79 protein-coding genes and 2 tRNA genes (1 of these 81 only partly in view) are annotated in these 52023 nt (G+C 58.6%); 52 read left to right on the top strand and 29 right to left on the bottom strand.

Translation table 11 applies throughout. The annotated features are described in order from the left end of the window. The 22 genes from L8H52_RS24745 to L8H52_RS24640 all read right to left on the bottom strand — a co-directional run. A protein-coding gene (locus L8H52_RS24745) for a hypothetical protein (protein ID WP_242209132.1) crosses the window boundary here: on the bottom strand, positions 1-240 show its 5' portion. 120 nt of this gene lie to the left of the window's left edge; the window shows 240 of its 360 coding nt (coding positions 1-240); the start codon lies at positions 238-240; its stop codon lies off the left edge, out of view. Between the two features lie 51 nt (positions 241-291). Then, positions 292-609 (bottom strand): hypothetical protein, encoded by a 318-nt coding sequence (locus tag L8H52_RS24740; protein ID WP_242209133.1) that lies wholly within the window; start codon positions 607-609, stop codon positions 292-294. Further along, positions 606-941, bottom strand: a complete 336-nt coding sequence (locus L8H52_RS24735) for a hypothetical protein (RefSeq protein ID WP_242209134.1) — start codon at positions 939-941, stop codon at positions 606-608. Before L8H52_RS24735 ends, L8H52_RS24740 begins: the two co-directional genes overlap by 4 nt. 49 nt (positions 942-990) lie before the next feature. Further along, complete coding sequence (locus tag L8H52_RS24730) at positions 991-1365, bottom strand: hypothetical protein (protein ID WP_242209135.1); 375 nt, start codon at positions 1363-1365, stop codon at positions 991-993. A gap of 73 nt (positions 1366-1438) precedes the next feature. Beyond that, positions 1439-2221, bottom strand: coding sequence for a hypothetical protein (locus tag L8H52_RS24725; protein ID WP_242209136.1), 783 nt, complete (start codon positions 2219-2221; stop codon positions 1439-1441). 46 nt (positions 2222-2267) lie between these two features. Beyond that, positions 2268-2945: a hypothetical protein gene (locus L8H52_RS24720; RefSeq protein ID WP_242209137.1), complete on the bottom strand. Its 678-nt coding sequence runs from the start codon at positions 2943-2945 to the stop codon at positions 2268-2270. A 16-nt stretch (positions 2946-2961) separates the two neighbouring features. Further along, complete coding sequence (locus L8H52_RS24715; protein ID WP_242209138.1) at positions 2962-3549, bottom strand: hypothetical protein; 588 nt, start codon at positions 3547-3549, stop codon at positions 2962-2964. Between the two features lie 44 nt (positions 3550-3593). Beyond that, positions 3594-4589, bottom strand: coding sequence for an RNA-directed DNA polymerase (locus tag L8H52_RS24710; RefSeq protein ID WP_242209205.1), 996 nt, complete (start codon positions 4587-4589; stop codon positions 3594-3596). A gap of 374 nt (positions 4590-4963) precedes the next feature. Continuing rightward, a complete protein-coding gene (locus tag L8H52_RS24705) occupies positions 4964-5317 on the bottom strand; it encodes a four helix bundle protein (protein ID WP_108183214.1) in 354 nt (117 codons plus the stop codon). A gap of 57 nt (positions 5318-5374) precedes the next feature. Beyond that, a complete protein-coding gene (locus tag L8H52_RS24700; protein WP_242209139.1) occupies positions 5375-5968 on the bottom strand; it encodes a DUF1566 domain-containing protein in 594 nt (197 codons plus the stop codon). 118 nt (positions 5969-6086) lie between these two features. Then, positions 6087-6563, bottom strand: a complete 477-nt coding sequence (locus tag L8H52_RS24695) for a hypothetical protein (RefSeq protein ID WP_242209140.1) — start codon at positions 6561-6563, stop codon at positions 6087-6089. A gap of 56 nt (positions 6564-6619) precedes the next feature. Then, positions 6620-6931 carry a hypothetical protein gene (locus L8H52_RS24690; protein ID WP_242209141.1) on the bottom strand — a complete coding sequence of 104 codons (312 nt, stop codon included), beginning with the start codon at positions 6929-6931 and terminating at the stop codon, positions 6620-6622. 72 nt (positions 6932-7003) lie between these two features. After that, positions 7004-7525 carry a hypothetical protein gene (locus L8H52_RS24685; protein WP_242209142.1) on the bottom strand — a complete coding sequence of 174 codons (522 nt, stop codon included), beginning with the start codon at positions 7523-7525 and terminating at the stop codon, positions 7004-7006. Beyond that, positions 7522-9144, bottom strand: a complete 1623-nt coding sequence (locus L8H52_RS24680; protein WP_242209143.1) for a YqaJ viral recombinase family protein — start codon at positions 9142-9144, stop codon at positions 7522-7524. Before L8H52_RS24680 ends, L8H52_RS24685 begins: the two co-directional genes overlap by 4 nt. Next, on the bottom strand, positions 9141-9947 hold the full coding sequence (bet, locus tag L8H52_RS24675; protein WP_242209144.1) for a phage recombination protein Bet: 807 nt from the start codon (positions 9945-9947) through the stop codon (positions 9141-9143). Before bet ends, L8H52_RS24680 begins: the two co-directional genes overlap by 4 nt. A gap of 290 nt (positions 9948-10237) precedes the next feature. Beyond that, complete coding sequence (locus L8H52_RS24670) at positions 10238-10432, bottom strand: hypothetical protein (protein WP_242209145.1); 195 nt, start codon at positions 10430-10432, stop codon at positions 10238-10240. Next, positions 10429-10644, bottom strand: coding sequence for a hypothetical protein (locus L8H52_RS24665; RefSeq protein ID WP_242209146.1), 216 nt, complete (start codon positions 10642-10644; stop codon positions 10429-10431). The genes L8H52_RS24670 and L8H52_RS24665 overlap by 4 nt, the downstream gene beginning before the upstream one ends. Continuing rightward, positions 10641-11069: a hypothetical protein gene (locus L8H52_RS24660; protein WP_242209147.1), complete on the bottom strand. Its 429-nt coding sequence runs from the start codon at positions 11067-11069 to the stop codon at positions 10641-10643. The genes L8H52_RS24665 and L8H52_RS24660 overlap by 4 nt, the downstream gene beginning before the upstream one ends. A gap of 24 nt (positions 11070-11093) precedes the next feature. After that, complete coding sequence (locus tag L8H52_RS24655; RefSeq protein WP_242209148.1) at positions 11094-11681, bottom strand: hypothetical protein; 588 nt, start codon at positions 11679-11681, stop codon at positions 11094-11096. Between the two features lie 437 nt (positions 11682-12118). Beyond that, positions 12119-12334: a hypothetical protein gene (locus tag L8H52_RS24650; RefSeq protein ID WP_242209149.1), complete on the bottom strand. Its 216-nt coding sequence runs from the start codon at positions 12332-12334 to the stop codon at positions 12119-12121. 66 nt (positions 12335-12400) lie between these two features. After that, complete coding sequence (locus L8H52_RS24645) at positions 12401-12586, bottom strand: hypothetical protein (RefSeq protein ID WP_242209150.1); 186 nt, start codon at positions 12584-12586, stop codon at positions 12401-12403. Between the two features lie 61 nt (positions 12587-12647). Next, positions 12648-12866 carry a hypothetical protein gene (locus tag L8H52_RS24640; RefSeq protein ID WP_242209151.1) on the bottom strand — a complete coding sequence of 73 codons (219 nt, stop codon included), beginning with the start codon at positions 12864-12866 and terminating at the stop codon, positions 12648-12650. 453 nt (positions 12867-13319) lie between these two features. Here L8H52_RS24640 and L8H52_RS24635 point away from each other — a divergent pair, with 453 nt between their 5' ends. Continuing rightward, a complete protein-coding gene (locus L8H52_RS24635; RefSeq protein ID WP_242209152.1) occupies positions 13320-13682 on the top strand; it encodes a hypothetical protein in 363 nt (120 codons plus the stop codon). 50 nt (positions 13683-13732) lie between these two features. Here the strand turns inward: L8H52_RS24635 and L8H52_RS24630 are convergent, their stop codons facing one another. Then, on the bottom strand, positions 13733-14470 hold the full coding sequence (locus L8H52_RS24630; protein ID WP_242209206.1) for a LexA family transcriptional regulator: 738 nt from the start codon (positions 14468-14470) through the stop codon (positions 13733-13735). Positions 14471-14553: 83 nt separating this feature from the next. Between L8H52_RS24630 and L8H52_RS24625 the strand changes: the two genes are divergently transcribed. The 43 genes from L8H52_RS24625 to L8H52_RS24415 all read left to right on the top strand — a co-directional run bounded on the left by L8H52_RS24625 (position 14554) and on the right by L8H52_RS24415 (position 42415). Further along, positions 14554-14793, top strand: a complete 240-nt coding sequence (locus L8H52_RS24625; protein WP_242209153.1) for a helix-turn-helix domain-containing protein — start codon at positions 14554-14556, stop codon at positions 14791-14793. Between the two features lie 28 nt (positions 14794-14821). Next, entirely contained in the window at positions 14822-15010 is a 189-nt protein-coding gene (locus L8H52_RS24620; RefSeq protein WP_220558448.1) for a hypothetical protein, read from the top strand. A 409-nt stretch (positions 15011-15419) separates the two neighbouring features. Further along, entirely contained in the window at positions 15420-16127 is a 708-nt protein-coding gene (locus tag L8H52_RS24615; protein WP_242209154.1) for a Rha family transcriptional regulator, read from the top strand. Beyond that, the gene (locus L8H52_RS24610) at positions 16127-16909 is read left to right on the top strand and encodes a Pyocin large subunit-like protein (protein WP_242209155.1); all 783 of its coding nucleotides are present in this window, start codon (positions 16127-16129) and stop codon (positions 16907-16909) included. Before L8H52_RS24615 ends, L8H52_RS24610 begins: the two co-directional genes overlap by 1 nt. Beyond that, the gene (locus L8H52_RS24605) at positions 16899-17693 is read left to right on the top strand and encodes an ATP-binding protein (RefSeq protein WP_242209156.1); all 795 of its coding nucleotides are present in this window, start codon (positions 16899-16901) and stop codon (positions 17691-17693) included. The genes L8H52_RS24610 and L8H52_RS24605 overlap by 11 nt, the downstream gene beginning before the upstream one ends. Further along, positions 17693-17869 (top strand): DUF1382 family protein, encoded by a 177-nt coding sequence (locus L8H52_RS24600; RefSeq protein WP_242209157.1) that lies wholly within the window; start codon positions 17693-17695, stop codon positions 17867-17869. The genes L8H52_RS24605 and L8H52_RS24600 overlap by 1 nt, the downstream gene beginning before the upstream one ends. Further along, a complete protein-coding gene (locus L8H52_RS24595) occupies positions 17866-18273 on the top strand; it encodes a hypothetical protein (RefSeq protein WP_242209158.1) in 408 nt (135 codons plus the stop codon). The genes L8H52_RS24600 and L8H52_RS24595 overlap by 4 nt, the downstream gene beginning before the upstream one ends. Beyond that, on the top strand, positions 18270-18674 hold the full coding sequence (locus tag L8H52_RS24590; protein WP_242209159.1) for a recombination protein NinB: 405 nt from the start codon (positions 18270-18272) through the stop codon (positions 18672-18674). The genes L8H52_RS24595 and L8H52_RS24590 overlap by 4 nt, the downstream gene beginning before the upstream one ends. Next, positions 18664-18942, top strand: a complete 279-nt coding sequence (locus L8H52_RS24585) for a hypothetical protein (protein ID WP_242209160.1) — start codon at positions 18664-18666, stop codon at positions 18940-18942. The genes L8H52_RS24590 and L8H52_RS24585 overlap by 11 nt, the downstream gene beginning before the upstream one ends. Beyond that, a complete protein-coding gene (locus tag L8H52_RS24580; protein ID WP_242209161.1) occupies positions 18939-19544 on the top strand; it encodes a recombination protein NinG in 606 nt (201 codons plus the stop codon). The genes L8H52_RS24585 and L8H52_RS24580 overlap by 4 nt, the downstream gene beginning before the upstream one ends. Beyond that, a complete protein-coding gene (locus L8H52_RS24575; RefSeq protein WP_242209162.1) occupies positions 19541-20122 on the top strand; it encodes a hypothetical protein in 582 nt (193 codons plus the stop codon). The genes L8H52_RS24580 and L8H52_RS24575 overlap by 4 nt, the downstream gene beginning before the upstream one ends. A 126-nt stretch (positions 20123-20248) precedes the next feature. Then, positions 20249-20324, top strand: a tRNA-Thr gene (locus tag L8H52_RS24570). 2 nt (positions 20325-20326) lie between these two features. Next, positions 20327-20403, top strand: a tRNA-Asn gene (locus tag L8H52_RS24565). Between the two features lie 320 nt (positions 20404-20723). Then, a complete protein-coding gene (locus L8H52_RS24560; protein WP_097090027.1) occupies positions 20724-21062 on the top strand; it encodes an MFS transporter in 339 nt (112 codons plus the stop codon). Continuing rightward, on the top strand, positions 21059-21406 hold the full coding sequence (locus tag L8H52_RS24555) for a hypothetical protein (protein ID WP_242209163.1): 348 nt from the start codon (positions 21059-21061) through the stop codon (positions 21404-21406). Before L8H52_RS24560 ends, L8H52_RS24555 begins: the two co-directional genes overlap by 4 nt. Positions 21407-21459: 53 nt before the next feature. Next, positions 21460-22074, top strand: a complete 615-nt coding sequence (locus L8H52_RS24550) for a putative metallopeptidase (protein ID WP_242209164.1) — start codon at positions 21460-21462, stop codon at positions 22072-22074. Between the two features lie 31 nt (positions 22075-22105). Next, complete coding sequence (locus tag L8H52_RS24545) at positions 22106-22582, top strand: DUF2280 domain-containing protein (protein ID WP_242209165.1); 477 nt, start codon at positions 22106-22108, stop codon at positions 22580-22582. Further along, positions 22582-24132 (top strand): phage terminase large subunit, encoded by a 1551-nt coding sequence (terL, locus tag L8H52_RS24540; protein ID WP_242209166.1) that lies wholly within the window; start codon positions 22582-22584, stop codon positions 24130-24132. The genes L8H52_RS24545 and terL overlap by 1 nt, the downstream gene beginning before the upstream one ends. 16 nt (positions 24133-24148) lie before the next feature. Next, the gene (locus L8H52_RS24535; RefSeq protein WP_242209167.1) at positions 24149-25525 is read left to right on the top strand and encodes a DUF1073 domain-containing protein; all 1377 of its coding nucleotides are present in this window, start codon (positions 24149-24151) and stop codon (positions 25523-25525) included. 2 nt (positions 25526-25527) lie between these two features. Beyond that, a complete protein-coding gene (locus tag L8H52_RS24530) occupies positions 25528-26343 on the top strand; it encodes a minor capsid protein (protein WP_242209168.1) in 816 nt (271 codons plus the stop codon). A 24-nt stretch (positions 26344-26367) separates the two neighbouring features. Next, complete coding sequence (locus L8H52_RS24525; RefSeq protein WP_242209169.1) at positions 26368-26604, top strand: hypothetical protein; 237 nt, start codon at positions 26368-26370, stop codon at positions 26602-26604. Beyond that, positions 26601-27770: a DUF2213 domain-containing protein gene (locus L8H52_RS24520; RefSeq protein ID WP_242209170.1), complete on the top strand. Its 1170-nt coding sequence runs from the start codon at positions 26601-26603 to the stop codon at positions 27768-27770. The genes L8H52_RS24525 and L8H52_RS24520 overlap by 4 nt, the downstream gene beginning before the upstream one ends. Positions 27771-27772: 2 nt before the next feature. After that, positions 27773-28267 carry a hypothetical protein gene (locus L8H52_RS24515; RefSeq protein ID WP_242209171.1) on the top strand — a complete coding sequence of 165 codons (495 nt, stop codon included), beginning with the start codon at positions 27773-27775 and terminating at the stop codon, positions 28265-28267. 5 nt (positions 28268-28272) lie between these two features. Then, positions 28273-29301, top strand: coding sequence for a DUF2184 domain-containing protein (locus L8H52_RS24510; protein ID WP_242209172.1), 1029 nt, complete (start codon positions 28273-28275; stop codon positions 29299-29301). Between the two features lie 68 nt (positions 29302-29369). After that, complete coding sequence (locus L8H52_RS24505; protein ID WP_242209173.1) at positions 29370-29699, top strand: hypothetical protein; 330 nt, start codon at positions 29370-29372, stop codon at positions 29697-29699. Positions 29700-29741: 42 nt separating this feature from the next. After that, positions 29742-30161, top strand: coding sequence for a DUF4054 domain-containing protein (locus L8H52_RS24500; RefSeq protein WP_242209174.1), 420 nt, complete (start codon positions 29742-29744; stop codon positions 30159-30161). Then, entirely contained in the window at positions 30162-30761 is a 600-nt protein-coding gene (locus L8H52_RS24495; RefSeq protein WP_242209175.1) for a hypothetical protein, read from the top strand. Continuing rightward, complete coding sequence (locus L8H52_RS24490; protein WP_242209176.1) at positions 30758-31129, top strand: hypothetical protein; 372 nt, start codon at positions 30758-30760, stop codon at positions 31127-31129. Before L8H52_RS24495 ends, L8H52_RS24490 begins: the two co-directional genes overlap by 4 nt. Further along, complete coding sequence (locus L8H52_RS24485; protein WP_242209177.1) at positions 31126-31671, top strand: hypothetical protein; 546 nt, start codon at positions 31126-31128, stop codon at positions 31669-31671. The genes L8H52_RS24490 and L8H52_RS24485 overlap by 4 nt, the downstream gene beginning before the upstream one ends. 18 nt (positions 31672-31689) lie before the next feature. Beyond that, positions 31690-32832 (top strand): DUF3383 family protein, encoded by a 1143-nt coding sequence (locus L8H52_RS24480; RefSeq protein WP_242209178.1) that lies wholly within the window; start codon positions 31690-31692, stop codon positions 32830-32832. Between the two features lie 10 nt (positions 32833-32842). Further along, positions 32843-33250 (top strand): hypothetical protein, encoded by a 408-nt coding sequence (locus L8H52_RS24475; RefSeq protein ID WP_242209179.1) that lies wholly within the window; start codon positions 32843-32845, stop codon positions 33248-33250. A 3-nt stretch (positions 33251-33253) separates the two neighbouring features. Continuing rightward, on the top strand, positions 33254-33655 hold the full coding sequence (locus tag L8H52_RS24470; protein ID WP_242209180.1) for a hypothetical protein: 402 nt from the start codon (positions 33254-33256) through the stop codon (positions 33653-33655). Between the two features lie 156 nt (positions 33656-33811). Continuing rightward, positions 33812-35266: a hypothetical protein gene (locus tag L8H52_RS24465; protein ID WP_242209181.1), complete on the top strand. Its 1455-nt coding sequence runs from the start codon at positions 33812-33814 to the stop codon at positions 35264-35266. Positions 35267-35277: 11 nt separating this feature from the next. Continuing rightward, on the top strand, positions 35278-35925 hold the full coding sequence (locus L8H52_RS24460; RefSeq protein ID WP_242209207.1) for a phage baseplate protein: 648 nt from the start codon (positions 35278-35280) through the stop codon (positions 35923-35925). Beyond that, positions 35925-36233 carry a hypothetical protein gene (locus tag L8H52_RS24455; RefSeq protein WP_242209182.1) on the top strand — a complete coding sequence of 103 codons (309 nt, stop codon included), beginning with the start codon at positions 35925-35927 and terminating at the stop codon, positions 36231-36233. Before L8H52_RS24460 ends, L8H52_RS24455 begins: the two co-directional genes overlap by 1 nt. Further along, entirely contained in the window at positions 36230-37645 is a 1416-nt protein-coding gene (locus L8H52_RS24450) for a hypothetical protein (protein WP_242209183.1), read from the top strand. Before L8H52_RS24455 ends, L8H52_RS24450 begins: the two co-directional genes overlap by 4 nt. Positions 37646-37739: 94 nt before the next feature. Further along, positions 37740-38141 (top strand): hypothetical protein, encoded by a 402-nt coding sequence (locus L8H52_RS24445; protein ID WP_242209184.1) that lies wholly within the window; start codon positions 37740-37742, stop codon positions 38139-38141. A 78-nt stretch (positions 38142-38219) separates the two neighbouring features. Next, positions 38220-38927 carry a Gp138 family membrane-puncturing spike protein gene (locus L8H52_RS24440; protein ID WP_242209185.1) on the top strand — a complete coding sequence of 236 codons (708 nt, stop codon included), beginning with the start codon at positions 38220-38222 and terminating at the stop codon, positions 38925-38927. After that, complete coding sequence (locus L8H52_RS24435; RefSeq protein WP_242209186.1) at positions 38924-39274, top strand: hypothetical protein; 351 nt, start codon at positions 38924-38926, stop codon at positions 39272-39274. The genes L8H52_RS24440 and L8H52_RS24435 overlap by 4 nt, the downstream gene beginning before the upstream one ends. Continuing rightward, complete coding sequence (locus L8H52_RS24430) at positions 39267-40487, top strand: baseplate J/gp47 family protein (protein ID WP_242209187.1); 1221 nt, start codon at positions 39267-39269, stop codon at positions 40485-40487. The genes L8H52_RS24435 and L8H52_RS24430 overlap by 8 nt, the downstream gene beginning before the upstream one ends. Beyond that, positions 40487-41128 (top strand): DUF2612 domain-containing protein, encoded by a 642-nt coding sequence (locus tag L8H52_RS24425; RefSeq protein WP_242209188.1) that lies wholly within the window; start codon positions 40487-40489, stop codon positions 41126-41128. Before L8H52_RS24430 ends, L8H52_RS24425 begins: the two co-directional genes overlap by 1 nt. A gap of 1 nt (position 41129) precedes the next feature. Further along, positions 41130-42020 carry a hypothetical protein gene (locus L8H52_RS24420; RefSeq protein ID WP_242209189.1) on the top strand — a complete coding sequence of 297 codons (891 nt, stop codon included), beginning with the start codon at positions 41130-41132 and terminating at the stop codon, positions 42018-42020. Continuing rightward, positions 42020-42415 (top strand): tail fiber assembly protein, encoded by a 396-nt coding sequence (locus tag L8H52_RS24415; protein ID WP_242209190.1) that lies wholly within the window; start codon positions 42020-42022, stop codon positions 42413-42415. Before L8H52_RS24420 ends, L8H52_RS24415 begins: the two co-directional genes overlap by 1 nt. Before the next feature lie 41 nt (positions 42416-42456). Here L8H52_RS24415 and L8H52_RS24410 read toward each other — a convergent pair whose 3' ends face one another. Further along, positions 42457-43590, bottom strand: a complete 1134-nt coding sequence (locus L8H52_RS24410; protein WP_242209191.1) for an acyltransferase — start codon at positions 43588-43590, stop codon at positions 42457-42459. Between the two features lie 134 nt (positions 43591-43724). Between L8H52_RS24410 and L8H52_RS24405 the strand changes: the two genes are divergently transcribed. Both L8H52_RS24405 and L8H52_RS24400 read left to right on the top strand, forming a co-directional pair. Further along, complete coding sequence (locus L8H52_RS24405) at positions 43725-44147, top strand: cell wall hydrolase (RefSeq protein ID WP_242209192.1); 423 nt, start codon at positions 43725-43727, stop codon at positions 44145-44147. After that, a complete protein-coding gene (locus tag L8H52_RS24400; protein WP_242209193.1) occupies positions 44147-44650 on the top strand; it encodes a lysis system i-spanin subunit Rz in 504 nt (167 codons plus the stop codon). Before L8H52_RS24405 ends, L8H52_RS24400 begins: the two co-directional genes overlap by 1 nt. Here L8H52_RS24400 and L8H52_RS24395 read toward each other — a convergent pair. Then, positions 44632-45015 carry a hypothetical protein gene (locus tag L8H52_RS24395; RefSeq protein WP_242209194.1) on the bottom strand — a complete coding sequence of 128 codons (384 nt, stop codon included), beginning with the start codon at positions 45013-45015 and terminating at the stop codon, positions 44632-44634. The genes L8H52_RS24400 and L8H52_RS24395 overlap by 19 nt on opposite strands. An 841-nt stretch (positions 45016-45856) precedes the next feature. Here L8H52_RS24395 and L8H52_RS24390 point away from each other — a divergent pair. Beyond that, positions 45857-46096, top strand: a complete 240-nt coding sequence (locus tag L8H52_RS24390) for a YceK/YidQ family lipoprotein (RefSeq protein WP_016984952.1) — start codon at positions 45857-45859, stop codon at positions 46094-46096. A gap of 98 nt (positions 46097-46194) precedes the next feature. Here L8H52_RS24390 and L8H52_RS24385 read toward each other — a convergent pair whose 3' ends face one another. From L8H52_RS24385 to gspH, 3 genes are all read right to left on the bottom strand, one after another. After that, entirely contained in the window at positions 46195-46752 is a 558-nt protein-coding gene (locus L8H52_RS24385; protein ID WP_242209195.1) for an NADAR family protein, read from the bottom strand. A 77-nt stretch (positions 46753-46829) separates the two neighbouring features. After that, positions 46830-47441 carry a type II secretion system protein GspJ gene (locus L8H52_RS24380; RefSeq protein ID WP_242209196.1) on the bottom strand — a complete coding sequence of 204 codons (612 nt, stop codon included), beginning with the start codon at positions 47439-47441 and terminating at the stop codon, positions 46830-46832. Beyond that, positions 47438-47899 carry a type II secretion system minor pseudopilin GspH gene (gene gspH / locus L8H52_RS24375; RefSeq protein WP_242209197.1) on the bottom strand — a complete coding sequence of 154 codons (462 nt, stop codon included), beginning with the start codon at positions 47897-47899 and terminating at the stop codon, positions 47438-47440. Before gspH ends, L8H52_RS24380 begins: the two co-directional genes overlap by 4 nt. A gap of 114 nt (positions 47900-48013) precedes the next feature. Here gspH and L8H52_RS24370 point away from each other — a divergent pair, with 114 nt between their 5' ends. Beyond that, positions 48014-48445, top strand: a complete 432-nt coding sequence (locus L8H52_RS24370; protein ID WP_095123168.1) for a type II secretion system protein N — start codon at positions 48014-48016, stop codon at positions 48443-48445. Positions 48446-48451: 6 nt separating this feature from the next. On the opposite strand, the gene gspI is transcribed toward L8H52_RS24370, so the two are convergent. After that, on the bottom strand, positions 48452-48838 hold the full coding sequence (gene gspI / locus L8H52_RS24365; RefSeq protein WP_242209198.1) for a type II secretion system minor pseudopilin GspI: 387 nt from the start codon (positions 48836-48838) through the stop codon (positions 48452-48454). A 146-nt stretch (positions 48839-48984) separates the two neighbouring features. Between gspI and gspG the strand changes: the two genes are divergently transcribed. The 4 genes from gspG to gspM all read left to right on the top strand — a co-directional run. Further along, the gene (gene gspG, locus L8H52_RS24360; protein ID WP_242209199.1) at positions 48985-49434 is read left to right on the top strand and encodes a type II secretion system major pseudopilin GspG; all 450 of its coding nucleotides are present in this window, start codon (positions 48985-48987) and stop codon (positions 49432-49434) included. Between the two features lie 8 nt (positions 49435-49442). Further along, positions 49443-50429, top strand: coding sequence for a type II secretion system minor pseudopilin GspK (gspK, locus tag L8H52_RS24355; RefSeq protein ID WP_242209200.1), 987 nt, complete (start codon positions 49443-49445; stop codon positions 50427-50429). Next, on the top strand, positions 50426-51604 hold the full coding sequence (gene gspL, locus L8H52_RS24350; protein ID WP_242209201.1) for a type II secretion system protein GspL: 1179 nt from the start codon (positions 50426-50428) through the stop codon (positions 51602-51604). Before gspK ends, gspL begins: the two co-directional genes overlap by 4 nt. Further along, positions 51597-52023 (top strand): type II secretion system protein GspM (gene gspM / locus L8H52_RS24345; protein ID WP_242209202.1); only part of this gene is annotated, 427 nt, incomplete at its 3' end. The genes gspL and gspM, both read left to right, overlap by 8 nt.

Raw genomic sequence — 52023 nt, 5'->3', positions numbered from 1 at the left:
GTCCTCGTCGAGCCGGCCGAAGTAGTAGAGGTGCTCGCCATCACCCATCCACTCGGGCTGAGCGATCGCCCAGACGCGCGCTTCGAGGCAGGGCATGCAGGTTTTGCAGGAATCCATGCGCCCATCCCAGCAGCCAGACACAAGCTGGTATTTCTGGCCCGGCTCAATCAGGCCGTAGCACTCGCCGCACTCGTGCCGCTTGCGCGCGGTGGGCGTGGTTTCGGTTTGGAAATCGGACATAACGAATCCTCGCCCGCCGTACACCGGCAGGCTGTTGAGTTACGGGAGGGGTTACTGCTGGATGAGTTCGGCGGGGACTTTGACTGTGGCACCGCGCTTGGCGAAGACCACGGCGCGGAACACTGCGACGGTTCGGGTTTCGCCGGGCTGGCGGTTGAACGGGTCGTTGGTCATGTCGGCCAGCCAAGGGTGCCGGTGGCCAACATCGACCCAGACGCCGTACTTCGTGATCAGTTGCTCGGCGTCGGGCAAAGCAAAGAGATCCAGCTGACCCGCGACGGGCTGCTGGCCACCCTCGATCGCGTTGATTGCCCAGTCCAGCGCCGGGCCGGTCAGTTCCTCGGTGGGAACGCTGACCATGCGACTCATGGTTTCCAGTGCCTGCCTACACGAAACACCATCATCAGGTTGTGATGCAGGGGCACTTTGAGCACGTGGTCGAAAAACTCGCCTTTTCCGGAGATGAAACCGGTAGCGACCTTGCACTTCGCGATCCCAGCCTCTCGCCAACATTCTTCGCCGCCGTTCTGATCCCAGTAGGCCCGTTCGCGTTTCGGAATCTCATCGTAGGTTTTATAAAGGGCATCGGAATCAGGGATATCGCAGATCCGGCGCCATGCTGGGTTGCGCTTGCACCAGTCTGCGGCATGCTGAGAGGCCTGCTCAGGAGAATAAAACTCTTTGGTGTTGTGTTTGTTCATCGCCACGGCCCCTTGTAGATGAGGTAGGCCATGTAGAGCGGGGCGAAGATCATAGTAGGTGCGCTCCTGCTTCAAGTAGGCCGTCGCGGTCTTCGCGCAGGTTGTCGCGCTCAGCCTTGAGCTGGTCGCGTTCTCTGATCAAAGCCTTGAGGGCTGTTGAGATATTCCGGTGACCGAGCGTGATCGTGATGGCTTGAGCCTCGTCGAACAGCTTGACCTTCTGGTCTCGGTCGTCCGCCGCCCGCGCCGCCAGTTCTTTTTCCCGAATCCTCAGACAGCGCTTGCAGGTGACGTACTGCCAGTAATTGGTGAGCTGGTCGTCGGTCATGACGCCGTCTGTGCCGCAGTAAACGTCTTCGGGCGGATCCTGGTCGGCCTCGGTGCCACCGTCCCACGGATAAAGGTGAACCGCTCGCTTGCTCATCCGATCACCGCCTTTATGGTCAGTACCAATGGAAGCCAGAAGAAGAGGGTGCAGCCGATTACGCACTTGGTGATCATGGCGATAGCTCCAGTTCTGCTGGCGCTGTAGCGGCAAGGGTTTCGACTGCCAGGGCGTACACATCCGGGTGCTGCTTATCGAAAGCCGGCATGTGCTCGGTTTCGATCCAGGTGCCGCGCACGGCGCCCTTGGCCAGCCATGCCGGCTTGCTCCCCGGCGCCTGCGTCCACGCGGTGACGCCGATGCCGTGGCTGGCGATCTGTTTGGCGGTGATGAAGCCTTGGCGCCGAAGCTGAGCCAGCACCTTCAACGCCGACTCTTTCCACGGCGTCAGGCGCACGGGTGCAGGCACGCCGGCGGGCAGGTTCGTCACCAGCACTGGCACCTGGCAGCGCTCTGGCGGATTCCAGTCGAACATGTACCAGTCATAAAACGGTTGGTGATTGCTGACCTCCAGAAGGGAATGAGCAAGGCTGAAGGTGAAAGCGTCACCGTGGCGCGTCCAGCTCGACCGCGGTACGAGAACCCTCACGCCGAGGTGTTCCAGCATCTTCACGATTCCTTTGCTGGCGTCGGTGATTTTGCTCACGATCACCAGCCGGTAATCCGGCCCGGCGCGCCCGTAAAGCTCATCGCCGCGACAGGGCAGGATCTGGTCAGCCACCTTGGCGTTTAGCTGCATCTTCGCCTCGACGCCGATCTGCCGGCCGTCTTCGTGCACAACCAGCACGTCGAAGCCGGCGGCCTCGGGGTAGCACGTCCATCCAGGCATTTCGTTGAACTCCTGGATGAATAGCGCGCAGAGGTCCGCCTCCTTTTCGATTTTCTCGATAGGCATTTTTCGTCCTTGCCGCTATAGCGGCTGACTTTGAAGGGGGAGGGAGTTATGGTTTGGCGTGAATTTCGAGGAGGTGTTCGACTTGGTTCGACATCTGGCCGCCGTCCTGCGCGGCTGCGACTAGTTCGAGCGCCCAGTCTTCCAGCCAGTTGCGCGGCACGCCGATAATCTGGGTGTCAGGCGCGTCGGAGCAGTCAAGCGGCCACGCCCGGAGAACCTTGTCCCCGTTGTACGTCAGCAGAGGCTCGCCGGTTTCTTTGTCAGTCCATTTGCCGTCGGCGTTCAGCATGGCGAACGTCAGCACTACATCGCGCTCACCGTCCCAGTTGTCGATGTGCCGCACGGCGTAGAGACCGGGCTTGTAGGTCGAACCGGCTGATGGCTTGAGCGCTGTAAAAACTTCGCCGCGCATTGCATCAATCGCCGAAGACGGCACCGCGCCCGGGTCGCCCTGGATCGCATAGAAAAGCTCGTTGGATCGGAGCAACAGCGCCTCCAGCTCATCAATCCGCTGATCGGCTGCGTTCAGGCGCTGCTGCAACTCTTCAATCTTCCGCTTCAATACGTCCGGATCGTCCGGCCCGCCCCAAGTCGGTCGAAACGCTTGGCTTACTGCGTTCACCAACTGATCCAGCTCGCCGCGCAAGGTCATGTTCTGGAGCATCCCGCAGCGATCCATCACCGCATAGATGGCTTTGTCGCTCATTTCGTTTGTCCAGCTCATACAGCCTCCTTGTCGATCAGTTGTCGGTACCGGTGTAGGTGCGCCAAGGCACCTTCACGCCGTTTACGAGGAATCCCCAGTCACCGCGCCACTTGCTGGTGATGAAGAGGGTGATGACGCCGCTGCGTGATACCTGATCGATGCGGTGGTATTCGCCGTGGTTGAGGGTGGCGGTGTCGCCCTGGTCGCGCTTGATGAACTCGGTGGCGTTGCTGGCGAGCCAGTCGGAGAAGCTTGATTCCGGGCCCGGCGCCAATTCCGCAATGGTTGCCCTTTTTAATTCGTCACTGGCCTGCCGCTGCTCCGTGTACCAGCCGCGCAGGATGATCGTCCTGGCGTTCCATGGGTGGCTATGAAGGTCCCGGTCTTCATCCGGCCGCATGATGTGGTGTATCCGGAGCGACCAAGGGCACCACCACAGAGCCGCCTTGTGCGTCTCCCGGCTGTACGGGTTGAACAGCCACCAGCGGCCCATGTACATCTCGGTGCCGTCGGCGGACATGATGTGCTGGTACGGGGTGAGCTTGGCGCGGGCGACGAGCCATTCGGCGATGACCGGGCGCGCGAGTACCTTGGCGATGATTCGCCAGAAGATGTTCAGCATGGATGGCGTCCTATGCCGGGGCATGCCCGGGCGGTGGAGGGTGGTTACGACTTCTTGAATGTTTTGGTCAGTGCCGCGTTGACGCTGTTGCCTCGCAGCAGAACCACGCGAGCGATGGCGGCCCGATCCTTCTGACTGTGGCTGGCTTGGCCAAGCAGGCCGAAGTAGCTGTTGGCTGTCTCGCGCAGATCCTCAGCCGGCGCCGCGGCGATTCTCTTGAGTGCCTGGGCCGTCGACCGCTTTCGTGTTGTCCTGCGCCAAGGCTTAATGACGTGCCCGACGAAGTCAACGCCTCGATCCACCGGTTGAAGAATGGTCTTCTTGGGGTTCAGTTTGGCGCCGAGTCTCGGCAGGAACGCTTCGACCTGCTCGCGCCACTGATTCAACTGCTGCGGCGATTCATGAAGAAACACGAAGTCATCGACGTAGCGGATGTAGTGCGTGGCGCCGAGCCGGTGCTTTGCGAACTGATCGAGCGCATCGAGGTACACGTTCGCGAAGAACTGCGATGACAGGTTGCCGATCGGCAAGCCGAGGTGCGCTGGCTGCGCTGTCAGGCGCTTGTGCTGTGGCACTCGATTAAACAGATGCGGTGGGCTGCGCAGCACATAGTCTTCGCGCGGGTCGTGCATCAGGATCGTTTCGGCCAATGCCAACCACCAGGGTTCGGTGATTTTCTTCGCCAGTTGCTGGCGCAGCACCTGCTTATCGATCGCAACGAAGAAGTTCGCCAAGTCGCACTTGAGGTAGAAGATCTGCTTCGACCAATTTTGGCTGGCGCTGCGGATCTTCGATTCAAGGCGTTTGGCAGCGTAGAGCGTGCCGCGCCCTGGGATGCATGCGCAACTGTCCGCTATGAAGCTGGCGTAGAAGCGCGGTGCCACATGGTTGTACATCAGGTAGTGGACGACGCGGTCCCGAAACGCTGCTGCCCAAACCTCGCGGGCTTTCGGTCGGGTTACCACGAAACAGATGGAACGGCCTGGCCGGTAAGTGCCGGCAATCAGGTCGTCGTGGAGCTCCAGCAAGTTGATCTCCATGTCCTTCTCGAAGTGCCGGGCGCTCGCGGTGTTCCGCTTGTTCCGGCGACAGTCGTAATACGCTTGGACGAGATCCTCGAACTGGAAGGGTGCAACGCTTAAATCTGCGGACCGGGCGCGCAACGCGCTCAATGTTCTTGTCGTTGTTGTTGAGCCAGCCATCTTCAAAGTCCATGTTGTAGGCGTTGTTGGCGGAGAACTGCGACCTATCGAGCTATCTACATCGCCTTGCCGAAGGCGTAACCGATCAGCAAGGAAACTGCACAAGACCTACGCGGACGCTTTAGACCGGCGGTATCTTTTGTGTGCATGGCGGTGACCCGGAGGTCAGCGGCTCGACCAGATTTTGCGCACAGACGCGAGAGCCTTAGCCCTCACGCAGCGGGCGCGGTTGCGGACTTCTTCCAGGCATTCGCCTGTCGGCCTACAGAGGCCGTTAACTTCATTGCTTTTGCGTGCTGCCCCTTGCTGATCAGCGCTTTATTGGTGAGCGCACGCAGCAAGTAATTCAGCATCCAAATGCTTTCCAGGAGGAGGTTCAGGTGGGGCAGCTTGTCTCTCGACATGTTGGCCCGACCGATCAGCACCAAAACTTGCAGGCACTCGTCTCGAATCTTTGCTCCGACGACCTGCTTAAGGTCGCGTGGGATGTTGCGCACCAGATCGAGCGACATGCCGAGCAGTTCTTCTGCAACCTTGTGGATCTCCAGATCCATATGAAGGGCCATCCTGGCCTCCTTGAAAAGCGAGGGCGCTATCGCGCCCATGAATGAAGGATTGAATGACTAAATAAATCGTCTGCGGACCGGGCGCGCAACGCGCTCAAAGCCCTTGTCGAAGCCGTAGAGCCAGCCATCTTCAAAGTCCATGAAGTAGGCGTTGTCGGCGGAGAACTGCGAACTGGTCCAGTGATAGCGCTTACTGAACACGTCCTTGTCGCCGAGCGTGATCTCCAGAAACGAAGCCTCGCGACGGGACATCAGATGGAAGTCCTTGTGGCCTTCGCGCTCGAAGGCGGCACAGAACTGGGCGGCGGGGTAGGAGTCATCGGCAGCGATAAGGTCGTCCGTATTGGATCGACCATCCCAGGCACTCTTGGCGCCGTTGAGTTCGTTACCGTAGCCACCCCATTCAAACTCGCCTTCCGCATCCGCACCGGTCGGCACGATCAGGTAGTAGGGCTTGCCGTCGCCAGGGAAAAGCCCGCCATTCACACCGCCTTCACCCGGCCAGATTTCACCTACCGCAGGGATGTCGCTTGCGGCGGAGGCCGGTACGACGCCGATCGCCAGAGAAGCCAGCTTGAGCACCACCGATTCATCTGGGCTGCTGATCATCAGGTCGCCACGGGTGTAGGTGGTCAGTTGATTCGTTTGCATTGGATGCTCCTGTGAGCGAATTGGGCGCAGGCTGCCGGCGCTACCCGGCAAGCTTCTGGTCTGAGCATCGTCCTGACGCTCCCGGGAATCGCCTGCATAAAAGCAATGAAGGAATGAATTACTGAATAGGAAGGCTGCGGACCGGGCGCGCAACGCGCTCAACGCCCTTGCCGTTGCTGCTGAGCCAGCCACCTTCAAAGTCCATGCTGTAGGCGTTGTAGGCGGAGAACTGCGAGCTCAGCCAGTGCCAGCGATCTTCGCGCAGGGTGACCAAACCTTCGGCCTTCGCCGCCATCATCAGAGCGCCTTCGAGGTAGGAGGGGATGTGCGCACGCAGTTCCAGCGCCTTGACGGCGATATCGCTACCGGCTTCAGCCATGGCGCGAGTATTAGCGGCGCCATCGCTAAGGCTCTTGGCGCCGGCAACGTCGTCGCCGTACTTGCCCCAGGTGCCGATCAGTTCGTTGTCGAGCAACACCAAGGCGCGCTCTTCGCCGTTCAGCCAGTAGCGATTGACGAAGGTGCCACCTGCGAGAGGTTGACCGCGTTCTGGCAGGTCGGCGGCGGATACGGATTGCTGTACATGTTGAGTCATGGTTTTCTCCGGGTATGCGCCGCCCTCCGTGACCGGATGCGCAGCGTGGGTAGGGGTTATTCGTCGTGGTTGATGCGAAGGGCTTCGCGGTCAAAAGCGAGTTTCAATTTCCGCGACACGTTTTCAGGTATTACGTATTTGTGGGGCGGCGGGGTGAGCAGAGGAAGGGCGCCGCCCGGGCCAAGTCCGTGGAGGTGGTGAATCATCAGTGTGATTGCCTCACCCTGTTCCTCGATGCCGCTCCAGGCCATCAGCTCAGCAAGTGCTTGCCGCGTACCGGTCAGGCAGTGCAGCCTGATTTCCTCTTCGCCGCGCTCCTTCCTCTTCGCCGCGGCTTTCGCTGAGCGATCTGCATTGCTCTTGGCCATGGCCTACCTCTTCAATTCCGCTGGCCGGCAAGTCCAGCCAGGTCTGTCGTTTGCGTTGTTGGGGTCTTCGTTTCATCGAAATGCAGGCTTCAGCTTCGGAAAGTCGATCTCGTTATCCCGGATGATCCGGTCGAGCATGTTGTAACTGATCGCCAGAGCCTTGCAGCACTGGCTCCGATTCATTTCGCCGGCGATGCAGTTCTTTATCTCCGCGACCAATCGCGCTTCCACATCAGGCGGCGCCTTGTTCGGCGCTGTGCCGATCTTCTGCCGAACCTGGAACTTGATTGCGTGCTTGGAAGCGATCGCCTTCAGCGTTGCCAGAGCAATTCCTTCCCGCTCACAGATCTCGTTCCGGGTCAGCGTCTTGGCCATTTCTCGGATTCGCGCAACGCGAGCGGTCGTTTCGTCCTTCACCTTCGGTCGCTGAAAGCTTGGCGGATGCTTCCGCTCGGAGGTGCTGGTGAACTTGATCGGCGCCGGTTCCGGCTCATGAATTTTTCCGCCGGCGGCCAAGTACTGGGCAATCTGAGCGGAAAGGTCGTTTGCGTCCTGACGCCGCCGCTCGACGTCGTTGAGGTGGTTACTGATCATGCTGCCACCTTCACCAGCCTCACGCCGGCCATGCTGAATTTGCCGCCCTGATCGGCGACAAGTGCGTCGAGGTTTTCCCAGCTCACGGTCAGCACCGAGATAGGCGCTTGGCCGTAGGCAACTGCTTTGATCAGCGACTCCAGATCGAACACTTCGGCCTGCAGGCTCACCGGTACCGAAGTTGTGGTTGCTGGCTTCGAGGCAGACTGAGCAGGCGCGGCGGCTTTCACCGATACCGGGGAAGCGACTGGTGCAGGCTCAGCAGGGGCCTTGGCTTTCGCCTCAGCTTCAATCCGTTGCAGCTCCTGTTGTCGGATCTGCTCGCGCTGCGCTTCGGCTTTTTGCTCCTCAGCCTTTTGGTGTTCAGAGATTCGCACCTTGATCAGTGCGACCAGGTCATCGTTGGCCTTGAGGACGAGTTGCTGAATATCGCTGAACAAGAATGCATGGTCGGGCGCGAGCTCGGCCAAGCTGGTCAAATTCAAGCGAATGGCATCTGCTGACTGGCTCGCGGCGATTTTTGCTCGAGCCAGCTCGGTATCGACGGCGTCCTGCAGGCTGGCGATCGTGCGCTTGTTCTTCATCGCGCCGGCGAAGTCTGAAGCAACCGCTGGCAGCGTCACCCGGCCCAGTGTTTTATTGATGGCCGCGACGTGATCCGCCAGCGACTGTTCCGCCTTCTGCTTGATGTTGGTCTTCACCAGCAGCTCTTGAGCCTTCACAAGCTTGTCGACCTTCAAGCGCGTCTCGCGAGCATGTGCGCTGATTCGATCCAGAGACGAGAAAAGCTCGTCAATGCTTTGTGTTTGGGAGAGCGCTTGCTTCTTCGCTACCGCAACGGCTTCTTCGACATCGCCACACCACTTGACCGCCTTCTTCGCGTCGGCAAAGTCTTGGTCGGTCTGCAGGGTGGTTTTCACAGAGTCAATGACAGCGAGAGCCGAATCCTCGAACACCTTAAGGTTGCTCGCGGTGACCATGCCGGTCAGTTCGATGCGTAGCGCTGGCAGCTCGTCCGGGGCCTTGCCGACGATAATCGACGGCGCCTCGGCCATTTCGAAGTTGGCCAGGTCGACCTCGAACTGTTTCCAGCCTTCAACCAACTGCGCGGCGCGGCCGGCGACAGGTCGGTATTCCATGTGCACGAAGTTTTCGGCAGTGCCGTCGGAGCAAACGAAAATCACGCGCTCGGCGCCACTCACCAGCAGTTGCTGCTCAAGCTGCCAGTAGTAGTGCGGATCCAGCTCGCCGGCCTTCACCTGGGCGACCAACGATTCGTTCCAAAGCTTGTGCTCGAAAAGGGTCTCGCCCAGCATCGTCGCGCCGTCCATGGAGGCGAGCAGATTGCCGTCGGTGCCCACGACTGGATACAACTCTTCGCCGATCATGACTTCAACCAGCGGCCGAGCGAGCGCTTCAGTTGCGTGGCCTTTGTCGAAGATGTACTGCTGCGCCTGAGTGACCTCCGGCGTAATGCCGGTTTTCTTCATGGTCAACAGATCGGTGCGGGTCTGGTACTTCGAGGCACCCATCATTGCGGGCGCTTCAGAGGCAGTGAAGTGCTTGGCGCGGAGTGCATGCCACTCGGCGGAGCCTTGAGCTACATTGTGAATTTTCATGCTGTATCTCCATCGAGGGCTTTCAGGTTCTGGATTTTTTCGATCTGCGCCGGGCTCAGCGTGTACTTGCTGCTGATGGTCGCGATCAGGTGTTCTGGGCTGGTTCGGTTGGCATCAACCAGTGGCTGCCATTTGGCGATGTTCTCTTTCAGGAGATCATCGGAGTAGGGCGGAAGAGCTTCTGGCTCAGACTCTTGCTGCCGCTGCGGACTCACATCACGCGGCGCCTCTTCGAATGTTTTGCCTTCCATCTCGTCGGCAGTTGGCGCTGATCCGACCTCAGGGAATGCCTTGCGCAGCGCTTGGGCCTCGGCGCACTTGGCGAGCTGGGCGAAAGCGCGGCGCTTCCACATGGTGTTTGGGGCAATCGTGTCCTTGCCGGCCGTTGCGTAGTTCTCAAGCCAGCGCTCGTTTGCGGTGAACTCGGCAACGAGGCCGTTCGACATTTGGCGCTTGACGGTCACCCGGCACCACTCTGGATAGGTGACGTCCACGCCGCCCAGCTTTGCGGTGATTGGCGGCCCGTATTCAGGATCGCTGATCCCTGCGTACTGTCCGGTTCGCGCCGCTTGAATGCGATAGAGGCCAATGCCAGGCATGACCGTGTCCTGCATCTTCTTCGCCTTGGCGTTCCAGATAGGCACGATGTGCACAGGCTTCAACATTGGGTCGAGGTGTGCGGCCTGGCAATAAGCCAAAACCATCACAACCGAATTCTTCTCTGCGCCGGGATAGAGGCTGCTGCTCAGCACTTCAACAAGAGCCGCCTCAGACATCGCAGGCAACTGATCTTCCTGCTTCATTACTGCGCTCACGGGAAATCCTTGCCGCGACATGCGCAGCGATTGAATGCTTGGGTTATTGAGTGACGCGATCGGCGAGGGCGCTGAGCAGCATCAGGAAGGTGAAAACGCCGATGGCAGAGAACGATCCGCGCCGGATCAGCACGCGGCGTGCCCGCTGAAGACTGGTCATCGGAACACGTGGTAGGTGGTGGAGCGCGGCACCTGGCACGTACCCTGACCATCGCGAACGACGCCGTAGGCTCCTGCACCGGCTACCAGAACCGCAACGAGAATCCAGTAGACGAGATTCATAGTCGAGCCCTCACGGCGATGCGTCCGCCTTTCATGGTTACCGACAGGCGCTGCGGGAGGTTGTCGACCAGATCCTCGCGCGTGCGGCCTATCACCTCATTGAAGGGAAGGCCGAAGCCGAGTATCGCGATGCGGCGCTCGATGTCGTCGAGCTGCTCATCAACCAACGTTTTCACCGGCGGGGTTGTCATGCGGAAACTCCTTTCAGGTAGTCGTTGCGCTCGACGAACTTGGCGTCCAGCGCATCGCGATAACGATTGGCGGTGCGGGTATCGATGATCTCGGCGAACTCAGCCATTTCGATCATGCCCATGACGAAGGTGCGATCCGGTACCGGTGTGCAGGACTTGCGCATCTTCGCGATCTCAAGGCCCAGCCGGGCCAGTGCTACCTGATTGCTCATAGCTCGTTGTCCTCGGCCTGGGCGATCAGCGCGTCATCGACAAGGGGTCGAAGTAGGGCCTCTGCGATTTCGCCGAGCTTGCCCAGTGGGTGGTCGCTGGGGCCGAGCAGTTCGGCGGAGGCGACCTTGTCCGCGTGACCTCGTTCGGCGGCGATCAGCAAGAAGCCCAGCGAAGCCGTGGTGATCTCGCAGCCTGCAATCCGTCCGTTTGCATGCTCATCAACTGCCAGAGCGAACTGGGACAGCGTGACGCCCTGAGCTGGCCGCATGCGGCGCTGGAATGAGACGTCGCAGCCGAACCGCGTCAACTGCTCGACGGCGTTGTAAAGCCACTCAGCCCGAGCCACTTCCTGCGCGCTCTCGCTCACCATCGGAGGCAACTGCGCGTCGTGCATGGCCTGACAAATCTTCAGTGCTGCGTTCATGGTTGCCTCCAGAGTGGCGGTAGATCAGGAGTCTGCTGCGATATCCGCGAGGATTTGAGCTTTGCGCTTCTCGAAGCGGGCGCTCCAAGTTGGTCTGCCATCTACGCGCCAGATGGTCGCGCCGCGCTTGCGGAGCTTCCGAGCTCGAGTTGGAGAAATTCGATTCCCCCATTTTTCGGTGCGGTAAATGGCTTCCCAGTACTCGACCGTCTCGCGCTTGTCGTACTTGTAATACCGGCTGCTCGGCTTGTTTTTCGAGAGCCATTCGTTTACCAGCGATACGTCAACTGTGGCCGAGCTGAAGACGTAGCAGCGCGCAAGAGACTCAAGGGTACCGACGCCGACCTGCGCGGTTGGCACGCCAACATCGGCACCGCACGACCAGACCTGACCCCTGCATTCCAGCGTTGACCCATCCGTGAGCTGGATCGTGAATTCCCGCCCGGCGAAGGCGTCGCGCGACCCCGGCACAATTTGGAGGAAGTCGTAAAAGCCGCCGTCGTTCGATACCAGAAGGTTTCCGGTGCGCTCGTAAACGCAGCGGGGTAATTCGTCTAGCAGCAGAAACGTCTGCCCCTGCTTCGTCCTGATCACATCAATGATCTTCGGCATTACGGAAACCTCTGTGGTTGATCCAACAAAACTCGGATGCACTCATCCGCTCCGCTGGTTGCCGTTGGGCGCGGAGGGGAGTGCATTCGGGTGGTGTCGGGGAAGTGATGCCGGTTACGTCTCCGGCGCCAGCCTCTGCTGGCCGTGGCCCAGGGTTTTGAGTCCCTGTGCTACTGGGCACTACGGGACTTGATGCAGGTGGGCGGTTATAGACCGCATTTTCGTCCGCATCGGGGTGTGATCTACGACGGGTTTCGAAGCCCGCAACCACCACGGTTCCAACCTATGGGCATCCAGCCCTATTCCGGTCGGGGGTAGCTCTACCATTGAGCTACGCAGATCACACCCCGATGCGCTCTCATAGAGAGGATCGGGCAGTTAACGACAGGCTGTCGTGTCAGGCCCATGTATTCCGTTTCAAGCGCTGTGGATGGCAGCTACGCGGTTTGCAGCGGGACCTGATCATCTTTCAGCATCAATCCGCGCTCAGTGCAAAACTGAATCTCTACGCCGTATCCAGCGCGATTCAGAACCTGCTGACCGTTCTGGTCGTAGATCGCTCGGTGATGACCGAAGCCGCTCTTGCGCAGCGTGCGCTCAACCGTATAACCGTGGCGCTGGTAGCAGCCGTTTGGGCTATTTGGGTCTGGCATCGTCTTGCCCTCCAGGGCGGTTGATTTCCCGTCTGGCCCTGTCGCCAAGGCCAGCCAGTGAAATCTTCAAGCAGCAGCCTTGCAGTCAGCCGCCGTCATTCGATGGCCGTCTTCGCACTCAACGACACGTACACCACTGGTGAATCCGCGTTCAGCGTTGAGCCTGTTCGCCTCTCGGATGCAGGCATTCAGGTCGGCGTCTGCGAAGACCTGCAGCTCACCGCGCAGGGTGATGTGGATGACCTTGTTCATCGTGTTGCCCTCGGTTGTTTTCCCAATGCACCCGTCACCAGGTGCATCAGTGAAAAGACCGTCATGCCGCGATGGTCGCCTGTTGCGCAAGAAGCTCAGTCGCTGCTTCACGTGGCATGCAGCCATCTGAATACAGGTCGAACAGGTCGCTTTCTTCCTGCGATCCCTCAACGACGTAATGCCCAAGGACATTTCCAGCCTTGTTCAGCCAGTCGCGATAAGCGAGGAAAGATGATTCATCGCGGCACTCCTCGGCCGCCATAGTTGCCATGTTGAACATTGTGCTGCCCTCCGGTTGTCATCCCAGAACGCCCTGTCGCCAAGGCGCTCCAGTGATGCTTTCCGCCGTGACCCGCTACTGGCGCAGTCACCGGCTTGATTCTCAAATTGTTTGTCCGGCCGCGACTCTGTCCGCCGGAAAACTGGATTTGGCGCTTTACGCTGCACGCCCGGGTCAGTTGCCAACCCTCTGAACCGTTGAGGCCGGTTCATCGCTGCCTTCGAATCTGGGCCGGTGGTGATCCGGCAAGGTCTTGCGGTATCGCTAAAGAGCGGCTGGTCTGCTGAGGCCCTTCGCAGTGGCTGTGTGTCGCTGCGATGGGTGAAATATGTACCAATGGTTCACATAGGTCAAGTACCAAAAGTACATATTTTTATCGAAGGTACACATTTCACCGATCTGGACCAGACGCAAGGCGCTAAAATGGGGGTCAACTAGAGGAGGGTGTGGATTGTGAGAAGACGGATTGCAGCGTCCGCGCTGGCACTGATAACCGTGTATTGCTCGGCCTACGGCGAGACGGAGACACCCAAGGCGCCGTACGACGCAGACGAGGCCACCTATGATGCTCAGCAGGTATGGCTATCAGGATGCTCTGATTTCAAAAACGGGCTGAACGAAGGCGATTTCATAAAGTGGCTACGCCTTGAGGGAAAGGTGAAGGAAATGCCACAACTCAGGAGAACGGCTGTGGTGAAGCTATACATGGATGGCTGGGATACGGCGCGAGCGATGAAGGGCGTCATAACGTGCAGCGCCTTCGCTCAGTCTCGCGCCGATGGCTATGCATCCGGTATCGACATCAGGCAGCCGTGAAGCAGGTGTAAAAAAGCCCAGCTGAGAACTGGGCTTGATGCTGCTGATTCTTAGATCATCCCGCCGCGCCATACCACGCGCCCGATGATTCGAACCTCGTTTATCTCCCCATCCCGCAGAGCCTCATCACCGTAACGCGCCTTGTCAGGGTTGTCGCTCCGGATGATCCAGCCTTCGATGTCCGATTTCACCAACCGCTTCACGATCGTACCTTTGGTGGTGCTCTGCATGGCGAATATCTGGCCGTCCTTCGGCTCGATTTTCGACTCGTCCACCAGAAGCACGTCGCCGTCGTTGATGGTTGGCTCCATGCTGTGCCCGTTCGCGTAAATGACGTCCAGGTGTCGCTGGTTCAGGTTGTTCGCCCGCAGCCAAGACGATTTGAAGGCCATGACGCCACGAATCTCGACGTGGGGATTATCGTCGCCTTCGCCGGTGGAGCCGCGCGCAGTGAGCTGGAGAACTCCGGTGTAACTCGGATCATCCTGCAGCTCAAAGCCGCGAGGCGGTATCCGAGCCTCTGCAGCTTGAGGCGGCGCTCCCTCAACCATCTCGCCGCGCCCGTACTCCAGCCACTCGACGCGAACACCGAGAGCATTTGCCACGGCGAGCATTTTTGCTCCGCCCGGCATCGACTCTCCGTTCAACCATTTGCTGGTGGCTTTCGGCGTGACTCCGGCCATTTTCGCCAGGCGAGCGCCAGCACCCCACTCAGGAATTTCTTTTGCCGCCAGCGCCTTCTTGAGGCGGGCGATGAACGCAAAGCGTAAATCTTCTATTTGAACCATGGGTACATGGTTGCATGCGCTTGCATGTACTTTCAGTTCCGACATAATATGTACCGCAAGTTCATATTTAACTCGGAGGCCTTATGCGGCCGCTCAAGAAATCGATTGATGACGCTGGTGGTGTTCCGTCCGTAGCTCTGGCTTGCGGCAAGACCCCGCGCGCTATCTACAAGTGGCTGGAAGCCGACGCTCTGCCGCGCACCGAGTACACCGGCGAAACCGAATACGCCAAAAAGATTGCCGATCTGGCCGCCAAAAAAGGCAAGCCATTCGATCCCGCCTGGCTTCTCGCCGAGGCGCACCCAAAGAAATCCGCTGCTTAACCATTTACCCGTAACCAAGGAGCCGCACATGCACTTTGATCCAAGCCACATGCACGACAGGCCAACGAAGGTTCGTCTCGACGAAGCTGCTGACGACCTACTCACCGCGATGGCTCGTTTCCAGCGCACACAGAAAGCTGTCCTTGCTCGAGAAATTCTTGAGCGCGGCCTGAACCAGATGATGGAAGAGCTTAACGCAAAGACCGATGTGGCCTGAAGTCGCCGAGGAGGCCCCGTGCCTGAAACAAAAGAGCTGGAAATCCAGCTGGATGGGAAGGGTGTAAGCGACCTGGAGTTACTGGCCAAGTCCGAAGGAATCACACCTCAACAGCTGGCTGCGCGAATCATCAACACAGCTCTCGACCGAATGACCAGAACATCTCCGAGCCGGAGCAATGTCAGGTCGCTAGGGAGAAAGGGCTAATCAGTCCCCTAGGGACTATTGAGGATCTGCCAATGAGTACCACCAAATCGCAGGCACAAAAAAGCCGGGGCGCAATCCCGGCTCTTTTTACTGCATACAACAAAACGTTCTGGAGCTGATTATGCACAGTTCACCCAATACCGGCAATACCCTCAGTGTCGCGACACGTTTTTCTAATTCTGAAAACGTGTCGCGAACCTCTATGTCGTCGCAAGAGATTGCGGAACTGGTCGGTTCCCGCCACGACAAAGTCAAACAATCCATCGAGCGACTGGCCGAGCGCGGCACCGTCCAACTTCCCCCAATGGGGGAAGTTAGAAATCACCTCGGTCAGAGCGTCAGCGTGTATCAGGTGTGCAAGCGCGACAGCTTCGTCGTGGTTGCCCAGCTCAGCCCGGAGTTCACCGCCGCGCTGGTGGACCGCTGGCAGGAACTGGAAGGGCAGATCGCCCAACCACGCGAACTGTCCCGCATGGATCTTATCCAGATCGCATTCGAGGCTGAGCAGCAGCGCCTGCAACTGACCATCCAGGTCGAAGCGCAGGCCTCGAAAATCCACTCCATGGAGAACCTGTTCAAGGAAGGGATGACCCACACCCAATTCTGCAAGGGCCTCAATGGGGTCAACGTCATGCAGGTTGGCAAGTTCCTCGAAGGCCGCAACTGGCTCTACAACGAGAGCAAATCCGGTCTGCGCTTCCGCGTGGCGTCCTACGCCCGTGACAAGTACATGACCGAGCATCAGCACGAAGTCACTCCCCACGGCAAAGAGCCGTTCGTTTCCTTCACTCCAGTTCTGCTCAAGAAGGGCGCCGTGCGTCTGTACGACCTGTACCTGGCTGGCGAGCTGCCAATGAAGAAGACCTGGGACGGGCTGTTCACCCATGACAAAGCACTGAGGGCCGCGTAATGGCCGGGGACTGGATCAAAATGCGAATCGACCTTCAGACACATCCGAAAGTTTTCCGCATGGTGTCCGCATTGAAAGCGGACAGACTTCGGATCATTGGCGGACTGCACATTGCGTGGAGCATCTTCGACACCCATTCCGACGACGGTGTGCTGCACGGCTACAGCGTCGATGCGATGGACGCAGTGGTTGGCTGGCCGGGCTTTACCCAGGCCATGATCGAGGTGGAATGGGCGTCCGTGCAGGAAGACGGAAGCCTTGTAATGCCTCGCTTTGACGAGCACAACGGTGCCAGTGCAAAGCGCCGGGCCAACGACAGCGAGCGCAAGCGTAACGACCGCAAAAACAACTCTGTCCGCAATGTGTCCGCAAGCGATGCGGACAAAACGCGGACCAGAGAAGAGAAGAGAAGAGAAGAGAAGAAAGAGCAAGATCAAAAGCATGGTGCTGGCGCACCGGCGAAGCCTGGCAAATTCGATCCCCTCACTGCTAAGCCTGAGAACGTGTCCGAAAAGGCGTGGGCCGACTGGTGCCAGCACCGCAAGGAAATCCGCAAGCCGCTGACCGCCAAGAGCTGTGAGCAGCAGGCCAAGGCGTTGCTGGGTCATGCCGCGCCGGATCAGGTTCTCGCCACCTCAATCTCCAACGGCTGGACCGGGATATTCCCGGACAAGATCGCCAGCAACGTGCACCCGTTCCCGCAATCCCGACACACCGGATTCGCCGATCGCGATTACACCTCCGGCCTGAAGCAGCGGGAGGACGGCACTTATGCGATCTGAAAACGTTCTCGCCATGCCGTCAGCCGTGCCAGCACCCCAGCAGGCCACTGGCTTATGCGCAGACCACGGCCAATTCCCCCAGACCATCAACATGATCTTCGGCAAGGTATTCAAGACCGGTTGCCCGGAATGCATGCGTATCGCCAAGAAGGAGGAGGCTGAGCGCGCGAAGATTCAGGAGCGGTGCGAGCTTCAGCTGAAGCTTGGAGCAGCACTGATCCCGAAACGGTTTGCTACCAAGACGCTGAAGGGCTACGTCGCGGAATCGAAAGAGCAGAAGGAAGCGCTCCGGGTTTGCCGAAAGTACGTGGACAAATTCCCGGAGATTTCCGAAACCGGTCGCTGCCTGCTGATGCTAGGCAAGCCCGGCACTGGCAAGACGCATCTCGGGGCAGCAATTGCCAACGAGCTGATGCGCAAAACCGCCGCTACGGCCGCGTACCGAACGCTCGGCTCAATCCTGCATGAGATCCGCGCGACCTACCGCCAAGGCAGTGAGCGAGCCGAAGGGCAGATCATCGCCGCCTTGGTGAGTCCTTCGCTGCTGGTGCTCGATGAGATTGGCGTAAGCAAGGAGACGCCGAGCGACTTCGAGCTGACGACTCTGTTCGCGATCATCAACGGCCGGTACGAGCAGATGCGCCCGACGGTGATCATCTCCAACCTTGACGGGAAGGCTTTGCCGTCAGCCATGGGTGAGCGCTGTGTGGATCGCCTGCGCGAGGGCGGGGTGATCGTTCTGCCTTTCGATTGGGAATCTCAGCGCGGCAAGGAGGGTTTCTGATGCGAGCCAATGTGAAAGACCTTCGCGCCGTTTTGATTCTGGCGGAGACATTCGCCAAGCATGGCGTGCTGTTCGTGCCAATGCCCGTGGCAGACGCCAAAGAGTTCGAAGAGCTCAAGGCCAAGGCCTGGCAGAAGCTGGATGAAATGGAAGCCGAAGCGGAGCAACGGACATGACCATCGACAAACAAGAACTTCAGAAGCTGCTGTGGGCCGAAGCCGCGTCATTCCGTGCCGACTGCGCAGACTGGAAGCGCAACACCGAGGCGCTGCAGGAATTCCTCAGGGAGAAGACCGTGGAGGAGGTGGCTCTGGAGCTGCTGGCTGACACCGAGGTGATTCGCAAGGATCTCGAATCGCACAAACGCATGCTTCTTGCGGCCGTTTGCGATCTTGGCGCGATTGGCGAAGCGCTCAAGTCCGACATGGACGCCGATGGCGATGAGTTGCTTGGCATGGTCATCGACCTGAAAGCACAGAACACCCGAATGCTGGGGTGGCTCAAGGACATTAGCCGCACCTCCGGCGACAAAGGTGCCGTCATGGGTGCGCGCCAATTGCTCAAGGAGTTCGGGCAATGACCGAATTCCCAATCCGCAGCCAGCGCGATATCAGCCGCCTCATGGGCGTCCTGCATGCAACCGACTTCACCAAACCCAAGATCGTGGTCATCAAGGACGAGAAACGCCCGGACGTCTGCAACCGCAAGATGTGGGCAATGCTCAAGGACGTATCCGAGCAGGTGGTCTGGCACGGCAAAAAACTGACCAGTGAGGACTGGAAGTGCCTTTTCAGTGCATCGCTGGAGAAGCAGCGTGCGGAGCCGGGCCTCGACGGTGGCTTCGTCGTGATGGCCGTCTCGACCCGCAAGCAGTCGCAGAAGTGGTTCAGTGATCTGTTCGAGCTGATGCATGCCTTCGGCGCCGAGCATGACGTGAAGTGGAGCGCTACTGATCACTGGGACGGCCGCTATGACCAATAAGCTCACCCTCCGCTACATCGCCTGGCAGGTTGCCACCGGGATGTTTGACGCTGACATGTACCGGGAGGCATGGAAGGGGCTCTACCGGCTCGGTTACGCATCGACCGCATTCGTACTGCGGCTGGCGATGCTGATCACGTTCCCGGTGTCGGTGCTGTTGCTGTGGGGATTCCTCCGTGTAATGGAGCCGATCAACCACAAGCGTCGGAAGGCTCGTAACGAGAAGGCCATGCAGGCCTATCGAAAGCGCCTGAAGGAGGCCGAATGACTATCGAAAGGAAGCAGCCCAAACCGAAGAAATGCCGAGTCGCGACCTGCCGGGCCTCATTCGTCCCGTCGCGGATGGGGCAAGCGGTTTGCAGCCCGGCATGCGCATTGATCGACGCGCCGAAGAATCAGGACAAAGCCCGCAAGGCCATAGCCCAGCGCGACCGCCGCGAGATCCAGGTGCGCAAGGAGAAGCTGAAGAGCAGGGCGGATCACCTCCGCGAAGCTCAGACGGCCGCGAACGAGTACATCCGCCTGCGTGACGCGCACCTGCCATGCATCAGCTGCGATTCGATGCCGAACGACAACGACCTGATGACGGGCAGCCGCTGGGACGCCGGCCACTACCGATCCGTTGGCGCCTGCCCCGAGCTGCGATTCGAGCCACTGAACATCCACCGCCAGTGCGTGAAGTGCAACCGAAACCTGTCCGGTAACGCGGTCGAGTACCGCATCCGGTTGGTGCTGCGCATCGGCGCCGAAACCGTGGCATGGCTTGAAGGGCCTCATGAGCCCCGCAAGTACACCGTCGAAGAAATCAAAACCATCAAGGCTGAATACCGGGCCAAGACCCGCGAACTGAAAAAGGGGCAGGCAGCATGAAAATCAACTCAGCGCGCCAGGCTTGGCATGACTGCAAATACAACCCGGCCCCCGGCCAGACCTCCGATGTCGTCCAGCTTGGCGTGGTGGTGCAGAACACGGAGCGCGGGCCAACGGCCAATCATGCCGTCCATGGCGCCCTGGCCGGTCACATCCAGTCAGCAATCGCCAGGCTTCACCCGCATATCCGCGTCTTCGGTGATTTCATGTACGCCGCCGATCAGAGCGACGACATCCGCGAGGCGGCCGAAGACGTGGTGTTCCTGCTGGTGCAAAACAGATCGCCACGGATGACTGCGGCCAAGCGCGAAAAGCTGGAGTACGTGGTGAAGGGCGTCATGAGCCGGTACCGCTACATGCACCAAGGTGGCCAGTCGGCCAATGAGGACCCGCTCGCCAACGCCGAGAAGTTCCGGGCGTGGCTGTGGCAGGTGTACGGGGTTCGGTTGGAGTCGTGCAACTGGGAGCGGGATTGGGGTGGTGTTCTGCAACTGATTTTCGAGTGCTGCGAGGATCTGGATCGCCGTGCACTGAGTCCAGTTGCTGCGGTAATTTACGAAATGCGTGAGGCCGCTTGAGGGCCTATTGCGTTCCCGTGCGGCTCATGGCATGATTTCGTCACTGTTAGAGTTTTGCCTCCGGCAACTTACTCATGATTCAAGAAAACCCGGCCATCGTGCCGGGTTTTTTATTGCCTGAAATTCGCCGTCATAGCTCCAGCGGTAGAGCAGTCGCCTTGTAAGCGAATGGCCCGGGGTTCGAATCCTCGTGACGGCACCACATTGGCGCGTAGCTCAGTTGGTAGAGCAGGCGGCTGTTAACCGCCTTGTCGGAGGTTCGAGTCCTCCCGTGCAAGCCAGCAACACTGTAGCCAGGACAGCCCCAGGGAAGGCCTGGACGTCGATAGCCGGATAGTGCGACGTACGGAATCAACACCGGCAGCCCCGCACTCTGACCTCACATGCTTGCAGAGTGGCGAGAGACTGGATCAGCGAGATCGATGCAAAGGGGCGTCGACGTTGAGAAGGCCTTTGGACGACAGCTCGGAAAGACGAGCGCACCTATTCAGGGCCTCAGCACTTGCAGGGGCTTTTTCGTTTTCGGCCCCGCCACACCCATTGCTCCGAGCTGGGAGTGCTGACGGGGCTGATTCAACACATGCCCCACGGAGTCGAGCGCATGGAGTTATTGCAGCGCCTGCTCGACAAAATCGACAGGTTTGAATTGCTGATCGCAGGATTGGTCGGTGCTGTCGTCGCAAGCTGGTGGCACAAAGACGACCTGGCCGACTGGCGGGCTTGGATGATCTTCCTGGTCACCGGCATTGCCTGCTCTCTGTACCTAACGAGCATGGTCAGCACCTATCTGGGTGTGACCGAGCCAAAGATCGTCGCGGGCATTGGCTTCTTGCTGGGCACCTTCGGCGGATCGCTGCTGGCAGCCATCAACCGAGCCATCAAAGCCGCTGACCTCTGGGCGCTAATTCGCCAGCGGTTCGGGGGAGGCAATCCACCATGAATCTTGAACTGATCAACTCCATCGCCTGCGGCTTGATTGCCTTGTGGGCGACCTGGTGTGTTCTGAGCGGGCGAGTGCGGGACGGTGTCATCGGCAAGCTGATCTACTCGGCGATTGCCATCAGCGGCTTCGTGGTGATGAGTCGCGACCAGAACATTTTCATCATGGCCCCGACCACTGCCGGGATCACATTGCACGTCTCATTGGCCCTTGCCGGTATGCGTCACATCTTCATGGTCATTTGGTGGCAGAGGGTGAAGGCGTGGTTATGCCGCACCATGAACTGTGAACACTGCATGGGGTGTGACAAGGCGCCTGGCGGGATTGACCGTCGACCCAAATAGGTCGAGACACATTTCTCGGTTCGTAAAAACGTGTCGCGACACTGAGGTGGTGAATGGATAGGCCTTTGCCTCCGGCATCGCTGCTCGACTTGTCCGAAGTCGGTATGCGCCTGAAGCCTGCTCCAGAAGTATGGGATTGGCTGCAAACCGAAATCCTCGCCGACACCGGCAGCATCCACAACGAAGACCACGCCCATCTGATCGATGCGGACGTGCGAGTCATGTGGGCGTCTGCTGCCTTCACGAAGAAGGGGCGCACGGTAGTCGGTCAAGCTGAACAGGTAGCGTTCCGCGCCGGTGGTTGGCAGAAAGCGAGGATGGAACAGCAGATGCTGGATTGGTTCGGCGCCGTGCCAGCCTACATCATCACCCTGGCGGCTGACTACTGCGCCCAATGCTCTGACGCTGACTTCTGCGCACTGGTCGAGCATGAGCTCTATCACATCGCTCAGGCCAAAGATCAGTACGGCGCACCCAAGTTCACCCAGGAAGGATTGCCCAAGCTTGAGATGCGCGGACACGACGTTGAAGAGTTCGTCGGTGTGGTGCGTCGGTATGGTGCAAGCCCTCAAGTGCAAGAGCTGGTGGACGCTGCAAACAATCCCGCTGAGGTGGGGAAATTGAATATATCGAGGGCCTGCGGAACCTGTCTGCTCAAGTCGGCCTGATTCTGGACAGGCATTGGACGGATGAGAATTTATGGCTGCCCTTCAAACCGACGTGAAGGCCTTTATCGTTCAGGCCCTGGCATGCTTCGACACGCCTTCTCAGGTGGTTGAGTCTGTCCAGAAAGAATATGGAGTGACGATCACCCGCCAACAGGTTGAGACGCACGACCCTACAAAGACTTCAGGTAAGTGCCTGGCCAAGCGCTGGGTGACGTTGTTCGAGGACACCCGAAAGCGCTTCCGCGAAGACACCGCCGACATCCCGATCGCCAACCGGGCGTTCCGATTGCGTGCCCTTGGCCGAATGGCTGAGCGCGCTGAAAGCATCAAGAACCTTGCACTGGCCGCTCAACTCATGGAGCAGGCAGCCAAAGAGACTGGCGGGGCATACACGAACAAACAACAGGTGGATTTGAGTTCCGCTGATGGCTCGATGAGTCCCAAGGCGGTGCCAACCGGAGTAGATGCGGCCCTCGTTAAGGCCCTGGTAGACAAGCTGGTTGACTGATGGCTATCAAACCGATCGAGTGGGACACGCTTTCCGTTGACGAGCGTGCCGCCTTGATCGCGGCTGGCGAGCATAGTCCTCTGGCCTTCACCAGCCTGTGGTTCAACATCACCCAAGGCGACAGCTTCAGAACGAACTGGCACCACCACTATTTCGACTACGCCGCCCGCAAGATGCTGGAAGGCGAAGCGCAGAACATCGTCGTCAACATCCCACCGGGCGGCACAAAGACCGAATTCTGGTCGGTGCACCTTCCGGTCTACACGATGGTCAAGCACCGCCGGGTGCGGATCCTCAACACCAGCTACTCCAAGAATCTGGTGGACGAGAACAGCGAGCGCAGCCGCGCCCTGGTCAAGTCCTCAGAGTTCCGCGAGTTCTACCCCTTCGACATCGAGAAGGACAAGGTAGACGACTGGACGCTGGCTAAGGATGGGAAGCGCGTACACCAGCTATTCAGTCGCTCCAGTGGTGGACAGATCACCGGCGTCCGTGGCGGCTACATGGGCGACGGCTACACCGGTCACATCCAGGCGGATGACTGGGACAAGATCGACGACCTGTTCAGCGAGGCCAAGCGGCGCAAGTCGCACACGCGCCTGGTGAACACCCTGCGCAGCCGGAAGGCGCACAGCGGCACACCATTCGTCGCGATCCAGCAGCGCGGACATGTCGACGACTCGACTGCGTTCCTGCTGTCCGGCGGCATGGGCCTGAAGATCGATCTGCACATCAAGATCCCGGCCCTGGTCAATCAGGAATACATCGACAGCCTGCCAGACGGCATCCGCGAGCGCTGCATCAAGAGCGTATGCGGGTCCGAGCAGGTCGACGGCTATTGGTCGTACTGGCCGGCGAAGGAAAACGTTCACGATCTGATCGCGCTCCGTACGGCTCACCCGTACACGTTCAGCAGTCAGTACATGCAGAACCCCGACACGCTCGACGGCGGGATCTTCTCGGCTGACGACTTCCAGTACTACGGCGACGTGGACGCCGGCGCCGATCTTCCTCTGCCGGAGAAGTTCGACTACCGCTTCATCACCGCAGACACCGCCCAGAAGACCAACACCTGGAACGACTGGACTGTTTTCGCGGAATGGGGCGTGGCCGAGGGGCGCATCTACCGGCTGAGCATGAAGCGCGGACGGATGGATGCCAAGACCCTGCGTCGCGAGTTCGAGGCATTCGTCAAAGGCGCATGGGCCAAGAACGGGAAAGCCAACGGCATCCTGCGTCGGGTCTACGTCGAGGACAAATCAAGCGGCACCGGCCTGATCCAGGAGATGGAGAAGCGTCTGCCGCTCAAGGTGACGCCAGTCCCTCGGGATCGCGACAAGCTGACCCGCGCACTCGACGTGCAGGGATTCCACGCTGCGAAGCTGGTCTGCCTTCCGTACGACGACAGCCAAAACTACGAGTTCGTGTGTGAGGTCGCGTCCTTCACTGCCGACGACAGCCACAAGTACGACGACCAGACCGACGTGATGATCGACGCCTTGTCCGAGGTTTACATCAAGGGCAAACGATCGATCCGCGACCTCCTATAACCCAATCGGTGACCCCATGAGCAAGAAGGGCTTAGTGCCAGCAGACAAAAAGCTGGGCAAAGCCCTTGTGCGGGCCGCTCAGAAATACGAGGCGCAGATCAAATCGTCGAGTGACGGCCTGGTGAACGTCGTATCCGGCCTTGGCACCCAGAAGGCCAAGCGCTCACACAACCAGTTCCAATACGGGTTCCTGAACGACTTCCAGCAGCTGGACGCGGCATATCAGACCAGCTGGCTTGCCCGGGCGATCGTGGACTACCCGGCCGAGGACATGACCCGCGAGTGGCGCACCCTCAAGTGTGACGACGCGGACGTGATCCGGGCCGAGGAAGACCGCCTGCAACTGCCGGCCATGGTGAGCGAGGCGACCAGTTGGGCGCGCCTGTACGGTGGCGCAGGCATCCTCATGTTGACCAACCAGGACCTGACCAAGCCGCTCAAGCCGGAAAAGATCAAGAAGGGCGACCTGTACCGCCTTCTGGTCATCGATCGCTTCGACATGACGGCGATGGACCTGAACCAAACCAACATCTTGGCCGCGAACTACTTGCAGCCGGAGTTCTACACGATCTCTGCCGGTGCACAGCAAATCCACTGGACGCACTTCGCCCGGTTCGCCGGCGCCAAGCTGCCACGCCGCCAACGGGCGCAGACGCAGGGCTGGGGAGACTCAGAGCTGCGCAAGTGCCTTGATGACGTGATGGACATCGTCGCCAGCAAGGACGGCATTGCCGAGCTGATGCAGGAAGCGAACGTCGACATCATCAAGCGCGAAGGCCTCTCGGATGAGCTGGCAAGCGATCAGGACGACGCCATCACAGCGCGTTACGCCCTGTTCAGCATGATGAAATCATCGATCAATCTGGCGCTGCTGGATGGCGAAGAGACGTACGACCGCAAAACTCTGGACCTTTCCGGGGTTGCGCCAGTGCTTGACCTGCTCATGACCTGGATCGCCGGTGCCGCTGGTATCCCGGTGACGCGCCTATTCGGCGAGTCTGCCAAGGGCCTGGGCAACGATGGCCAGGGCGACGACACCAACTACTACAACCACCTGTCATCGAAGCGCCTGACGCAGATCGATCCCGGTCTTCGCCAGCTCGATGAGGTGATGGTGCGTTCGGCCACCGGCCGGTGGCTGGATGACTTCAACTACGTCTGGAATCCGTACAAACAGCCGGACGCCGTGCAGATATCCGCTGCCAACAAGGCCAAGGCCGAGACCGATATGCTCTACAAGGACGGCGGGGTTGTGACCACCAGCCAAATCCAGCGCCGCCTGCAGGCCGAAGAGCTCTACCAGTTCGACGACGACAAGATCGCCGCGCTGGAGGCTGATGAGGACCTGACCATGTTCAATGACCCGGTGGATGCTGACGACAAGGTTGAATGACCATGGACATGATCGGCATCCAGTACAACGCCAAGCTGCAGCGGCTGGTGAAGCAGGTCAAGGCGTCGATCAGCAAAGAGATCATGCCGCTGGTTCGCCAGCTGGCGCCGGAGTACACGCAGGACGCGGTAGTCACGACTGATGCTTGGTCTGACCTGATCATCAACGCCATATCAACGCTGGTTAGTCGCTGGTCATCGCCGACGGTGCAGGCGGCAGGTGCGCGTATCGCCGGCGAGTTCGTTCAGTCGTCGCTCAAGAAGTCCGAGCGAGATCTGAAGAAGTCGGCCGGCATCGACGTGTACAGCGGCAACAGCGCCATGCAGGACTACCTGAAGGCCTCCGCCCAGCAGAACGCCCAGCTGATCAAGTCCATCCCCGCCAAGTACCTGGATGAGGTGCAGACGTTGGTGCTGGCGAACATGCGTTCCGGTATGCGACCTGGCTACATCGAGAAGGCGTTGCAGGAGCAGTTCGGGGTGACCCAGCGTCGCGCCAAGATGATTGCCCGCGACCAGACATCGAAGATCAATGGCGAACTGGCTGAGAAGCAGCAGAAGGGCGCCGGCTTCGAGTACTTCCAGTGGATTGACTCCGACGACAGCCGTGTCCGGCACCGACACTCGGAGATCGCCAACAAGGTCACCGCCTACGGCAAAGGGATTTACCGCTGGGACGACCTGCCACTGAGTTCCGAAGGAAAGCCAATCAAACCCGGCTCCGACTATCAGTGTCGATGCATCGCGCGCCCAGTGAGCGCTCGCGAGGTCAAGGCCAACCAAGACGCAGGCCGCACAGCGCCGGGCGTCTACCGCTAATCCATTCCAGCGACGAGAGCGATCATGAAAATCAAGGTTAAGTGCATCGAGACCGGCGCCGAGTCGGTATTCGAAAGCCAATCACACCATATTGCGATCCATTTCACTCCGGAAGAACTGAGCGAAGTGAAGCTTGGTATCCCTGATACCGAGGACGGCCTTTCGTTGTCCGGGAAGTCGTATCGGACCTTCGGCCTGGTTGTAGAGACCGGCAACGAAGAAGAAATGCAGCGGCTCATGGCATGGACGAAAGAAGAATGAAGTGCACCGTATTTGATCGGTCAAGCCACCGCATCACCCACCGTGAATACACCGACGAGGGCTTCCTCAAGGTGCCGGGCCGGGTGGCGCGCACCGGCATTCAGGAATACCTGGCCCGCGAGCTTGGGCTCGACGGTGATCCGAATCGAATCGTTCGTGTGTACCGCCCAGAAGACGAGGTGTTCAACGACTCGTCACTGGGCACGTACGACGGCGCGACAGTCACCAACGACCACCCTAAAGAGCTGGTCACGGCCAAGAACTACAAGGCCGTAGCTGTAGGCGAGGTGCGCGGCTCTGGCCGTCGTGATGGCGACTTTGTCATCTGCGATCTGATCATCAAAGACCAGAAGACCATCGACGACATCAACGCCGGGAAGTGTGAACTCTCCGCAGGCTACACCGCTGAATACGTCCACGGCCCCGGCGTGACTGCCGACGGCCAAGAGTACGAGTACACCCAGCGCAACATCATCATCAACCACCAAGCGGTGGTTACCAAAGCGAGAGCGGGCGGCATCGCTCGCGTCTTCGACCACAACCCAGGAGGCAACACAATGCCTGTACTTATCACCACCGATAGCGGGCGCAGCGTTGATGTTGCTGATCCTGCGAACGCCCAAGTGGTCGCCGACTCGTTCGACCGACTGTTGAAGCGTGCCACTGATGCGGAAACCAAGGCTGATAAGGCCCAGGCAACCGCTGACAAGGCTGCTGAAGACTTGGTCGAGGCCCGCAAAGCTTCCGGCGATGTCGCAATCGGCGAACGCGTCAAAGCCATCAGCTCAGCCCAGGCCCTTGCCCGCAAGGTCGCCGGCGACGAATTCACCTGCGACAGCCTCGACGTGATCGAGATCAAGCGCGCCGCGCTGGCTGTGGCCCTGCCGAAGCGTGATTGGTCGGACAAGTCCGCCGGCTACGTTGAAGCCGCCTTCGACGCCGAGTCCGATAAGGATGAGGAGGAAGAGGAAGAGGAGGACGACGGCAAGGGTGGCAAGAAGCCCAAAGACAAAAAGCCAATGGGTGACACCGCCGCGCTCTTCGCTCAGTTCGTGCAGCTGGCCAAGGACGGCGCGACACCGGGCGTTACCGCTGATGCCGCACCGACCCCATATCAGGCGCACAAGCAAAGCTTGTCCGGCGCCCACAAACAGAAAGGAGCCTAACCATGCCAGTTATCGGTGGTAACGCAATCAACCACGGCGTCGCGTACGCGGGCATGGTCGCTGACGGCGAAGTGTCCAACGGCGTCTCCAAGGTCAACAAAGGCACTGTCAACATCGCTTACGGCCTGGGTGTTGTGAGCGACGGTGAAGACGGCGCAAAACTGCCGGTCGCTGCATCGACCGCAGCCCAGTTCATCGGCGTCGTGAAGCGCGAACTGAACCGCGCCTACACGCAGAACGATGTGTTCGGCGCGGTCGCCAAGCGCGACATGACCGTCGAGACCATGGCGCCTATCTGGGTGACCGCCCGTGTAGCAGTCGTCAAGGATGACCCGGTCTATCTGGTAGTCGGCGACGGCACCGGCACCAACCAAGGCCAGTTCTCGAACGTGGTTGGCGCGGCTGCAACCCTGGCCGTGCTGATCCCGAACGCCAAGTGGGTAACCACCACCGGCGCCGGTGCACTTGGCAAAATTTCTCTCAAGGTCGGGGGCTAATCGACATGACCCAGCTTAAAAAAATCGTCGTAGCCATCGATGCCGCAATCGCGCACCAGATCGGCCGCGATGCGTACCAAGTGACCTTCAATGACGGTCTGCCGACCCTCGATGACGGCCTGGCGTTCTACATCAGCCAGCTGGCGAGCCTGGAATCTCGTATCTACGAGGCCAAGTACGCCGCGATCAACTACATGGAGCTGATCCCGGTCGACACTTCTCTGCCTGAGTGGGTAGATCAGTGGGACTACATCAGCTACGACGGCGTGACCATCGGCAAGTTCATCGGCGCCAGCGCTGACGACCTACCCGATGTGACGGTCAACGCGAACAAATCGGTTGTGCCGATCGGCTACGCGGGCAACAAGTACAGCTACAGCCTGGACGAACTGCGCAAGTCGCAACAGCTGCGCATCCCGCTGGATACCACCAAAGCCCGTCTGGCTTTCCGTGGTGCCCAAGAGCATACCCAGCGTGTGGCGTACTTCGGTGACGCAGCTCGCGGCATGACTGGGCTGTTCAACAACCCCAACCTGGCGCTGTCGAACTCCACGCTGGACTGGTACAACGCCGCGACCACCGGTGACCAGATCGTCGCCGACCTGAACAAGATCCTGGTTGATGTCTACATCAACTCGGCCACTGTGCACGTCCCTGACACGATCATCCTGGATGCTGCCCGCTTCGCGTTCATCTCGAACAAGCGGATGGGCACCATCACCGACAAGACCATCCTCGAGTACTTCCGCACCAACAACCAGTTCACCGCGCTGACCGGTCGCCCGATCAATATCTTCAGCCGCCTGCAACTGTCTGCTGCCCAGTTGGCCGCCGCCGGTGTGTCCAACGGCAGCAAGGACCGCATCGTCGCTTACGAACTGAACGACGAGAACCTGGGCATGCAGGTGCCGATCCCATGGCGCTCCCTGGCTCCGCAGATGTGGAACCTGAAGGTCAACGTGCCGTGCGAGTACAAGATCAGCGGCGTTGAATTCCGCTACCCGTTCTCTGGCGCGTACCGCGACCAGTTCTAACCAACTGATCCATGGTCGCCTCCGCTATGCCCGGGGCGGCGGCCAATGATTCCGGGCGAGGATTCGACATGTACCTGAAGAACGAAGCAGCACGACTGATCACCATCAACCACCTGGTGGGCGATAAAGAAACCAGCTACCCAATCCTGCCGGGTGAAAACCCAGCGGTTGAAGTGCCTGACGCGGTGGCCAAGATCGATTTTGTCAAAGCTTTGCTGAAGAGCGGTGACCTGCGCCGCGTTGGCGCGGACGAACTGGAAGGTGAAGAGGATGAAGGCGGCGACGACGTCCTCATCCAGCTGCGCGATGAAGCCGCAGAACTCGGCATCGAAGTAAACGCACGCTGGGGCGAAAAACGCCTGCGCGAAGAAATCGCCAAGGCACAGCCAGTCGTGTAACACCCGGGCGCCTAGCGCCCACTCATTCATAACGGAGAGCCCATGTTAATCACCCCCGAGATGATTGCGGCTTTCCGCAGCAATCCAGTCCTGAAGGCATTTGCCGACCCAGTGAAGTGGCCCGACGAGTATATCGTCGAGGCCCTTTGCGAGGCCGGTACCGAGACTGGCTCAAGCCGGTGGGGCGCCCTAGAGCTGACCTGCGACAACTTCAAGTGGCGCGGCATGCAGTACTTCGCGGCGCATTGGCTGGCAACCAACTTTGCCACGCTCGGCGCCGGCGGCACACCCAACTCCGAGGCCCGACTCAACGTGGCCCAGAAGTCAGTCGGCGATGAATCGATCGCCTACCGCGTGCCGCAGATGATGGACGCCGGCACCGACTGGCTGACCTACACCAACTACGGCCAGCAGTTCTACAGGCTCAAGAAGCGCGCCGGGATGGGTGCCAAGGCGGTTTGAATGATCGATCTCACCATTCACGGCCTTCAGGAACTACAGGACGAGCTCGCGAAAGAGCTGAATGCACTGAAGTCCGACAAGGTCGTGACGATCGGCATTCACGAAGAAGCCGGCAACGTCGAGTCAGGCGATATCACCATGGCCGGGCTTGGCGCCACGCATGAGTTCGGCGCCGAGATCAAGCACCCCGGTGGCACGTCATACGGCTATGCCAGCAAGGCGGCAGCCGACCGAGATGAGGTGCGATTTCTTAAGGCTGGTGCCGGATACATGCAATTGGGTGTGACCCAGCCGCACACGATCGATATCCCTGCCAGGCCATGGCTTGAGCCCGGGGTGGCTAGTGCCACCCCTGAGGTGCTGCTAACCATTCAGGACGGCATGGAGGCGGGGCAGTCGATGGATCAAATCCTTGAAGCAGTCGGTGCCGTGGCCGCAGGCAAGGTGAAGGTTTACATGACCGACCTGAAGACGCCGCCCAACGCAGCGTCGACCATTCGCAAGAAAGGCAGCAACAACCCTCTCATCGACTCCGGCGCTATGCGCCAGTCAGTAACGCACAAGGTCTCAGTCGGGCCGGTAACGGAGGGTCTTGAATGAGCCTGAATATGGAAGGCCAGATCGACCAGGTCTTCGCCAGCGTCGAAGCAAGCCGCACGGTTGATACCGGTGGTGACTGGGTAGAAGGAATTTGGGTGCCCGGCACCCCAAGCACCACCCAGTACATCGTGAACATCCAGCCAGCCAGCGACAGGGAAGTTGATTTCCTTCGACAGGGTGGCGAACGGATCGTCGACGCGCGGCGGATCTACATCAACCAGGGCGATATGCAGCTGATTGACCAGACCGGAACGTGGGAATTTCTGGGGCAACAGTGGAAAGCCGTCAAATGCGACAACCGCCACTGGCGTAACTACTGCAAGGTCATTGTCTCCAGAATCGACGACCAGTCAGGCGGTCCGGCATGACCAACGAAGAACTGTTCAAGAAGCTCCGTCCGATTGTGATGCTGGCGACCGGCGTGCCTGAGTGCGTTCTTGCTGATCAGGCAGGCCCCGGAAGCATGCCAGCACCAAAGGGTGAATACGCGACCATCACGCCGCGGCAATACGTCGGCGAGCGCGGCCAGGCGAATATCAAGTCGCGTGACATCCCCGACGACAAAGTCGAGACCGAAGTACGCGCGCAAATCATGTGTTCGGCCAGCATCAACTTCTATCGCGGTGAGGCGCTGATGTATGCCGAGCGCCTGAAACAGGCCAATAAGCGACCAGACATCAGCATGATGTTGTTCAAGTCCAAGATCGGCTGGAACAGCACCGACGGTGTGAACAACCTGACCAGCCTGCAATCGGCCAACTTCGAGCAGCGCGCACAGATCACCATTCGCCTTATGTACGAGGCGATCAGCGTGGCCGAGATCAACAACATCCTGAGCGTAGAAGTCGCCCTTCAGAACGAAAAGGCTCAGGTCCTCGACACCTTCATCGTGGAATTCGACCCCACATAACCCATTGGAGCTAGCACAGTGAGCTATCCAGCTACCAACATCATCCGGATTAATGCCCGGATCAGCCCGGCAGGCCTGGGCAATGCGAACTTTGCCAGTGCCATGCTGTTCGCGCCGCAGCTTGAGCTGCCGGTTGGCTTTTCGCCGGACACGTACCGGACGTATTTCAGCCTCCCTGCGCTGTCAGAGGATTTCGCTGATACCACCGAGACATACAAGGCAGCACAGCGCTGGCTCGGCGGCACGCCTGCTACCCGCGAACTGAAGGTTTATGGTGTGGCTACGGCCGATGCCACGCGCGCCGCCACGCTCAACAAAGCCAGGAACCTGCTGTGGTGGTACTGGACCATGTGGACCGCGCCGATTCTTGCGGTCAAGGCCGATGTGCTGGCGATCGCCCAATGGTGCGAAGACAACACCAGTATGTTCATCGACAACCAGACCGGCGCTTCGGCTATCGAGATCCGCGACCCGGCCGACACTGACGATATCGCCACTCAACTGACGACCGCTGGTTTCCGCCACGTTTACACCGCCGCGCACGCCACCGATCCATATTCCGGTTCAGCACTGGCCAAGCATTTCGCAGCCGTCAACTACAGTGCTGACAACTCGACCATCACCGGCGAGTTCAAAAAATCTCCAGGGGTGCCGGCGGAATCGCTGACCGGTACTGCATACGCCGCGATGCAGAGTGCCACCAAGAAAGCGATCTTCTACACCGTCGTCGACAATCAAGGGTCGGTCGATTCGGGGCGCTGGATCAACACCGTCACGCACAGCACCTACGGCGAATTCATTGATGATGTGGTGAACCTGGATGCCTACATCAACGGGTTGACCACGGCGTTGTACAACGCAAATGCGAACCAGCCGACCAAGTTGCGGCAAACCCCGGCAGGCGAAGCCGTTTTGATTGGTGCGGCGAGATCGTTCTCGCAGGGCTATATCGGAAACGGCTACCTCGGCCCGCGCAATTACATTGATCCTGACGATGGGCTTGAGAAGTACACATCCGGCTTCGAGATCCTGACAAAGCCCGAGGACATTCTCGATCTGTCTGAGGCTGATCGTAATGCCCGCAAGGCCGCACCTTTGAGAATCCGCCTGTTCCGCGCCGGCGCCATCCACATTGTCGATGTCGATCTCGACGTCTATTGATAGGTGATCCATGAGCCTGAATAACTTCTCGACAGACCTGTGCGTCGTCACCATCAACGGCCGGCAGATCCAGGACTGGGGCGAGACCGCGACCCCGTACACGGACGCGCCAATCGATGCGCGCAGCCAGCTGCGCCGCGGTCAGGGAGGGAATGCTGTCCGCCTCGACCGGATCAATCCCGGGCGCGAGGTGAACGTATACCTGAACCCCGGCTCTGCAGACTCCGCCTACGTGCAAGGCCTGCTGAACTCGAACGCCAACATCACACTAACCTTCACCCAGATCGGCACGCTGGAAACTGCGCTTGGATCTGAAGGTGTGCTGGTGAACGATGGTCAGCGCGGCCGGGCCGGTTCCACCATCACGGATGACCAGTTCACGATGCAATTCAACATCTGGGAAGCGACAAGGGGCTGATAGATGAGCGTGAAAGCATTCACCATCGGCGGCGTGCAGTACAACGCCGCCATGGCCAGCGCGGTCGATCAAGACCGCCTAATGTCCCTGCTGTCTGCCGCCGTGCTGGAGCGATTCGCCACGGCTGCCGGCGCAGGTCTAGAAATCGACGACAAGGTGCTGAGCGCCATGTTCATGTCGATGCGTCAGGACGTGAAGGCGCAGGTCACGCAGATGCTCATGACTCGGGTGTTCATCAACGGAACTGAGCGTGCGGTCACCGTTTCCGACTTCGGCGGCAAGATGGTGCAGTACAACCAACTCCTGTCCGAGTTGCTGCGCTGGAATCTCTCCGATTTTTTCGACTGGCTGCCAAGCGGCGAAAAAAGCCCAAGGCAGCCGGGCGCGGAAAGCGTAGCGCCGTAAATTGGTTCTTGATGCGGCCCTGCGTTGGGATTGTTGGCATCTGCCCACCACTCTGTACGTGGTCGCAACTCGCCGACGGGTCGCTATCGATCGCTGATGTCGAGCGCTTCAACCAAGCCATGGACGAACTGTTCGACCAATACGAGGCCGCGAAGAATGGCTAGCAAGGTACTGAAGTCGTTCCTGATTGGCATCGGCTATGACACCAAGGCGCTGGAAGCCGGTGACAAAAAGATCAACGCCAGCCTGAACGGAATAAAGTCTGGCGCGCTGGGAATCTCTGCTGCACTGGTTGGCGCTTTCGGCACCGCCGCCGCATCGATTGTGGGAGTGGCCAACAACGTCGACAAGCTGGCCATGTCAACGCAGAACCTGCGCACCTCTCAGGCTGCCGTCTACAACTACGGTAACGCCATCAAACTGATGGGCGGGGACGCGGCCGACGCGGTCGAAACCCTCAAGCGCTTCGAAGAAATCCAGAACAATCTGCGACTGAAAGGTGATGCGGGGCCGATCAATGATCTGGCCATGGCCGGACTGGACGTAAGCACGCTTTACAATACGAAAACCGGCGAAGAGTTCATGCGCGCGCTGGCGGAGATGATCCCTCGGCTCGACGAGGGGCAGCGATCCGTTGTTCAGAGCTCGCTCGGCTTGTCAGATGCGGTTTTCCGATCCCTCGCTGGCGGCGTGGATCAGCTCGACGCATCGATGAAGAAGGCCGGCGACCTGACTGGGCCAGTCGATCAGTTGACCGACAATGCGCGAAAGCTCGCGGAGAACTCGAGCGAGTTCGGTCTGATCATCGAGGGCATCAAAAATGAGCTTGCTGACAAGTTCCTTCCAAGCCTGATCGGCGCCGGCGATGCGGTGAACAACTTCCTCAAGGAGTACCGGCCGCAGATCAGCAAGGCAATTGACTACTCAGCTGAAAACCCCGAGGCCACCGCCGCGCTTGGCGCATCAGCAACGGCGGCGGTAGTTGGCGCAACCGCCGCGAAGCTTGGGCTCAACACCGTCGGCGGAGCTGTGAGCAAGACAGGCACCGCTGGCGTGGCGCTGACTGGATCCGCTATCGGCGCGAACGTTGTGAACCGAACTCTTGACGAATACGTTCCAGGCTATTCGGCTGCATCGAGAAAGTTCGACGAACTCCTGAAAAGCATGACCGGGCTCGAAAGGATTAAAGGCCCAATGGAATTGATGTTTGGCGGAAATCCTGGGGTTTCCAGCTCATCCAATGTCCAGCAGGGCGGCGACGATCACCAAGTTCCGCAGGCGTACAGCCATCCGCAATCCGATGAGGATTCTGGATATACCAGCTTGCCACTCCCGCCAGAGGAGCCCGGGCGCCATGTTGACGACGTGCTTGGCGGTAGAACAGCAGCAGACATCATGCCGCCAGCTAGCGAATCAACAGCAGAAGATGATCGCCAAGCAAATGCCGAGGCATTCGCCGGCGCACTCAGCAAGACGCCAATCAAGGTGCAAAACCAGCTCGGTATTACCGTCCAGCTTGATGGTCAGGCGCTGGAGACCAAGATCACTCAGGTCAACGAGCGGCAGAATTACGAAACCTTGGGCGACCTGAGGACCACCACGGAGCGATAGCCTTGAGCATCATGAATATCTTCACGCGACAGGCGCCCACCATCGCGGGCTACTCGTTCGACGCAGTGTTGGAGGACACGTTCGAGGCGACCGTCACCATCACATCCGTTCCGATCGAGTCTGGCGTGAGGATTTCAGATCACCGCATCCTGAATCCTTTCAAATGGACGATGACCGGGGCAATCAGCAACAACCCGGTCAAGGTTCAACTGACCGACTTCCTTGGTGGCGCGATCTCAAACCTGACGAGCAATCCGATTGTTTCGACGGTGGCCGGCCTATCGGCCGGATTCCTCGCGGGCAGCGACGAAACCAGGGCCAGCACTACGCTCGACTTCCTACTATGGCTGATGAAGTCTGCCGACCCATTCGACATTGACGCCGGCGACATACTCCTGAAGAACATGGCGATCACTCGCCTATCTAGGACGAAGGAGCCGCGCAATGAGGGCGGACTGGAGTTTGTCGCAGAGCTGCAGGAGGTGATCAGTCTCGATCGCATCGTGCAGGACACCCAGTGTTCGCTGCCTCAGCTACGAGAGGGAGATCCTTCGCAGAGCGCGCTGTCCCGGGCAATCAAGCGGGGCCAGGCCATCGCCAAGGAGGCGAATGAAACTGTGGCCAGTGCGGTGAATGGCATTCTTGACGGAGTCGTCTGATGAACGTGATCCCTTTGCGCTCGGGCGCGCTTAATGCGCATCAGCGATTTTCCATACAGCTAGGCGAGAACCTGATCGAGTTTGAGGTCGACTTTATTTCCTACTTGGATGCGCCGGCCTGGTCGATGAATCTGATTCGTGACGGCAGCCGGCTTGTATCAGGCGCCATGCTTGAGCCGGGCAGTGACGTCATCCAGAGCTACCGCGCGGGAATCGGCCAGATGGTGTTCACCGGTGCCGATGTGACTCTGGATAATCTTGGCGTCGACAACTTCCTAGTTTGGGTGCCCCCACTGGTGGAAACATGAGAGAGCGAGTCTGGTCGGTCGACGTAAACGGCCAGCCCTACATCGGCCCCCAATATGGGCGTCGACAGTTCCGCATTCAGTTCAACATCGATATTTCACCAGGTGACGCGATTTCATTCGCAGACATTCGCCTCTACAACATGAACAAAGGATCCAGCATCGCTCAAGGGTCAAGCATTGTTCTCCGCGCAGGGTACGACGATAACATCGATGCGGTTTTCACCGGGTTTGTGACGAACACTCTTCGTGAGCGCGAGCCTGGAGCGCCGGAGATCATTACTAGGCTCGTCTGTCGTTCCGGACAGCCGGCGGTAGATAGAGCCTCTGCTCAGCTGTCGTTCGGTATCGGGACTCGCATTGAGGAAGTTCTCCGCGCTCTTGCGGCGGCTTGGCCGCTCCCGATCGACATCGACAATGCCCAGTTCGCTGATGCGAAGCCATTGTCGTCCGGGCTGGTGGTGGACGGTGACATACCCTCAGCCATGAACGACTTGGCCTATGCCTATAAATTCGAGTGGATGCAGGACCGTGGGCGAATCGTAGTCACGAAAACGAACATGCCACGTACTGCCGCACCGGTCAGGATTGACCAGTTCAGCGGAATGATCGGCATCCCAGAGGTTTCGCGGGGGCCTGACGGTCTCGGCGTATTCGTTTCGGTGCAAATGAATCCGGCTCTGCGCATCAACGGCAAGATCGACGTCGAGAGTGAGTTCGCCACTTTCAACACAGGCAACCTGTTCGTTTCCGAGTTGAGCGGTGATGCCAGCGCCAACGGCGAGTACAACATCTTCGCAATGAAGCACAGCGGCGACTCCCATAGCGACGTTTGGCGAACCGAGATCGACGGTCTTCGCGCCGGTACGACTCCAAGCACTACGCAGCTGGCCACGACAGAAAACGGGAAGCTGATCTGGGGCGCAAGGGTCGATCAGGCTTTCCGAGCGAAAGTACGCGAGATAACGTCACGCTTATCCTTTGACCCCAATTGGCTGATGGCTGTAATGGGGTTCGAGACTGGCTATACGTTCAGCCCTGCCGCCCGCAATCCTGGGAGCACGGCAACCGGTCTGATTCAGTTCATCGAATCAACTGCGCGTGGACTCGGAACATCAACGGCGCAGCTGGCGCGCATGACCGCGATTCGCCAGCTCGACTATGTCGAGAGTTACTACCGGCCTTACGACGGGCGAATCCGCAATTTGGGAGACGCTTATCTTGCAGTGCTTTGGCCGGCTGCCGTCGGTAGGCCTGACTCCTATGTAATGTGGGAGCGTGATTCCGGTCCTTACCAGCGCGAGTACGCGGCCAACTCTGGCTTGGATGTGAACCACAACGGCGTGATCACGCGAGGCGAAGCAGTGGCATCGGCCAATACCTCGTTCATGCGCGGGCAGCAGTTCGTCAGATGAAAAGTAGGCCTTCGGAATTACGGCGTTGTGTCTGCTACATTTCGCTGTATTACCGAACCATCCAGGGAAGCACATGCCGATGAAGATCAGGTCCATGATCACCACCTTCGTGATCCTCGCGGCTACCGCATCAAATACCGCATTTTCGGCCGAGAATCAGGCCGAGTGCGACGGACGCCAGATGTATAACTATGTCGATGTCGCGCTCAAAGCGGGAGGAGGAGTTGTGAATGTCGCGAACGACCCAGAATACGGCGGCAGCTCAATATCTCTGGCGCTGAAGTCGCAGAACATGCGGATCTACAGCAAGATGATCTCCGACATTCGCGAGCACGACCTAAGCCTGGCTCGCAGCGGTTGTAAGACCCTGGTCAAAGGCCCTACGAAGGGGATGATGTCGAGTCTCCGACAGGTAGAGTCGAAAATCCAAGCTTTGGTGAGCAGCCAGTACAGCGAGAAGGGCGTCTTGACCGACGGCTTCGGTGATATCAGATAGACCAACAACACAGCAGAACCCATCAAACGACCCGCTCCGGCGGGTTTTTTATTGCCCGTGGAAAAATGGAGAGCTGGAATGCTTGAGTCTGAGGGTCGCGCAAAGCAGGCAAAGCTCATCCGCGACGCATTTCGCGAAGTTTTGAAGGGGGTCAGTACTTCAATCCCAGGTCATGTACTGACGTTCAATCCAGATACCCAGCTCGCCCAGGTGCAGCCAGGAATTGCGCGAGTAGACATCAACGGCGCCGAGTTCAAGGTTCCTCCTATTATCGAAGTCCCAGTCTATTTCCCTGGTGGTGATTATTGCGTCGAATACCAGATCGACCCTGACTGTGAGGGCGACATCCTGTTTTCCCAGCGCTGCATTGACGGGTGGGTCCAGAGCGGCGGTGTTGCAACCAACCCGATCGGCCGCTTCCACAGTATGCAGGACGCAATGTTTCTGCCTGGCTTCCGATCTCAGCCAAACGCGCTACCGGAGTTTCAAAACAACGGAGTGCGCTTGCGCAATCGAGCAGGCACACAGTTCGTTTGGCTGAAAAACGACAACAGCATCTCCATGGATAACGGGGTCGCAAGGTTCAACGTGCTGGCCGACGGTACAACCCTGATGCAGAACGGTGCCGGCAGCTTCCAGTTGCAGGCTGACGGCGCGTTCCTGATTAACGGGCTGAAGATCACGCCGGACGGCAACGTCATCACCGCCGCCGGCGTAAACCTTAATACTCATCGCCATAGCGGTGTAACCCCGGGCTCCGGGACAAGCGGAGTTCCAGTTCCATGACCGTACGCAGGCTTGACGACGGGACAGGCGACATCGTGACGCGCGGGCAGCAGTTCATCACCGGGCAGTCCGAGGTCGCCCAGACCGTGCTAACCCGGCTCCGCCTATTCCTGGGCGAGTACTTCCGGGACATCACCGACGGCACGCCATGGTACGAGCAGATCCTGGGCAAGTTCACCAGTCTCTCCACCGCCGAGGCTGCACTCAGGGCGCGCATCGCCAACACGCCGGGCGTGATCCGGCTCACCAGCTTCTACGCTGACTTCAATATCGAAAACCGCAAATACAGCGTAAGCGCTGGGATTCTCACTGAGTTCGGCCTAGAAGAGGTAACACTGAATGGCTAGCCTGACTTCTACCGGCTACGTGCTTCAAACGCAAAACGAGTGGTTTGCCCAGGAGCGTCAGTTCTACGTCGATATCGATCCGCTTTGGAATCTCGACCCATCTACCCCAGACGGCCTAAAAATGGCCCATGACTCCGAGATCTTTTACGCGCTCGACGAGACGCTGCAGCAGGCCTACAACTCGAAAGATCCGAACAAGGCCAAGGGCAACGACCTCGACATCATTTGCTCGCTGACTGGCACCATCCGCTCAGGCGGTTCGCGATCGAGCGTGCAACTGACCTTAACCGCAACCCCGGGCACGCCCACTCCAACAGGTAGCCGGTTTGAGTCGGTCACCACCGGCAGCCGCTGGGCGACTGACCAGGCCGTGACCGCCGACTCATTGGGGTTGGCGACCGTCAACGCGACATGCACAGTCGTCGGGCCTACCCAGGCTGACGTCGGCACCATCACCCGCATCGTGGACGTGGTAGCAGGCCTGGCCAGCGTGACAAACGCCGCGCCTGCCACGCCCGGCACCGACGGTCAGCGCGATGAGCAGCTACGCGTGACAAGAGCAACTGCAGTAGGCAAGCCGGGCAATAACCAGATCGACTCCATGGTCGGCGAACTATTCGGCGTAGACGGCGTGCGCAGAGTGAAGGTGTACGAGAACGACACAAACTCAGGCGCCGTAACGGCAGACAATCCACATGGACTCCCGCCGCACTCAATCGCACCCATCGTAGATGGTGGGACTGACGACGATGTTGCAATGGCGATCTATCTGAAGAAAAACCCTGGTGCGCTGCTATATCAGGCCGGCACGCCCTTCCAAGTTGAGGTCACTTCACCCAAGTACCCGACCAATAAGAAGGTGGTCCGCGCGAGTCGCCCCATCTACGTCGACATGCTGCCGGTCATCCATGTCGTCAGCGACGGATCACTTCCGCCGAACGCCGACCAGCTTATAAAGGAGGCGATGATGGAGTACGCCGCCGGCGACCTGATCCCGGCTGACGTTGGATTCAAGATCGACGGATTCGATATCGGTGAGACGGTGCCATTCAGTACGATCTTCACGCCGGTCAACAAGGTCATTGGCTCGTACGGTGATAGCTATGTCGACTTGCCTTCGTCCAGTCTAAACGGCGGACAGGCAAACGTCGTCATCGCCTACAACCAAATGTCGCGGTGGACGGAGAGCAACATCACCGTAGTGATCACCTGATGAATATCCCAGACCGCATTTATGCACAGTACCGCGATAAGCCAAAAGCGGTGGACTGGTACGCGATAGCCAGGAATCTCAGCGGAAGCCTTGAGGATGCCGCAGAGGCGGTACGCAAGAGCTACGACATCGACACCGCAGTTGACGAACAGCTGAATGTCATTGGGCGGATCGTCGTCGCGCCACGTAGTTTCGTTGGCTCCATACCAATGAACCCTGGTCTGTTCGATCTCACGGACGGCGATGAGTTCGGCGACGATGAAGCCATGTTCAGCGCGTTGACCATTGATCAAGACGGAAAGCTATCCGATGAGCTCTATCGACTGGTAATCAAGGCCAAGATCGTTAGGAACAACGGCGACGCAACTATCGAAAACATCCTCGATGGCATGAATTTCCTACTTCCGAACGCCGAGGTTTTGCGCGTAACGGATGGCGAGGATATGTCCTTCAGCATCGAGTTTTACGGACAGATCACCAACCTTGAGCGATTCGCACTGCTCAATGCCGGGTTGGTACCGAAGCCGCAAGCAGTGAGATTTAACGGGTTCCTCGAGGGATTCGAAATGTTCGAGTTTGGCGATATGGATGCCGAATTCGGTGATGAAATTGCAGAGTTTGCAGGATACATAGGGGCGTAGCATGTCACTCAAGCTTAACGAGCGTTACCCGGGCAGATTTAATAATCCATCGGCAGCCTACCCGCAAGGCTCATTCAAAAACAGAACATCTCCTACTGCGAAGGACGGCTCATATCTTGAGAAGGACTGGGCAAACGATAAGGAAGGTTTTTTTCAGTCACTGCTGTCCGAGGCCGGGATCACTCCAAATGGAGTGGTCGACTCGGTTGGCTCATCGCAGTTCTATAGCGCAGCCAAACAATTGTTCAATCCTGGCCGCCTGATTGGCGTAAAGGTTATCCAAACAAGCGGTACCTATACGCCGACAACTGGAACGAAGTTTGTGCTCGCCAGGCTGATTGGTGGTGGGGCGGCAGGGTCTGGAGCTGCCGCGACTAATGCTTCGCAGATATCCGTAGGAGGTGGCGGCGCTAGCGGCTCGGACCTTTACGTACTAATTACCAACCCCGTCGCAATGGCCGCTGTCATCGGAGCAGGAGGATTAGGAGTATTAGGTGGCACAGGTGGGGCTGGCGGCTCAACTACGCTCGGATCGTTAGCGACTGCGCCTGGCGGCCTATCTGGCGGATCAGTGGCCGTCTCCTCCACAAGTACATTCAATGGTGGACAGCCCGGCGCTGCAGGAGCACTCCCTACAACCACCGCCACCCTTATTACCGCAGCAAAAGGACAGCCCGGGACACTTGGCATTGTAATGAATGGATTTGTTTTTTCTGGAAATGGTGGCAGCGGCCCATTTGGCGGAGGCGGTGTAGGTAATTTCAACGGCATAGGTGGTGCGGGAGCCGGGCCTGGATCTGGTGGTGCCGGTAGCGCCTCTCCTGTGTCAAGCGCCGCCACCGCTGGTGGAAAAGGATCCGATGGATGTATTGAGATGTGGGAGTACTCTTGATGAACTTTGCAATTATTGAAAGAGGCGTTGTGGTTAACGTGATGGTATGGGACGGGGATACTGGAGGGCTGTCGCTGGAAGAAGGAAAAAAAGCTGTTGAAATCGGCAACGAAATTGTGGCTGCCATTGGTTATAGCTATGACGGTGCTGTATTCACTGCGCCTGAAATCCCGCCTCCAACCCCCGCAGAAGTACTGTCTATCAACACTGCTGTGCGAGACGGTTTTCTGTCTGCAGCCACTCGTTCGATGGGGCCTCTGCAAGATGCTGCCGATCTCGGCAAGGCAACTGCTGATGAAACGGCAATGTTGATTAAGTGGAAAGAGTTCCGAGTGGACGTAAATCGAATTGATCTGAAGTTGCTGTCTCCTGACTGGCCGGTGGCTCCAGCATAGCCCACGTAGCTGTCTTATGGTTGGACGCTGCGTTGGTGGTATCAACGGTATGCAGGACTTTCAACTTTTCTATCAGTAAAGCGCCGGCCGTATTCTGTCAGCGGTTTTTCGACGAATTGATAGAGCAGTTCTGTAACCCCGAAAGTCATCATAGCCCATGCGATTATTGTCACGGCAACTACTGCCCACCCTGGCGACGTTGCTGTTGGAAATAGTGCATATGCAGCTTCACGAACGACCATACTGCAAGGCATATGCGCAAGGTAAAGACCATACGATCGATGCCCAACCCACGACATTGCCTTTGTGCCTGGAAAAGTTTTTCCCGGTAGCGCAGCCGCAAAAACTATTACTGCGCAAAACAATGGGACGTATACGACTATAGGGTAATAATACTGCTTGGTCAGGATATACGTGCAAGGCAGCATAATCGCTGCAGCTACTCCGACCCAGCGAAATGCAGATATTTCTTTTTCGGTGTTCCTAGACTTAATTATCTCAGTCAGGATATAAACAATTATTCCTGCGAGGATGGGCTGATAAAACGGAGCGAGGAAGAATATGCCAACCCAGCTATGAACGCCGAAATAATCTACTATTAAAGGGTTTCTGACGAATATAGCCAAGATGATATAACCAACAATCGAAATCGATAGTAGCTGTTTTCTAGATCGGACGGCAAAGAACACAAAAGGGTAAACAAGGTAGAACTGTTCTTCAATGGACAGCGACCAGTAAACTGATAGTGCGCCAAGCCCGCCAGATAGAAGTGCTTGGTAGTTAGCAGTAAGCGTTAGGACTGAAAGTGCAGCTCTTGAGTTTTGCGCCAAGTCTCCAAAAAAACCAGTGAAATTCAGGAAGGCTGTTCCGATTATCGTGAAGGTTACCCAGAACAACGCAAGCGGCTGAAGTCGCCAGAAGCGTCGCCACATAAACGCTTTGATTGGAGACGTACCAGTTGGTTTCTTTTCCTGATGCCGATAAAGAGAAAGGGTTATTGCATACCCAGAAATCACAAAGAAAAGAACTACCCCAACGCTTCCTGTAAACGCGTGGACGAAATCGTAGGATCGAATATTCCAAGGAGTATAAGAGTCGGAGTGGTTCAAAAGCACAAGCAAGATCGATATGCCACGGAGTGCATCGATTTGGGAGAGTCGGTGTTCAGGCTTCATCGGCATAGACTTCCTGTCGGGTCGGCAATATTACTACGGAATCTTCGATTGAGTCGTCAGGCTTCAGTCAGGTTCCCGACCGATTCACCTGTCACCCGCCATTGATCGGGTATTTTTTTGCCTGGAGAAAATTTATGACTGCAACTGAAAAGGACCGCGACATCCTCGCCCGCACGATTTGGGGTGAGGCGCGCGGGGAAGGGACCGCCGGCCAGATCGCGGTCGCCTGGACGATCCGCAACCGCGTGTTTGATGGGAAGGAAAAGTCTTGGTGGGGCGAGGGCTATGCCGGCGTATGCCAGAAGCCGTACCAGTTCAGCTGCTGGAACAAGACCGACGCGAACTATCAGTTCCTGATCGGAGTGAAGCAGATCCCGTTCCGTGAACTGGCGCAATGTCGGATCGCTGCTGACCAGGTGATTGACGGAAAGGTGCCTGACCCAACTGGGGGCGCCACCCACTATTACGCCACCAGCATCAAGGCTCCGGCCTGGGCGGCAAAGGCAAAACAGACACTCAGGCTTGGGCACCACGTCTTCTTCAAGGACGTGCCGTGATGGCCGTGCCTTGGCGTTTGGTCGGCGTGCTGGCGCTGGTGCTCGTCGGCTTCGGCAGCGCTTGGCAGTTTCAGGACTGGCGCTACGGTCAGCAACTGGCCGAGCAGGCGCGGCTGAATGCTGAAGCCTTCAACCAACTGACACAGGCTGCTGCAACGGTGCAACAGGCCGAGCATGACAAGCGGTTGGCGCTCGAGCAGCGGCTGTCGGCCAGTGAGCAAACCCACTTCAGGAAAATGACTGATGCCCAACGTGACCAAGATCGCCTGCGCGATCGCCTTGCCACTTCTGATCTGCGGCTGTCAGTCCTCCTCGACGCGGATTCAGCCAGTGGCTGTGACGTGCCAAAAGCCGCCAGCGCCGGCAGCGTGGATCATGCAGCCGTACGAGCCAGACTTGACCCGGCGCATGCTCAACGAATTATCGCCATCACCGATACCGGCGACCGCGGACTGATCGCCTTGCAGGCGTGTCAGGCCTACGTTCAGGAATTGTCCCGCTGATGAGGGAAGGGATCTTTGAACGGACTGTCCCCGCTGAGGATCCGAATCTGGGTTCGCAGCTCGGCTATATGCTTGTCCTTCGCCATCAGCTCCCAGTTGCTTTTGGTCTCGATATCGGTAGCTCGCCGGCTGGCGGCCGACGTTTCTGACTTCGCAACGCACAATTGAGAGCGGAGGGTTTCGCACTCAGCCGACGCAGCAGCGTGCATCTCAACCAACTTGAATATCCGCTCCCTGGACTGTTGCAGTTGAAGGTTCAGTTCCTCGAACTCATTTTCGTAGAGGGCCAGCTGGTGCCGGCAAATTTCGAGCGGCGTCGGGCAGCCGCGCCAGTCGTCGGTATTTTCGATATTGGAGGGGACCACGGGAAATGCCTTGCTGATTACTGTTCGGATATACAGTAATCGAGGTGCGGGGAGTGGGCGAGGGTGAGGCGACGAACTGTAGGGTTTTGGGTTGGTGTTCGGTCGGCAGAAAGCCGTAGCGCAGGGACTTTCTAGTCGAAAGCCTGTAGGGACTTTTGCGGGGATTCGTGAAATACGGTTAGTCACGGTTAGGCATCGATTGCAGTGGGCGCCGTTCCAAAGGACTGTTCCGTATAGCTTTTTCGCACTCCTGCAAGCATGGGGTGCTAGGGGTCGAGTGTTCGAATCACTCCGTCCCGACCATAATTCCTGAGTAAAATCAGACACTTAAGCCGATCAGATGGATCGGCTTTTTTGTGCCTGCACAAAACTACCCGGTAATTTCGTCGAGAAGGCCTGGATGCACTCCGGCCCGACGATCTTTGCTGGTCCAGCAAGCGTGAAACACCATTAAAAACCAGATTCCTCAGCATCTGATTCCATCTCGTCTATGCGTAGTAGAGGTTCAGCGCAATCAACTCAAACACAGCCACAAATACGCAGAACGCAACGAATCCTCGGGTAAACACCCGGCGAGGCTTTTCATAGCCTTGATAGTTACTGAATGCGCTGCAAAGGTTTCCCAGAAAATCAATAAAGTCCATCAGATCTGCATCCTCGCCTGCATGCTTCACGCATCTTGCCAATTCCAGTCTGGTTGATATTTCTCATTGTCCTTACGATCGGCCTCGGTAGTCGGCGTAGAGCTCTACTCCACCCACGTGGGTGGCCCTTTGTAGAGGGAAAGTCATCTGCAACCCCGTTCACGCAGCTCAGTATCAATAAGTAATAAGGACGTTAAGTGTTTCAAAAACTGATGTTACTGGTGTTGATCGCCAGCTCAAGCGGCTGCGCAGCAACGGCCATGCGGATGGATTATGACAAGCACCGATGCCCCTACATCGGTGTTCGGCTCGACTGGTGGTTGGTCGGTACATCCAAAGGCAAGTTGATTCCCTTTTTACTGATCGACGCGCCATTTTCATTGGTGGTTGATACAGTATTCTTCCCCTTTGAATATCAATACACCTGCAATTTCTGACTTGCGGGTAGTGCAACCTAAAGCGGCATAAAGCTCCCGTAAAAAAGCCTCGGCACACGCCAAGGCTTTTTCGTTTCTGACGCCACCGCCAGTAAAACTCAGGACAATCCAACCCTACCGTCCCGAACCTGCATCAGTGCAAACCCCAAAAGATTCAAACCTTTCCACAGGTTCGGATCGTTCACATCTGCGTGATCCTGCGCGAGCCCGATCCCCCAAATGCCATCAACCGGGCTCGCTTCGACAATGACCCGAGAACCAGTGCGCAGCAGGTATTCGTTCAGCTCCGGGTTTTGGGAAAACTTGGCTTGGTTTGCCTGGACGACGATGTCGTATCGGTGTTGCAGCCAGCGTTGGTCGTTGAACCCGCGCACCTTGCGGCCGAGGGCTTTGGCGGCGTTCGGGGTCGGGGCCTGCAGCACTTGTGCACGAATTTCCTGATCGTCGAACAAGGCTGCCTTCTCGGCCATCATGAAGTGTTCGGCTGTCGGGTAGCGTTGTCCCTCGACAACGAATTCGGCTTCGTACCACTGGCTGAAGCACGAAGCCGTGACGGCGTCTTTGCTTCGCTGGTGTCCCCAGAAAAAGGTGAAATCCAGAGGCTCTCCAGCGTTGAAGCGAGCGCGTAGATCTTCGAGAAGTTTAGAGTCGTGCAATGAGATTTCCTCGGTAACTGACGTTCGACGTTACAGTTGCTGTGCGTGTCAGGGCAATACGCAATATTGCCCAGACACTAATCCAATGGGCCCAATACCTGGCGGTAGTGTTCTTCGCCTTGAATCGTCTGCCGGGTCAGACGGATTTCCAGGCCTTGGGGGTTTTCTTTGCGGTTGCCGCTGAGCTGGCGCCACCCCATCTCCGGTTCCCAGACGCGCACTTGCAGATCGCTGATGCTGTCGAGCACCGCCACTGCCTGTTTCGGCGCGGGCAGCGGGTAGCGATCACGTGGCGTGGCGGCGGCGCGGTACAGGGTTTGATCTTTCAACCACCAGCGCACGCGCTGCAAGCCGTTCTGCGAGTTGGCTGCACTGCGGATCACGTCAAGACGAAAGCTCTGGTCGTCGGCGCTGCGCACGCTGATTGCCGCTGGCTGCTCGGATCGTTCGTCATCGTTGTCGTTCAACTGTGGTTCGCGCAGTTCGATGCTGGCGCGCAAGGCGATATCTCGTTCCAGTTGATGCAGCGTGCGCAGCAGTGCTTCGGTGTGTTCGGTGCTCGCCTGCAGGTGCGTGTCGGCGCGGGTCACACTGTCCAGGCCGCGCCAGGCAATCAGGCTGACGATCGCCATGAGCATGATCGCGACCATCACTTCGATCAGGGTAAAACCCTCTTGCCGGTTATTCATGGCTGGTTGGCCAAGGTCAATTTGCCCGTGGCTGTGCGCTGCACGGTGAGCGTGTTCTGGCCGTCCGAGAGTTGCAGTTGCAGGGGTGAATCGAACCACTCGGCGTTCAGTATCAGCGGCTGCGTGGGTGTCACTCGCACCTTCAGCGATGGCGTTTCCCAGTGACGAGGGCGCAGTTGCGGATCGGCGAGAAAGTGATCCAAGCCTGGGTCTTGTTCATTGCGACGACTGAAACGAAAGCCGTTTTTGTCCGCCAGCCAAGTGATCGGGCGTCCATCGGCCAGGGCTTCGGCATGGGCGATTTGCAGCAACTGGATCAAGCGATTGGCGTCCTTGCGCAGCAGTTGCGCCGGGTCAGACTTGATACTCAGGCTGACGGCGGCGCTGGCAATGCCGATGATGATCAACACCACCATCAATTCGATGAGGGTGAAGCCTGTTTGTCTGTCCTTGGTCATACCGCAACGTTCCTTCGTTGTGAATCCATGCTGGCGGATTCGAACCATCAATCCGGATAGAAAAGCGAATGTTGTGCTGTAGACTGCAGCGCAGGACAACAGGGAGGTTGGGTCTTGGCATTTACTTTTCGCTTATCCGCAACGCAGCTTGTGCAATCGGCGGCACTGATCGCGGCGCTGGCAGGGGGACTGTTCTGGTCTGCGCTGTTGCTGACGCCGGCACAATCCCACGTTCCGGCGGTGGCACCGCAAGTGTTGCCAACGCGCGCCGACACAGCGGCTTTGCAGTGGTTTTCCAACCAGCCGGCACCGTTGGATATCAAGGTTTCCGGAGTGCTGGCAGGGGCGCACGCGGCGGTGGCAATTCTAAGTCTCAACGACGGTCCGCCGCGCAGTTTTCTGGTGGGTGATCGCTTGACCCAGGGTGTGCGCGTGATAGCCATTGAGCAGGATGCGGTGGTCATTGAGCGTGGCGCAGAACAGAGCCGATTAAAAGTCAGCACGCTGCCAGACTCCCCGTCGCTGCCTCGGCTGACTCGACCCTGAGCAGCGTCATTGGCGCTTTTCCTGCGGCCGGCCGAGTAAGGTTTCGAGTCGCGCCAAGGGCGGTGCCTGACGTTCGCGATCCGAAACCAGCAGTGTCACGCGCATCAGTTGTCCGTCGGTGCTCGGGGTCACGCGTTGATCACAGCGCAGTTGCAGGCGACCTTGATCACACTCGAAGGTTTTCAGTCCCGGGGCAAAGTCTCCTTCCAGACGCAATTCGGCGAGCCGGGTCTGCGCCGCCAGCAACGCGATCGAGCGATCGCGCAACAGGCCATTGCTCTGGGTCATCAGACCCGCAACGCGAACGGCCGCAGACATGGCCACGGCGATGATTGCCAAGGCCACCAGAACCTCGATGAGGGTGAAACCTCGCTCCTTGCGCAACGCTTCCATCCTTGTCTCTGCGGTTGAAACCGGCCCGCAGAATAGCACCCGTCCTTTGGCGAATGTGCAGAAAAACAGTGCGTTAATGATTGTTGTACGATGACTGGCTTTTGTTACACTGCGCGCCGAATGTAATCATGCCAAGGAAGGTTGAAATGGATTTCGCGCGCGTCAAATCTCAGTCCGCAGGCCGTCGAGTTCAGCAGGGTTTTACCCTGATCGAGATCATGGTGGTGGTGGTCATCCTCGGCATTCTGGCGGCGATGGTCGTGCCCAAGGTGCTCGACCGACCTGATCAGGCCCGAGCCACTGCGGCGAAACAAGACATCGCCGGCCTGATGCAGGCGCTCAAACTCTACCGCCTTGACCACGGCACTTATCCGACCCTGAATCAGGGGCTCAAGGTGTTGGTGGAGCGTCCGGCGGATGCGAAAAACAGTAACTGGCGCTCTTATCTGGAACGCTTGCCCAACGACCCGTGGGGTCGTCCATACAACTATCTGAATCCTGGCGCAAACGGTGAGATCGACATCTTCTCCCTCGGCGCCGACGGCCAACCCGACGGCGACGGCGTCAATGCCGATATTGGTTCCTGGCAGCTCTGAGAGCGGCCATGAAATCATCGTCGTCACAGGTGCAGCAACAGCGCGGCATGGCCATTATCAGCGCCTTGCTGATTGCCGCCGTGGTTGCGGTGATCGCCGCTGGCATGCTCACCCGGCAGAGCGTCTTTACCCGTTCTCTTGAGGCGGAACAGTCCCGAGTGCAGGGCGCTGCCGCGCTGTTGGCGGGGCTGGAGCTCAGTCGGCAACTGCTCAGGGACACGCGTCAACAGGACGCGCTGACCCGGCTCGATCAACCTTGGGCGCAGCCTGTCAAAAGCCATTTGTTGAATTCGCCGGGGGGCGGTTTCGAGGGGCGCATCGAGGATCAGCAGGGCAAGTTCAATTTGCGCAATTTACTCAGCAATGAGCGTGTCGATGGCGGACAGTTGCGCAGCTTCGAACGCCTCTGCGAAATGATCGGAATCGATGCTGCCCTCAGCCAGCGCATCAGCCAGCGAGTCATTGCCTCCTACCCGAGAATGCCCGACCTGCAAGCCGCCGGGCAGAGTATGGCGCAGACCGGTTTCGACGGCGTCCGTGCGACGTCGCCAAGTGCGCGTCGAAGCCCTTTGCCGGCCACTCAGCCGATGTTACGCAGCCTTGATGATTTACGTGGCCTCGAAGGCATGAACGAGCAACTGCTTGAGCGCTTGAATCAGTATGTCAGCCTGATTCCGGCCAAGACCTGGGTCAACGGTAATACTGCCAGCGCCGAGGTATTGGTGGCGGTGGTACCGGGGTTATCGCTCGCGCAGGCCAGGGCCGTGGTGATAGAGCGCGATCGTGGCCAGTGGTTCATCAATCGTGGGGACTTCGTCAACCGTCTGCACTTGCCGCATCTGACCGTCGACGGACTGAACGTCGGCATCAGCAGCGATTGGTTTCTGCTGCGCGGACACGCGCGTCGTGACCAGCGCCGCGTTAGCCTGGATGCGCTGCTGCATCGCCCTGCCGACGACATGCCGAAAGTGGTCTGGTCGAGGCTCGGCGTATGACTCGCTTGCGCGTCGCCTTGCCGCCGCTGGCGGGTTTGACCTCAGACTCTGAGGTTGAATTTGCGCGCCTGGATCGGCACGACCAGGTCAGTCAGACCGGTGTCAGTACGCTGTTGCTGATTGAACAGGAGTGGCCGTTACAGCCCGTCGAGTTTTTTCTGCATCCGGCAGACAGCGTACTGACCAGTTTGCAGTTGCCACCGCTGACGCCGGTTAAGATCGATGCGGCGGTGAAGTGTGCCGCGCAGGCGCTGATTCTGGGTGGCACTGAACAGATGTACGTTGCACACAGTGCTCGTGAGGTCTCAGGACAAGTGTCGCTGGCCTGGCTCGCGCAGGCATCGCTGGATCGTTTCGGGCTGTTATTGGCTCAGCACCGATTGAAGCTGCGAGGCCTTTACCCGGCACCTTATGCTTTGCCGGTGCCAGCGCAGGGACAGGTCAGCGCCTGCGTGCTGGATGGGCAATTGCTGCTGCGCTTCAGCCGTGCGCAGGCTTCGGTAGAACCCTTGGCGCAGGAGCGTCTGGATGAACTCGTCACCAGTGGTCGCGGCTTGCAGTGGATCGGCGCGGATGCCCCTGCAACAGCATTCGAACCACGACCTGCGGAGCAGCGCTGGTGTGGCGTTGCGCCGGGATGGGGGTTGCATGCAGGCATCGGCAAGGCTGCCGGACACACCATCGGTTGGGGCAGGGCAGCCTGCTGTTGTGCCTTGGCGATGGTTGTCTGGGTGTCTGGGCTGAACCTTTACGCGGCCCGTGAAGTGACCCAGGGCGAGCAGCTCAAGGCGCAAATGAGCCAGCGGGTGAAGCAGGCTTTTCCAGAATTACCGGTGATCCTCAATCCGTTGCAGCAGGCTCGCCAGCAATTGGCAGCCCGGCACAGCGGTGCGACGGCCGACGCGAATCACGGGTTCGCCTATCTGGTGCAATACGCCGCAAGCGCGCTGCCGTTTATGGCGGGCAGCGTCCAGCGCATGACCTTTGAGCAGGGACGTTTGCAGTTGGAGTTGGCCGCCGACACTGCGCAGGCACCCGCCGACGGCGCATTGCCGGGAGCGCTGACGCAGGCCGGGCTGGTCGCCAGGCGCGAAGACAACGTGTGGATTTTCAGCCCGCAGGTTGAGCCGGCAGCGGTTGAGGACGATGCCGTCATGGACAGCGACGATGAATAATCTGCTGGCGATCTATCGGGCTCGCTGGCTGCTGCTGCGTGCACAGATTCATCGGCATTGGGCGCCGCTGACCTTACGCGAAAAACGCCTGGTCGCGGGCAGCGCATTGATGTTGGGGGGCGTGCTGATCTGGCTGCTGTTCGTCCAGCCACCGCTGAAAAAGATTGAGCATTGGCAGACCGAAACGCCGAAGTTGCGTGGCCAGGCCGAAGCGCTGGATCTGTTGTTACGCGAGGTGGCGACAGCGCCCATTGGGCAAAACTTCGAGCGGTCATTGCAGCAATCTCTCGATGGCAGCGGGCTGCTTGGTCACTACCAGTTGCAGGCAATGGGCACCGCTTGGCAGTTGACGTTCGAGGATGCGCCCGCTGATGCCGTCATCAGTTGGCTGTTAATCCACCCCGTGCAGTTTTCACTTG

It is taken from the genome of Pseudomonas sp. CROZ-RG-20F-R04-15 (assembly GCF_022662375.1).
In the GTDB taxonomy this organism is placed as follows: domain Bacteria; phylum Pseudomonadota; class Gammaproteobacteria; order Pseudomonadales; family Pseudomonadaceae; genus Aquipseudomonas.
This window is presented reverse-complemented; position numbering and strand designations above follow the sequence as displayed.

Bases quoted from the DNA above. Each gene is read 5' to 3' on its own strand.
- L8H52_RS24490 (WP_242209176.1), top strand. From the start codon at position 30,758: ATGAGCCTGAATATGGAAGGCCAGATCGACCAGGTCTTCGCCAGCGTC.
- L8H52_RS24665 (WP_242209146.1), bottom strand. From the start codon at position 10,644: ATGAGCAATCAGGTAGCACTGGCCCGGCTGGGCCTTGAGATCGCGAAG.
- gspI (WP_242209198.1), bottom strand. From the start codon at position 48,838: ATGGAAGCGTTGCGCAAGGAGCGAGGTTTCACCCTCATCGAGGTTCTG.
- L8H52_RS24725 (WP_242209136.1), bottom strand. From the start codon at position 2,221: ATGCCTATCGAGAAAATCGAAAAGGAGGCGGACCTCTGCGCGCTATTC.
- L8H52_RS24740 (WP_242209133.1), bottom strand. From the start codon at position 609: ATGAGTCGCATGGTCAGCGTTCCCACCGAGGAACTGACCGGCCCGGCG.
- L8H52_RS24500 (WP_242209174.1), top strand. From the start codon at position 29,742: ATGTTAATCACCCCCGAGATGATTGCGGCTTTCCGCAGCAATCCAGTC.
- L8H52_RS24535 (WP_242209167.1), top strand. From the start codon at position 24,149: ATGAGCAAGAAGGGCTTAGTGCCAGCAGACAAAAAGCTGGGCAAAGCC.
- L8H52_RS24595 (WP_242209158.1), top strand. From the start codon at position 17,866: ATGACCATCGACAAACAAGAACTTCAGAAGCTGCTGTGGGCCGAAGCC.
- L8H52_RS24590 (WP_242209159.1), top strand. From the start codon at position 18,270: ATGACCGAATTCCCAATCCGCAGCCAGCGCGATATCAGCCGCCTCATG.
- L8H52_RS24460 (WP_242209207.1), top strand. From the start codon at position 35,278: ATGAATATCTTCACGCGACAGGCGCCCACCATCGCGGGCTACTCGTTC.
- L8H52_RS24625 (WP_242209153.1), top strand. From the start codon at position 14,554: ATGCGGCCGCTCAAGAAATCGATTGATGACGCTGGTGGTGTTCCGTCC.
- L8H52_RS24430 (WP_242209187.1), top strand. From the start codon at position 39,267: ATGGCTAGCCTGACTTCTACCGGCTACGTGCTTCAAACGCAAAACGAG.
- L8H52_RS24575 (WP_242209162.1), top strand. From the start codon at position 19,541: ATGAAAATCAACTCAGCGCGCCAGGCTTGGCATGACTGCAAATACAAC.
- L8H52_RS24705 (WP_108183214.1), bottom strand. From the start codon at position 5,317: ATGGCCCTTCATATGGATCTGGAGATCCACAAGGTTGCAGAAGAACTG.
- L8H52_RS24405 (WP_242209192.1), top strand. From the start codon at position 43,725: ATGACTGCAACTGAAAAGGACCGCGACATCCTCGCCCGCACGATTTGG.
- L8H52_RS24455 (WP_242209182.1), top strand. From the start codon at position 35,925: ATGAACGTGATCCCTTTGCGCTCGGGCGCGCTTAATGCGCATCAGCGA.
- L8H52_RS24435 (WP_242209186.1), top strand. From the start codon at position 38,924: ATGACCGTACGCAGGCTTGACGACGGGACAGGCGACATCGTGACGCGC.
- L8H52_RS24425 (WP_242209188.1), top strand. From the start codon at position 40,487: ATGAATATCCCAGACCGCATTTATGCACAGTACCGCGATAAGCCAAAA.
- L8H52_RS24510 (WP_242209172.1), top strand. From the start codon at position 28,273: ATGACCCAGCTTAAAAAAATCGTCGTAGCCATCGATGCCGCAATCGCG.
- L8H52_RS24600 (WP_242209157.1), top strand. From the start codon at position 17,693: ATGCGAGCCAATGTGAAAGACCTTCGCGCCGTTTTGATTCTGGCGGAG.
- L8H52_RS24555 (WP_242209163.1), top strand. From the start codon at position 21,059: ATGAATCTTGAACTGATCAACTCCATCGCCTGCGGCTTGATTGCCTTG.
- L8H52_RS24580 (WP_242209161.1), top strand. From the start codon at position 18,939: ATGACTATCGAAAGGAAGCAGCCCAAACCGAAGAAATGCCGAGTCGCG.
- bet (WP_242209144.1), bottom strand. From the start codon at position 9,947: ATGAAGCAGGAAGATCAGTTGCCTGCGATGTCTGAGGCGGCTCTTGTT.
- L8H52_RS24710 (WP_242209205.1), bottom strand. From the start codon at position 4,589: ATGGAGATCAACTTGCTGGAGCTCCACGACGACCTGATTGCCGGCACT.
- L8H52_RS24485 (WP_242209177.1), top strand. From the start codon at position 31,126: ATGACCAACGAAGAACTGTTCAAGAAGCTCCGTCCGATTGTGATGCTG.
- L8H52_RS24505 (WP_242209173.1), top strand. From the start codon at position 29,370: ATGTACCTGAAGAACGAAGCAGCACGACTGATCACCATCAACCACCTG.
- L8H52_RS24680 (WP_242209143.1), bottom strand. From the start codon at position 9,144: ATGAAAATTCACAATGTAGCTCAAGGCTCCGCCGAGTGGCATGCACTC.
- L8H52_RS24730 (WP_242209135.1), bottom strand. From the start codon at position 1,365: ATGAGCAAGCGAGCGGTTCACCTTTATCCGTGGGACGGTGGCACCGAG.
- L8H52_RS24420 (WP_242209189.1), top strand. From the start codon at position 41,130: ATGTCACTCAAGCTTAACGAGCGTTACCCGGGCAGATTTAATAATCCA.
- L8H52_RS24700 (WP_242209139.1), bottom strand. From the start codon at position 5,968: ATGCAAACGAATCAACTGACCACCTACACCCGTGGCGACCTGATGATC.
- L8H52_RS24670 (WP_242209145.1), bottom strand. From the start codon at position 10,432: ATGACAACCCCGCCGGTGAAAACGTTGGTTGATGAGCAGCTCGACGAC.
- L8H52_RS24470 (WP_242209180.1), top strand. From the start codon at position 33,254: ATGAGCGTGAAAGCATTCACCATCGGCGGCGTGCAGTACAACGCCGCC.
- L8H52_RS24650 (WP_242209149.1), bottom strand. From the start codon at position 12,334: ATGCCAGACCCAAATAGCCCAAACGGCTGCTACCAGCGCCACGGTTAT.
- gspK (WP_242209200.1), top strand. From the start codon at position 49,443: ATGAAATCATCGTCGTCACAGGTGCAGCAACAGCGCGGCATGGCCATT.
- L8H52_RS24610 (WP_242209155.1), top strand. From the start codon at position 16,127: ATGGCCGGGGACTGGATCAAAATGCGAATCGACCTTCAGACACATCCG.
- L8H52_RS24545 (WP_242209165.1), top strand. From the start codon at position 22,106: ATGGCTGCCCTTCAAACCGACGTGAAGGCCTTTATCGTTCAGGCCCTG.
- L8H52_RS24515 (WP_242209171.1), top strand. From the start codon at position 27,773: ATGCCAGTTATCGGTGGTAACGCAATCAACCACGGCGTCGCGTACGCG.
- L8H52_RS24400 (WP_242209193.1), top strand. From the start codon at position 44,147: ATGGCCGTGCCTTGGCGTTTGGTCGGCGTGCTGGCGCTGGTGCTCGTC.
- L8H52_RS24695 (WP_242209140.1), bottom strand. From the start codon at position 6,563: ATGACTCAACATGTACAGCAATCCGTATCCGCCGCCGACCTGCCAGAA.
- L8H52_RS24685 (WP_242209142.1), bottom strand. From the start codon at position 7,525: ATGATCAGTAACCACCTCAACGACGTCGAGCGGCGGCGTCAGGACGCA.
- L8H52_RS24445 (WP_242209184.1), top strand. From the start codon at position 37,740: ATGATCACCACCTTCGTGATCCTCGCGGCTACCGCATCAAATACCGCA.
- L8H52_RS24380 (WP_242209196.1), bottom strand. From the start codon at position 47,441: ATGAATAACCGGCAAGAGGGTTTTACCCTGATCGAAGTGATGGTCGCG.
- L8H52_RS24530 (WP_242209168.1), top strand. From the start codon at position 25,528: ATGGACATGATCGGCATCCAGTACAACGCCAAGCTGCAGCGGCTGGTG.
- L8H52_RS24475 (WP_242209179.1), top strand. From the start codon at position 32,843: ATGAGCCTGAATAACTTCTCGACAGACCTGTGCGTCGTCACCATCAAC.
- L8H52_RS24465 (WP_242209181.1), top strand. From the start codon at position 33,812: ATGGCTAGCAAGGTACTGAAGTCGTTCCTGATTGGCATCGGCTATGAC.
- L8H52_RS24450 (WP_242209183.1), top strand. From the start codon at position 36,230: ATGAGAGAGCGAGTCTGGTCGGTCGACGTAAACGGCCAGCCCTACATC.
- L8H52_RS24655 (WP_242209148.1), bottom strand. From the start codon at position 11,681: ATGCCGAAGATCATTGATGTGATCAGGACGAAGCAGGGGCAGACGTTT.
- L8H52_RS24415 (WP_242209190.1), top strand. From the start codon at position 42,020: ATGAACTTTGCAATTATTGAAAGAGGCGTTGTGGTTAACGTGATGGTA.
- L8H52_RS24735 (WP_242209134.1), bottom strand. From the start codon at position 941: ATGAACAAACACAACACCAAAGAGTTTTATTCTCCTGAGCAGGCCTCT.
- L8H52_RS24495 (WP_242209175.1), top strand. From the start codon at position 30,162: ATGATCGATCTCACCATTCACGGCCTTCAGGAACTACAGGACGAGCTC.
- L8H52_RS24520 (WP_242209170.1), top strand. From the start codon at position 26,601: ATGAAGTGCACCGTATTTGATCGGTCAAGCCACCGCATCACCCACCGT.
- L8H52_RS24620 (WP_220558448.1), top strand. From the start codon at position 14,822: ATGCACTTTGATCCAAGCCACATGCACGACAGGCCAACGAAGGTTCGT.
- L8H52_RS24605 (WP_242209156.1), top strand. From the start codon at position 16,899: ATGCGATCTGAAAACGTTCTCGCCATGCCGTCAGCCGTGCCAGCACCC.
- gspG (WP_242209199.1), top strand. From the start codon at position 48,985: ATGGATTTCGCGCGCGTCAAATCTCAGTCCGCAGGCCGTCGAGTTCAG.
- L8H52_RS24550 (WP_242209164.1), top strand. From the start codon at position 21,460: ATGGATAGGCCTTTGCCTCCGGCATCGCTGCTCGACTTGTCCGAAGTC.
- L8H52_RS24715 (WP_242209138.1), bottom strand. From the start codon at position 3,549: ATGCTGAACATCTTCTGGCGAATCATCGCCAAGGTACTCGCGCGCCCG.
- L8H52_RS24525 (WP_242209169.1), top strand. From the start codon at position 26,368: ATGAAAATCAAGGTTAAGTGCATCGAGACCGGCGCCGAGTCGGTATTC.
- L8H52_RS24645 (WP_242209150.1), bottom strand. From the start codon at position 12,586: ATGAACAAGGTCATCCACATCACCCTGCGCGGTGAGCTGCAGGTCTTC.
- L8H52_RS24440 (WP_242209185.1), top strand. From the start codon at position 38,220: ATGCTTGAGTCTGAGGGTCGCGCAAAGCAGGCAAAGCTCATCCGCGAC.
- L8H52_RS24615 (WP_242209154.1), top strand. From the start codon at position 15,420: ATGTCGTCGCAAGAGATTGCGGAACTGGTCGGTTCCCGCCACGACAAA.
- L8H52_RS24690 (WP_242209141.1), bottom strand. From the start codon at position 6,931: ATGGCCAAGAGCAATGCAGATCGCTCAGCGAAAGCCGCGGCGAAGAGG.
- L8H52_RS24410 (WP_242209191.1), bottom strand. From the start codon at position 43,590: ATGAAGCCTGAACACCGACTCTCCCAAATCGATGCACTCCGTGGCATA.
- L8H52_RS24585 (WP_242209160.1), top strand. From the start codon at position 18,664: ATGACCAATAAGCTCACCCTCCGCTACATCGCCTGGCAGGTTGCCACC.
- L8H52_RS24720 (WP_242209137.1), bottom strand. From the start codon at position 2,945: ATGAGCTGGACAAACGAAATGAGCGACAAAGCCATCTATGCGGTGATG.
- gspH (WP_242209197.1), bottom strand. From the start codon at position 47,899: ATGACCAAGGACAGACAAACAGGCTTCACCCTCATCGAATTGATGGTG.
- L8H52_RS24630 (WP_242209206.1), bottom strand. From the start codon at position 14,470: ATGGTTCAAATAGAAGATTTACGCTTTGCGTTCATCGCCCGCCTCAAG.
- gspL (WP_242209201.1), top strand. From the start codon at position 50,426: ATGACTCGCTTGCGCGTCGCCTTGCCGCCGCTGGCGGGTTTGACCTCA.
- L8H52_RS24560 (WP_097090027.1), top strand. From the start codon at position 20,724: ATGGAGTTATTGCAGCGCCTGCTCGACAAAATCGACAGGTTTGAATTG.
- L8H52_RS24640 (WP_242209151.1), bottom strand. From the start codon at position 12,866: ATGTTCAACATGGCAACTATGGCGGCCGAGGAGTGCCGCGATGAATCA.
- L8H52_RS24660 (WP_242209147.1), bottom strand. From the start codon at position 11,069: ATGAACGCAGCACTGAAGATTTGTCAGGCCATGCACGACGCGCAGTTG.
- terL (WP_242209166.1), top strand. From the start codon at position 22,582: ATGGCTATCAAACCGATCGAGTGGGACACGCTTTCCGTTGACGAGCGT.